The sequence below is a fragment of the Maribacter cobaltidurans genome (assembly GCF_002269385.1).
Taxonomy (GTDB): Bacteria; Bacteroidota; Bacteroidia; order Flavobacteriales; family Flavobacteriaceae; genus Maribacter; species Maribacter cobaltidurans.
This window is the reverse complement of the sequence record NZ_CP022957.1, coordinates 1,687,095-1,744,765: the sequence shown is the minus strand read 5'-3', so window position 1 is coordinate 1,744,765 and position 57,671 is coordinate 1,687,095. Positions and strand designations below refer to the sequence as shown.

Here is a 57,671-nt window from a genome sequence, read left to right as displayed (position 1 = left end):
GTTTGATGGAGGTACGGTGATGGTCAATAACTTGGAGCTATTTTCCCAAGACACCACGTATCAAGGTCAGACCAAGGAGTTTGCCGATCCTTTTTACGTAATTGTTCATCCCAAAGGGACTTTAATGTGGGATGCCGGTTTACCACAAATGTTGGTAGGTCAGCCCGAGTATACGGATCCTTCAGGAGCGTTTACTGTTTCTAGGAAGGATTCCGTAGTAAATCAATTGAAAAAAATAGGAATGACCCCTGACGATATTGATTACATGGCACTTTCGCACACCCATTTTGATCATAGTGGGCATGCAAACACCATGAAAAATACCACTTGGTTGGTTCAAGGTCCGGAATATGATTTTATCACCAGTGAGGAAGTTAAAAATAGTGGAGAGGGAGTTTATGAGGCGATACAGGAATTGGACAAAATTCAAAAAATAGAAGGGGAGTATGATGTATTTGGGGATGGAACGGTGATTATGAAATCCATGCCAGGACACACTCCCGGGCATCAAGTACTGTTTTTGGATTTACCCGAAAACGGACCTACGCTTTTAACAGGGGATTTGTATCACCTTTACGAAAATAGGGAGCACAAAAGAGTTCCCAGTTTTAATTATGATGTAGCACAAACCTTGGCAAGTATGGATGCTTTTGAAGCCTTTGCAAAGGAGAAGAATGCCAAAGTATATGTACAACATCAAAAAGAAGATTTTAATAAAATGCCAAAGGCACCGAAATATTTAAAGTAACAGATTATGTTGAAAATTATTGACCTGCATGCGCAGGTAGAGGACAAGGAGATATTAAAGGGAATAAACCTTGAAGTAAAAGCAGGTGAGGTACATGCTATTATGGGACCTAATGGTTCAGGAAAAAGCACCTTGGCCGAAGTCATAGCCGGGAAAGAAGAATTTGAGGTCACAAAGGGTTCCGTGGAGTTGGAAGGTGAGGATTTGGAGGATGTGGCTCCGGAAGAAAGGGCACATAAAGGTATTTTCCTTTCCTTTCAATATCCTGTGGAAATTCCTGGAGTATCGGTTACCAACTTTATGAAAACGGCCATCAATGAGTCCAGAAAGGCCAAGGGATTGGAGGATATGCCCGCCAACGAAATGTTGAAGTTGATACGGGATAAATCGGAGATGTTGGAAATTGACCGCAAATTTTTATCGAGATCGTTGAATGAAGGTTTTTCCGGAGGCGAAAAGAAGCGTAACGAGATTTTTCAATTGGCCATGTTAGAGCCCAAGGTGGCTATTTTGGACGAAACGGATTCCGGTCTCGATATTGACGCCTTACGTATCGTTGCGAATGGGGTCAATAAGTTAAAGAGTAAGGATAACGCCGTAATCGTAATTACACATTATCAACGATTGTTGGATTATATAGTTCCCGATTTTGTTCACGTATTGCACGATGGTAAAATTGTGAAGTCCGGAGGTAAGGAATTGGCTCTGGAGTTAGAAGAAAAAGGATACGACTGGTTAAAGCAGGAGGCTGCAATTTAAAGTATTGGGGACAAGGTAGCGAGTGACAACTCTTAAATACTTTATGCCAATTACTTAAAACAATACAACATGGATTTAAAAGATAAATTGATTTCTTCCTTTATGGCATTCGAGAACAACGTGGATGTAGAGCATCCCGTTCATGATGTGCGCATGGAAGCGATAAAAAACTTTGAGGAAAAGGGCTTTCCCACGAAAAAGGAAGAAGCATGGAAATATACATCGTTGAACAGCCTTCAGAAGGTAGATTTCAGCATTTTTCCAAAGGAAGAAAATGCTCTGGAATACAAGGATGTCAAAAAGTATTTTTTACACGAGATAGATACTTATAAAATCGTATTTATAGATGGCATTTATAGCTCCTATCTTTCGGAAACCACCCATGATGGCGTGGATATCTGTTTGATGAGCGCCGCTTTGAGCAAACCCATGTACCAACAAGTAATCGATGTGTATTTTAACAAGGTAGCCTCAAAGGATGAATCCTTAACGACCTTGAATACGGCATTTAGTAGGGAGGGAGCCTATATTTATATCCCAAAAAATAAAATGCCCAAAAAGCCTATTGAAATTTTACATTTTGCTACGGGCAACGAGGCATCATTGATGTTACAACCGAGAAATTTGGTCGTGGTAGAGGAAAATGCCGAAGTCCAAATTATTGAACGGCACCAAAGTTTGACAACAAACGAAGTGTTGACCAATTCTGTAACAGAAATTTTTGCCGCGGAGAATGGAATCGTGGATTATTATAAGATTCAGAATGATGCCTCCACAGCTTCCTTGATCGATAACACCTATATCAATCAAAAAAGGAAGAGTGTTGTTAAGATCCATACTTTTTCCTTCGGCGGAAAATTAACTCGTAACAACCTTAATTTCTATCAAAACGGGGAATATATAGATTCAACTATGAAAGGTGTTACTATACTGGGGGATAAGCAGCATGTAGACCACCATACTTTGGTACATCATATAGAACCCAATTGCGAAAGTCACCAAGATTATAAAGGAATTTATGGTGAAAATTCTACCGGGGTATTCAATGGTAAAATCATTGTGGACAAGATTGCCCAGAAGACGAATGCCTTTCAGCAAAACAATAATATTTTGGTCAGTGATAAGGCCACCATCAACACGAAGCCGCAATTGGAAATTTTTGCCGATGACGTAAAATGTTCCCACGGTTGTACCATTGGGCAATTGGATGAAGAGGCCCTATTTTATTTGCAAACCAGGGGAATTCCAAAAAAGGAGGCGAGAGCGCTGCTTATGTATGCCTTTGCGAACAATGTTTTGGCAACCGTTCGCATTCCAGAATTAAAGACTAGGATAAATAAGCTTATCGCCAATAAACTTGGGGTAAACCTTGGCTTTGATTTATAGACTTTCATGAAGAAATTTAACCAATATAGAAGAGCCATTTTTACAATGGCTCTTTTTTTGTTATTACACCAAGGGGTAAGTTCACAAGAAGCCCATTTTGGGGTTAAGGGGGGATTCAATTATTCTTCCATCGTGGGTGACCTTACGGATGGGTTAAAATTTAGATTTTCCGGTCATGGAGGCATATTTATGGAAATCGATTTCTCCGAGAAATTTAAGTTGCAGCCAGAATTGATATATTCTTCCCAAGGGTTTCAATACAGTACCGATTTAGCTGCCATTCAAACCAATGGTTCTGTGGGAGAAGAAAATGACTTTAGAACCAATGTTCAATTAAATTATCTTACTATTCCTATTTTAGGAAAATTTGCACTTACTGACCGTATAGATGTAGAATTCGGTCCACAGTTTGGGTTTTTGCTCAATCAGGTAATAAAAAATAAAGACTTGAATCAGGATTCCAATTTGGAAAGAAGATCTTCCATTTCCGGAGATTTTCAATTGGACTATGGCGCGGCCGTAGGACTGGGCCTTCAATTGAAAGATAATTTATCCTTGTCCCCAAGATTTTACATAGGGCTTCGAAATAGGTTAAATGAACTTCAAGGAGCGCAGAACTACAACGCTGCCATACAGTTATCGCTCAATTATCTATTTAGGTGAATTATGCCAAGCAAAATAGTGCTTTTTAAGGGTGACAAAACGAATGTAGAGCTCGGGTTTCTTAAGAAGGATTTATGCTACAATTAACGGTTTGTTGAGTAAAATTAACAAACCGTTTTTATTTTCCTAAAAATTGTAAATCTACATTAGCCGAATTAACAACTAATCTAATCAATGTTCTATGAAACAGTTTTTCATTACTTCAGCTTTTGTATTCATTTCTTTATTTTCTTTTGCTCAAGACCAAAAATGGAGTGTTGAGGCGAACTATCCCTTGAATTTGACATCCGGATTAGGGATGGGTGAAACGAATGGGGTAATTGATTTGGGCGTTAAATATAGGTTTTTGTATATAGGGCCCGTTCAAATAGGTGCAGGACTTAATACCTCATTTTTAAAAAACTTTGACAGCTTTACATATGGTAGTGGGAGTGGCGATCAAGAATTCATTTATAAAAACAAACATTTTCTTTTGCAACCTAAAATGTTTGGGGAAATAACAATTCCCGGAATGACAAATCTAAAATCACAATTAGCAATTGGATACACGGTCTTAATAGATGATATTTATTATAAAGATGGTAACGTAATTAATGCCGATACTAGCGAAACGGATGGGGGTCTTAATCTCAATTTAGGACTGTCATATGACATTACAAGAAGGTTTTTTGTGCAGATTCAATATGATTATATTCGTCTAAACCGAAAAGGTACCAGTATTTATAATGGACAGTCCTACCCTTACGACTTTAATGAGAATGTAAGTCTACTCAAAGCTGGTGTGGGTTTTCGATTTTAAGGCATTAACTTTTAAATATTCAAATACCCGATATATCTTGTTTATCGGGTATCTTTGTATTTAAGAAGATGGACTATGCTAGATATTAATAAGATACGCGAAGATTTTCCAATACTTAAAAGAAAGGTCAATGGCCAACCTCTAGTGTACTTGGATAATGCCGCAACTTCACAAACACCAAAACAGGTCATTGATGTCATTGTAGATTATTATGAAAATTACAATGCCAATATCCACAGAGGTGTACATGCGCTTTCACAAGAGGCGACGGACAAGTATGAACAGGCCAGGATAAAAATCCAGAAGCACTTTAATGCGGCCAAAACCCATGAAATGATATTTACTTCCGGTACAACACATAGTATCAATCTAGTGGCCAATGGGTTTTCTTCCCTAATTGAAAAGGGGGACGAGATTTTGGTTTCGGCTATGGAGCACCATTCCAACATAGTTCCTTGGCAGATGTTATGCGAGCGCACAGGAGCTGTTTTAAAGGTTATTCCCATGAACCAAGAAGGGGAATTGTTGATGGATGTGTACAATGAATTACTGTCCGAAAAAACGAAACTGGTATTCTGTAATCATGTCTCCAATGCCTTGGGAACTATCAACCCCATTAAGAAAATAATCGACAAGGCACATAGTGTAGGGGCTGCAGTTTTAATAGATGGCGCTCAGGCCGCTCCTCATATTGTAGCGGATGTACAGGCATTGGATGTCGATTTCTATACCTGCTCTGCACATAAAGTGTGTGGTCCCACGGGAGTAGGAATGCTTTATGGAAAAGAGGAATGGTTAAAAAAATTACCACCGTATCAAGGAGGGGGAGAAATGATTGCCGAAGTTACCTTTGAGAAAACGACCTATGCAGACCTGCCCCATAAGTTTGAGGCCGGAACCCCAAATATTTGCGGAGGCATCGCTTTTGGTGCTGCGATTGATTACATGAACAGCATTGGTTTTGACCAAATTGCCAAATACGAGCATGAATTGCTGCTATACGCTACCCAAGAATTATTGAAGATAGAAGGACTCAAAATTTATGGTACGGCTAAAAATAAAACTTCCGTCATTTCCTTTAATATCGATGGTATTCATCCCTACGATATAGGAACGATTTTGGATAAATTGGGTATTGCCGTGAGAACAGGGCATCACTGCGCACAACCCATTATGGATTTCTATAAAATTCCAGGTACGGTAAGGGCCAGTTTTAGTTTTTATAATACAAAAGGGGAAATTGATACTTTAGTATCAGGGGTAGAAAGGGCCAGAAAAATGCTGGTTTGACCAAATTTGTTAGCGAAAGGCCAAACTTTTGATTACCAACAATTCCTATCGTACTTTTGTGTAAAAGAGATTCATGGAAATAAAAGAGATACAGAACGAGATAGTGGATGAATTTTCTATGTTCGATGATTGGATGCAGCGCTATGAATATATGATTGAACTTGGAAAATCCCTTCCATTGATCGATGATGCCTATAAGACCGATGACAATATCATTAAAGGTTGCCAAAGTAAGGTATGGGTACATGCAGAGCTGCAAGATGATAAATTAATTTTTACTGCGGATAGCGATGCCATTATCACCAAGGGAATCATTGCCATATTAATACGGGCTTTTAGCAACCAAAAACCCAAGGACATCATTGAAGCGGATACCCATTTTATTGACGAAATTGGATTGAAAGAACATTTATCGCCCACAAGGGCAAACGGATTGGTGAGTATGATAAAGCAGTTGAAACTATATGCGGTGGCTTACCAGACCCAAATAAACTAATAATTATGAGCGAAGAAATAGTAGGAACTGATACCTCTGATCTAGGGGAGAAAATAGTTAAGGTATTAAAGACCATTTATGACCCGGAAATTCCTGTGGATATTTATGAACTTGGTCTCATCTACGATGTATTGGTAAATGAAGATAGCGAGGTCAAAATTTTAATGACATTGACATCGCCAAATTGTCCGGTTGCGGAGACCCTTCCCGTAGAGGTAGAGGAAAAGGTAAAATCCTTAAACGCGATCAAGGATGCCGAAGTGGAAATAACTTTTGATCCACCTTGGACCCAGGACTTGATGAGTGAAGAGGCCAAACTGGAACTCGGACTTTTATAAGCACCAATGGCGGAGGAAATTGTAAATAGGGTTGCCCAAAGCAAATTGGTTACTTTCAACCTAGAGGAATTCTATCCTCCTGGAGAAAGGAAACTTTTAGATATCAAGGACTGGCTCTACGAGGGAATAATTCTTAGGGAAAAGGAGTTTAGGGACGCGTTACAGGAACATGATTGGAGCCAGTATCAGAATAGTTATGTGGCCATCACGTGTTCAACCGAGGCCATTGTCCCAGGGTGGGCCTTTATGTTGGCAGCCACTAAATTACGACCTTATGCCAAACGTGTTGTGCAGGGCTCCCTTGAAGATTTGGAAACAGCTCTGTATTACGGTGTTCTGGAAAAATTGGATTATTCAGACTATAAGGATAAACCTGTAATAGTTAAGGGGTGCAGTAACAGACCGGTGCCCCCCAACGCCTACATCTTTTTGGTCCAAAAATTACAGGAAGTTACAAAGTCCGTCATGTATGGGGAGGCTTGCTCTTCGGTACCCATTTACAAACGCAAATAAGCATTTATTATTTGTGTGAAAAAAGTGACTATTCGTACTTTTGGTGTCTAATTTAAATAAACACTAAATCATGAAAAAAGTTTTATTCACCACTGTTTTTCTTTTGGTTTGTGCTCTTGGTATTGCGCAGACAGAGGAAGAATTAAAAGAGCAATTGGGACCTAAAAAGGACTCTATTGCAGCTATCCAATCTAGGGTAGAAGCCATTCAATCAAAAATCGATGCCCTTCCGGGCTGGAAAAAAGGTGCCTTCGGTACCATTGGCGCCAATTTGACCAACTTTAACAACTGGTATGCCCAAGGTACACCCAATAACTCCTCGGGAAATATTGGTGTTACCGTAAATGGATTCGCCAATCTACAACAAGATAAATTCTTTTGGAGAAACTCGCTTAACGTAAACCTTGCTTGGGTAAAATTCGATGACAAGGATGACCCTAACGATGATGATAGCTTTAGACAGGCATCGGATGTATTCACCATATCTTCCTTATACGGTCGAAAATTAAGTGAAAAATTCGCGATATCAGGCTTGGGTGAATATAGGACCACGATTCTAAATAACTTTAACGATCCAGGCTATTTGGATTTAGGTGTGGGTGCCACATGGACCCCTATAACGGATATGGTGATTGTTATCCACCCGTTGAACTACAACTTTGTGTTCAGCAGTGATGATACGATTTTTGAGTCTTCCTTGGGAGCCAAGATTGTAGCGGATTATACAAGAAAAATAGGAGCGGTGAACTTTAAGACCAATCTTTCCATGTTCCAAAGCTACAAGAGTGGAGACCTTTCCAACTACACTTGGATCAACTCTTTGGGATATACCTTATGGAACGGTATTGGACTTGGATTTGAATTTGGTCTAAGAAATAATAAACAAGAGGCCTTGAACTATGCTTTGAACGGACCTACTCCAGATGCGAATGCAACATTTGATAATATCGATAACAGCCTACAGACCTACGTGCTTTTTGGTCTAAACTACGCTTTTTAGGCAAACGATTAAATAAATATAAAAAAGCCCTCCTTTTGGAGGGCTTTTTGGTTAAGTAGGTATCGTAAAATTTGGGGTTTTACTTTTAGCTTAAGAAGTTAAATATCGATTTGGGGTCAACACTATCACTTAAACACAAGGTAAAGGTAGGGCCAACTCCTTTTTCGGGCAGCATTTATGTTGTGAACCAAACCCAAAATGTGGTGTAAAATATAAGCGGGTAGATTTGATCGATGAACTACATAATAGTTCAATAAATACCCTATTGATATTCGTCCAGATTCTCTGGATAGAGGAAATTGTTGTACGGAAAACGCGTTACATGGATATCCCTAACTTCATGGTATACCCGCTTTCTGAACTCGTCCAGGTTTTCCTTGTTCAATGCGGATATGAAAAGGGCCTTATCGCCTACTTTTTCCATCCAAGTACGTTTCCATTCCTCAATAGTGAAATGTCTTGAGGTTTTCTCCGTTATTAAATCATCTTCTTCAATGACCTCGTTTTTATATTGGTCAATTTTGTTAAAGACCATAATGGTCTTTTTGTCGGAACTTTTGATTTCGGAAAGAATCTGATTAACGGAGTCTATATGTTCCTCAAATTGTGGATGCGATATATCTACCACATGAAGGAGGAGATCCGCTTCCCTTACTTCATCCAAGGTACTTTTAAAGCTTTCCACCAATTGCGTGGGTAATTTTCTAATAAATCCAACGGTATCGCTTAATAGAAAGGGAAGGTTTCCAAGAACCACTTTTCTAACCGTCGTGTCCAAGGTGGCAAAAAGCTTGTTTTCTGCAAAAACATCACTTTTGCTTATTACGTTCATTAAGGTAGATTTCCCAACGTTGGTATAACCTACCAGGGCAACCCGCACCAGCGATCCACGATTGCCACGCTGGGTCTCCATTTGCCTATCTATCTTCTCGAGCTTTTTCTTAAGTAATGTAATACGGTCGCGAACAATACGTCTATCCGTCTCTATCTCCGTTTCACCGGGACCGCGCATTCCTATCCCCCCTTTTTGCCGTTCTAAGTGTGTCCACAACCCAGTTAGACGCGGTAAGAGATATTCATATTGGGCCAGTTCTACTTGAGTTCTGGCATAACTGGTCTGTGCACGCTGTGCAAAGATATCCAAGATGAGGCTGGTACGATCTATGATTTTACAACGCAACTGCTTTTCAATATTACGCTGTTGGGCCGGGCTTAACTCATCATCGAATATTACAGAGCCTATTTCGTTTTCCTCCACAAAATGTTCTACCTCCTCCATTTTTCCGCTACCAATGAGCGTTTTAGGATTGGGAATATCCACTTTTTGGACAAAACGTTTTACCACTTCCCCACCTGCAGTATAGGTAAGGAACTCCAACTCATCCAAATATTCGTTTACTTTCTCTTCGTTTTGTTCCCTATTGATTATACCAATAAGGATGGCTTTTTCGTATTCTGTGGTTTTCTTTTCTAACATATATTCGCAAAGTGCAAAATTAAACAAAAGGACCTAAGCTATTTTAGTAAATTTAAGGCCCTTAAAAAAAGGACATGCCATTTTCATTCTTTAAAAAGAAAACATCTAAGGATTTATATACCATCGCATTCTATAATTTGGAAAACCTTTTTGATCCGGAGAACAACGCCAGAACCTTGGACGAGGATTTTACACCGGAAGGCTTTAAACGATGGACACCTAAAAAGTATCGCAAAAAATTATCAAAATTGGCCAAGACCATTCATGGAATAGGTCGTCCTGCCAATACCTATCCGCCGGTAATTATTGGGGTGGCGGAAGTTGAGAACAATTCGGTTTTAAAGAATTTGATTCAAACACATCCTTTGGAAGCAGTAGATTACAATTTTGTGCATTTTGATTCCCCAGATGAAAGAGGCATCGATACGGGGCTTATTTATCACCAGAAGTACTTTAAGGTCCTAACCTCGGAAGCTATTCCACTTTTTGTGGACAATCCTGATGGGGTACGTGATACTACCCGTGACATTCTTTATGTATGCGGACTTCTTAATGGAGAAAAAATCCATCTTTTTGTAAATCACTGGCCTTCTAGGAGAGACGGGTCGGAAAGTACAGAATACAAAAGAATTACAGCTGCCCAGGTTGTAAAGGTTAAAATGGGTGAAATCGCCGCGGAAGAAGAAAACCCCAATTTTATAGTTATGGGCGATTTTAATGATGACCCATCTTCAAAAAGTATTCAAACCTTGCTAGAGCAAACGGAATTGCATAATCCCATGGAAAGTTTACATGTACCTAGGTCAAGGGGAAGTGCCAGTTACAAAAAAATATGGAGCCTTTTTGATCAGATTATTTTATCACATAGATTCTATAGGTATGAGAAAGGCAGCCATAGTTTTGACACTGCCAATATTTTTGATCAGGAGTTTTTGAAAGAATTAAAGGGCAAGTATAAAGGAAGTCCTTTTAGGACTTTTGCAGGAAGAAAATACTTGGGAGGATATAGTGATCATTTCCCCGTTTACATTATACTTAAATACAATAAATGATGTTTTATTAAGTAGGAATATTCCTATAAACATCAAAAAATTGCACTTTCACAACAAGAGGGTATGGTTACGAATGTATTTCGTCGAATAAATAATTCTTTTTAACTGAAGGATTCTTCTTTTTAAATAATATTGTAGTCCAAATCTTACAATAAATTACCAAGTTATGGACTACCAAAAGCTCTCCAACAATAGGAATACCCTTTGGGGTTTTCTATTGTTCTTTTTTTCGGTTATGTCTCTTGTTCGTGCACAATCCCCGGAATTAAAATCCTTGATTAAAGAACATTATGATTTTTCAAAGATTGGGTCTATGCAAGTGGATCTAGAATTCGACTACGAAATAAGCAGGGCCAAAACGCTAGCGATGGCCAAAGCAAATAATTTAAAACTAAAGGAGGTACTTCCCAATGGTAAAAAAGTGGAATTACAGGAAATAGGCCAGGACGGAAGCCCCATTTATTATGAGACTTATTCAGATAATGCCAGTCAAACTTCTAGAGCCTCCACTTTACATGCCAATGGAATCTTGGATTTAAATTTGGATGGGCTTGGAATGCAAGTAGGTGTTTGGGACGCTGGTGTTGCCCTTACAACGCATCAGGAATACGATGTTAGGGCAAGCGTAGCCGATGGAAGTAACGAGATAGATGCCCATGCCACCATGGTCACTGGAAGTCTAATTTCTTCTGGTATCAAGAGGGATGCGCAGGGTGTAGCCCATAGGGCCACTGTACTGTCGCACGATTGGACAAGGGACAAAATAGAAGTAACCGAAGCGGCAGCAAATGGGCTATTGCTATCCAACCATTCTTATGGAATAAAATCGGACAGAGTACCGGATTGGTATTTTGGGTCCTACATCAAAGTGGCACAGGATTGGGACAACATCATGTACAACGCACCTTATTATCTTATGGTAACGGCTGCAGGGAATGCTAGGCACAGCGGAGATAATGAATCTCCCATTTTTGGAACCTCCTCTGATGGATTTGATTTAATGTTAGGTTTTACTGTCGCAAAAAATGGACTTACCGTTGCAGGATCTAATTCTAGAATTGACAATAACGGAAATCTAAAGGAAGCCACGGTTTCTGCCTATAGCAGTTTTGGTCCTGTAGATGATGGTAGAATAAAGCCAGATTTGGCCGGTGATGGTTCTTCTATACTATCTACGGATGCTAAAGGAAATACCAGCTATGATGTATCTGCCGGCACATCAATGGCTACTCCGGGTGTAACGGGCGCATTACTTCTATTACAGCAATACAATGAGCAGCTTTATGGCTCTTATTTAAAGGCGGCAACATTAAAAGGATTGGCCTTACATTCTGCAGATGATGTAGACGAACAAGGTCCAGATTATAAAATGGGATGGGGTGTAATGAATGCCAAAAGGGCCGCTGAGGTTTTATACCAAAAGGATTTTAGTAGTCATATCTCTGAAAATAGCTTGTCAGATGGGGAAACGTTTAGCTTTAATGTAAAGGCTAAGGAAGGAGAACCTTTGGTAGCCTCTATTTCTTGGACAGACCCTGTGTCGGAATATATCAATAGGGGTGAGCTTAACAATACAACGGCCGCGCTTGTAAATGACTTGGATATAAGAATTACACAAGACGGGAAAACATTCTTTCCATGGAAATTAGACCCTAAGAACCCAAAAGCGGCTGCACGCAAAGGAGATAATTTAGTAGATCCGTTTGAGAAAATCGAAATTCCAGATGCAGAGGGTTCCTATACCATAACCATAAGCCATAAAGGTAGTCTAAAGAACCTAAAACAAGACTTTTCCCTACTTGTATCGGGAATAGTGTTAACTGAATGTACTATGAAAGCACCTGACAATCTTAGTTTAAATAATCCTACGGATAACCAAATTTTATTGGAATGGGAAGAAATTCCAAATGGATTGTACGAAATACAATATAAAAAAGAAAACGAGGAAAGATGGATTACGGACTATGTAACCACCGGCTCAACTATGTTGACCAATTTAACTTTAAACGAAAATTATGTGATACGGGTAAGGACATTTTGTTCGCAAAACATGGCTTCCGAATATAGTATGGAGTACATGTTCACCTTTGAAGGTATTGATACAACACTAGGTACCTTGGATATGAATCAAACATTAAGTGCGGAGGCAACAATTAATTTCTCTGTATTTCCAAATCCTGCAGTAAATCAAATTCGTTTGCTGACCGAAGTTGGTGATTCGGCGATGTACAGAATCGTATCGGCCTCAGGTATAGAATTAAAAGTAGGGCAAGCAAAAAATGAACCAATTCAAGTGGCGGACCTTGCTGCCGGCATGTATATCCTTCAGGTTATGGATGGAGGAACATACAAGAGTACCAAATTCTTTAAAAATTAGCCATGTAAATTTCCCTATCCCCCCGGAACCTATTCATTTTTCTATCGACCTGACTTACCAAGTGAAAGTCAGGTCTTTTTTTTGTACTTGTTTTTTACAAAATCTATAGACAAAATTGATATTGTAATAAATCAAAACAAGTAAATAACTATATAAAAGAGCTCTTAAATTGGTAATTTTACGGATAGACGAACTTAATAAAACTTAGACACAATGGATAATATGAAAAATCCCCATGGAGAAGCCTGGGACGTGAATGATTCTGGAGCGGCAGGTTGCCCTTTTTTAAACGGGCAAATGAACCAAACAGCCGGAGGAGGAACCACAAATAGAGATTGGTGGCCAAATATGTTGAATTTGAACATATTGAGGTTACACTCCTCCAAATCCGATCCAATGGATCCTGATTTTAACTATGCGGAGGAATTCAAGAAACTGGATTTGGCAGCACTTAAAAAGGACTTAACGGATTTAATGACCGATAGCCAAGATTGGTGGCCAGCGGATTATGGACACTACGGTCCGTTTTTCATCCGTATGGCCTGGCATGCTGCCGGAACCTATAGAATTTCCGATGGACGAGGTGGTGGAAGCACAGGAAACCAACGTTTTGCTCCCCTGAATAGCTGGCCGGACAACGCCAACTTGGATAAGGCACGTTTGTTATTATGGCCTATCAAACAGAAGTACGGTAAGAAAATATCTTGGGCGGATTTGTTGATTTTGGCCGGTAATGTGGCGCATGAGTCCATGGGCTTGAAGATGTTCGGCTTCGGAGGCGGTCGTGAGGATATCTGGCAACCCGAGGAAGATGTATACTGGGGTTCTGAAACGGAATGGTTAGGAAACAAGGAACGATACGATGAAGAAGGCAATAAATTGGAAAATCCATTAGGAGCCGCCCATATGGGATTGATTTATGTGAATCCGGAAGGACATAATGCCAATCCAGATCCTGTTGAGGCAGCACATTATATCAGGGAGACTTTTGGTAGAATGGCGATGGACGATTATGAGACCGTGGCATTGATCGCAGGGGGTCACACCTTTGGAAAAACGCATGGTGCCGCAGACCCTGAAAAATATGTAGAAGCGGAACCCGCTGCAGCGGATATTGCATTGCAGGGATTGGGCTGGAAAAATAATTATGGTAGTGGTTCCGGTGCGGACAGCATTACCAGTGGCCTGGAAGGTGCATGGACACAGACCCCAACCCAATGGAGTCATAAGTATTTAGAGAACTTATTTGGGTTTGAATGGGAACTTACCAAAAGTCCGGCGGGAGCTTGGCAGTACAAGCCTGTTGGGGATGCAGGTGCAGGAACTGTTCCCGATGCCCACATTGAAGGAAAGACCCATCAACCTTTTATGTTGGTCACGGATCTTTCATTACGTATGGATCCGGAATATGAGAAAATCTCAAGACACTTCTTGGAGAACCCTAAAGAGTTTGAAGATGCGTATGCACGAGCTTGGTTTAAATTGACCCATAGGGACATGGGACCGGTAGATCGGTATTTAGGCCCAGAAGTACCCCAAGAAAAATTGCTTTGGCAAGACCCTGTTCCTGCGGTTGACCATGAATTAATTAATGAATCCGATATCCAGGAGTTGAAAAAGAACATTCTGGCTTCAGGTCTATCGCTTTCCAGCATGGTTTCGGCAGCATGGGGAGCAGCTTCCATTTACAGGGATTCCGATAAACGTGGAGGAGCCAATGGCGGACGAATCCGTTTGGAGCCTCAAAGGAATTGGAAAGCCAATAATCCACAGCAATTGGCTGAGGTAATAGATACTTTGGAACGCATTCAGAAGGAGTTTAACGATGGACAATCCGGAAATAAGAAAGTCTCTTTTGCAGACTTGGTTGTATTGGCTGGAACCGCTGCCGTGGAAAAAGCGGCACATAATGCGGGACATACTATAGATGTACCTTTTTCACCTGGTAGAACAGATGCGACTCAAGAGGACACGGATGTGGAAGCATTTGAGGCTTTGGAACCATTGGCCGATGGCTTTAGGAACTTTACCAAGGACAAATATTCCGTAAAGGGAGAATCGCTATTGGTGGACCGCGCCAATCTTTTGACGCTTACACCACCTGAGATGACTGTATTGGTTGGAGGTATGCGTTCGTTAGGAACCAATACTGATGGTTCCAATAATGGTATTTTCACAGACAAGAAGGACCAGCTGACCAATGATTTCTTTGTAAACCTTTTAAATATGGGAACCACTTGGAAGTCGATTTCAGACGATGATACCCTTTTTGAAGGAACGGACCGAAAAACCGGTGAAAAGAAATGGACAGGAACCCGTGTAGATTTGATTTTTGGATCTAACTCAGAATTGAGGGCCCTAGCCGAAGTATACGCCACTTCAGATGCCAAGGAAAAGTTTGTAAAGGACTTTGTAAAGGCATGGACCAAAGTGATGAACTTGGACAGGTTTGATTTGAAATAGTAACCAGACTAGCTTTATACCTTAGTAAAAGGGCAGCCCATTGGGCTGCCCTTTTTTATGTGTCATTGAGAGGCCTTTAGGGCTGTTTTTATAAATTTAGGGCGGGATATTTAGTAAGCTACGCTCTGGACACGAGCAAGATGCTCGCGCCAGCGGGGCCTTGTCCGTAAGCTTCGAGACAAGGCCGTCATGTAATTTCTCCATTTCCGTGTTCATAAGTATAAATTTAAACCGTTAAAGTTATACCTATGTTTTTGTTCTATTTTTGACTAAGTACAGGCCTAAAACACAAAATAGTTTACAGTCCCTTTTGTTTAATAGATTTTGTCAAGGATACTATGTATAGTACCATTGGTAAATTCCTCCTTGTAACCTTTTGAAACATTTTCTACTTCATAAACTTTTCCACTTTTACCAATAAAAGAACCCTTATATATAAGTGATGATTTTAAGCCTTTTTTTAAAAAGTTAAATATTTTTAGAGCTTCTTTGTTAGAAAAGGTTTTGTCAGGCTTTTCTAAATTTTGAATGTTGTCTATTAACATAATATAGGACTCCCCAATTCTGTTGTCCGCCGGATTAAAATTATATCTCATCTTAATAAGACCATTATATAAATAATAATCATCATGATAATCGGAATTCTTCAACAAATCAATTGAAGGCGTAATTTCTATGCTCCTTAATAGAAAAAAATTATTTCCTTGTTCAATTAGGTTCAGAAATTCTTTAATATCAAATCTGTAGTAATTCCAGTTATTTGATTTTTCGTCCCATTCGGATTTTATTAATTCAAATTTTGATGCAAATTTTTCTTCAAGACTATTAATTAATTTAAAAAGTTCATTTGCTACGGCAAAAAACTGAAAGACCTTTCCTTTGCCCTTTCCTCTATATTTATCAATATTACTTAGCTCGATCATTTCAATATTCTAAGAAAATAACTTTATCAAATTCACCAGAATCCCTTAAATCTTTAATTGCCCATCTTTCTCTGGAAATAGGTCTTCTTGATTTTTTGGTTGCTTTTCCAACCTGTATAATAATAGTCTCAACACCATTGCTAACTTCCAAATCGGGAAACCTTCCACTAAGAGTTCCTATGCTGGCGTGAGCATCTTGCTCGTGTCTCTGAGTTCCTTCCGGAATTCGAGTAAGATTATCAATAAACCAACCAACAACGAACAACCAAATTCCCCCTTTGGGGGCTAGGGGGCTTCACACCTTTTTAATTTGATGCTCCTCCAATAAAGGTTCGTTACGAAGTTTTAGAAAGACCTGGGCCGTGGTAACCACATCCAGTTCGCAATAGGTGATGATACGGTCCAAATCGTTATCCTCATAAAAAACATCTCTCACCATACTGCCATCAATGTCTTCCTTAGGGGAGGGTATGCCCAAGATGTTCGCCATTAGCTTTAAGGAAGTATAATGTTTATAATCCCCAAATTTCCAAAGGTCCATAGTGTCCAGGTGTGGAACTTCCCAGGGTTTTTTTCCAAAAAGGTCCAATTTCCAAGGCAAGGAAATACCATTTATGATCATTCTACGGGCGATATAAGGAAAATCGAATTCCTTACCGTTGTGTGCGCAGAGCAAGTGTTTGGCTTCGCTGAAATGACCGTTCAAAAGATTTTTAAAGTCCTTTAATAGTTTAGTTTCATCGCCATGAAAAGTGGTAACCCTAAAGTGGAGGGTTTCACCTTGTATTTTAAAATATCCTACCGAAATACAGATAATCTTCCCGAACTCCGCCCAAATACCTGCCCTATCATAAAATTCTTCCGCAGTAAAATCCTCCTTGCGCTGATATTTTGATTTTTGTTCCCAAAGTTCCTGTTTTACATCGTCCAATTCCTGAAACTCCGCCTTTTCAGGTACGGTTTCAATATCCAAAAATAGGATGTGTTCCAAGTTAATCTTGTGCAGCATAGTTTTGGCATTCCTAAGAGTCAGTAATTTAACATATTTTATTTAATCTTTAAGGTCTTCTGAAAAGCTCAAAATAGGTTATATTTAAAAATGGGGTCAACTAAAGTCAGAGTCGAAGGCACATTCATGAAATTCTTTAGTATATCGATTGCTTGCGGTTTGCTGTTGCTGATTTCTTGTAATAAGGATAGCACAGAAAATCCTACTATTGATGAGGCCATAAACCTGACTTTGATCGGGGAGGATTTGGACAAGGTCTACCAGTACGATTATAATAGTGATACCGATGTGGGCTTTCAAACGGATTTGTCCAGTGAGTTGGGCATTACCAATTACTATTTAACTTTACGGCAGTTAGGCAACACACTTTCCTTTTTTACTTTTTCCAATGGTGCCATTTCCTTGCACCAAAAGGATTTGATTACCTCTGGCATCACCATGTATCCCGATTTTTACAATATAACCTCGGAGCGGTCATTGGTTTGGGGACTTAGCAATGAAAATTCGGTTTATTTTGGTTTGTACAAACCTTTTGGTTCTACCAATTTAGCCCTCCGCATTGTCGATTTGGAAACTTTGGAGGGATTTGACCTTGCCATTGAATTTGGAATAGACCAATTGTTTCAACCATTATATCATGATGGTAAACTGATAATTACCTATAGAACAGGGGATGGGGAGTATAAAATCATAATTTTTGATACCCTAACGGATGTCATTGCCAAAACATTGGAATTAAAGAGCAGTAAGCCTAGTGTTTTGATTACCGAGGACGGTGAATTGGCCATTTTTACACAGAATGATAAGGAAAATACGGTTTTGGAACTTTTCGACATGGTCAATCTCATTAGCATTTCCAAAAATGAACTGCAATTTGACCATCACTTTCCAACAGGTCCAATCAATGGAACCCTAGCGGTTGGCAAATTATATTACGAATATACCTATCCACAACCCTTTAGTTTGGTCAAGGGACCTGCAATTTTCGATATTTCGACCGGTACCAATACTGTTTTGGATTTATCGGGGACCATTGAAAAATTGAATAGTGAAAAGAGCTTGAATATTCAACCTATTTTAGGTCAATACCTACCCGGTAAAAATGTGTTCGCCATTTCATATACTTTACCAAATGGTGAAATTGATGAACCTGGGGGTTTTCTTCTGATTTCAACCGATGGAAAGCTAAAGGCACAGAAAAATTTGAATTTTGTTCCCACATATTTTGTGGATCAGGGTTTATAGACCAAGTGGTCTTTAACATAGTTTGACGGAGTAAAAAATCAGGAAGGGTTTATGGACAAAAGTGAATTTGACTAAGTCAAAAAGCAATATTCTCGGTTTTTGATTGAATTTGATTTTGGGAACCGACTTTTTGGTCGGTTTGCAAGAGGGTAGGTAACACTAAATAAAGTGAATATTAGAATAAGGATTGCTGCTTTACGGGGTTTTCGTGCTCCAAAAGCCACTTTTTCCGGTGAAGTCCGCCGGCATAGCCGGTAAGTGATCCATCACTACCAATAACGCGATGGCAAGGAACTACGATCCAAAGCGGATTTTTTCCGTTGGCCGAGGCTACTGCCCTAATCGCTTTTACATCGCCCAAGGTTTTACTTAAATCCAAATAGGAAACGGTTTTACCATAGGGGATTTCCTGAAGGGCTTTCCAAACGGATTTTTGAAAATCGGTGCCGGATGGATTGAGTAGTAGGTCGAATCGTGTTCTCGAGCCATCAAAATACTCCTTCAATTGGTAGGCGGCGTCTTCCAATTCAACAGGAATAATGTCTGTAAGGGTTTCATCGGTATCCAAAACGGTAATGACAGTGAGACCATTTTCATCTCCTTCCAATTTTGCCGTTCCTAAAGGCGTTTGGATAAAGGCAGTTTCCATCTGGGGCTATTCTTCTTTTTCTTCTTTGGGTTTTTCTTCCTCAACCGGATTTTTTTCAATGACCCCGCTCTGTTTGGCCCTGTTTTCCCAATTTCTACGTGCCAAAAGCTGTAAGTCCGCTACATTATCACTTTCATCCATGATTTCAAGGCCTAGAAGCGTTTCTATGACATCTTCCATGGTTACCAACCCACTTACTGAACCGTATTCGTCCACCACTAGGGCAATATGTTCCCGTTTGTTCACAAAAGTATCGAACAGTTTGGGGATGGGTGTATCCCGCTTTGTCAATAAAATCTCGCGTTTTATTTCTTTTAAAGGCAAATCCCCATTTTCGCTGATGATTTCCTCATAGACGTTGTCCTTCAAAACAAAACCGGTTATATTATCCATCTTATCCTCAAAAATGGGAATTCTGGAAAAGCGCAACTTAGGATTGTCTTCAAAAAAGGCCTGAATGGTTTTATCGGAGGAGGCAATTTTCATCACTGCACGTGGGGTCATGATATCCTTTACCAAAACTTGGTCAAAACGTAACAAGTTTTTAATAATGGTGGATTCCGATTTTAAAAAAACACCTTCCTCGTGTGCCATATCGGTCATGGCCGTAAAATCTTCGCGGCTCAATACACTTCCATGATGTCCTTTTCCACCTACCAGTTTTGTAAAAAGCTGTAATAACCATAATAAACCAGTATACTTTAATGCCAGGACCATGGCCTTAAGAGTTTTGGCCGTAAAATTGGCCAGTTGTCTCCAATACGTAGCGCCGATAGTTTTTGGAATGATTTCCGACGCGACAAGAATCAAAATGGTCATAAGGGTGGAAACTACCCCTACCATAAGGTCTTCCGTGAATTCCATGCCCAATATGGAACGTTGTGTAGTGCCATAAAGCTCGGCATACGCTACTTTGGCCTGAACACCTACCAAGATTGCACCTACGGTATGGGCAATGGTATTTAAGGTCAATATGGCAATCAGAGGTTGGTCTACATCTTGTTTTAGCTCTTCCAACGTTAAGGCGTACGTTTTGCCCTCTCTTTTTTTTACATTGACAAAAGTTGGGGTGATGCTAAGAAGAACAGCCTCCAATATGGAGCATAGAAAGGAAAAGAAAATGGATATAAGGGCATAAAAAATCAGTAATCCCATGTCAGTTATTTGAAACCCTAAGATACCAATTTAATCCTACTACACCATAGGGCATAAGCTTATGGGGTATAGATTTTCTAATAGGATTAAAATCCGCCAAAATTTGAATTAAAAATGGGTTGAATTTATAATTGGGGTTCTAAAGCCTTGTAAAATACTTGCTGTATGGCAGAACGAATATTCAGTTCATACAGCTGTCGATGCTCACGATTTGGGTAAACCCTATTGGACAAAAAGATATATACCAACTGGTTTTCTGGATCTGCCCAAACAAAAGTACCCGTAAAACCACTGTGGCCAAAGCTTTCCGGGCTTACTTCTGGGGCGGGATATGCATCGTTTAAAGCCAAGGTATCATTGCCTAAAAGTGATTTGTCAAACCCAAGTCCTCTTCGATTATCATTTTCAGGAAATTGAACTGTGGTAAATTCTTTTACCACCTCCTCCGGAAGAATTTGTTTGCCATTGTAGCTTCCATACTGGAGATACATTTGCATGATTTTAGCCAAGTCCTCGGCTGTGCCGAACAATCCTGCATTACCGGAAATACCGCCAAGCAAGGAAGCATTCTCGTCATGTACCCAACCTTTGGTCAAAGTATGTCGGTAAATAGTATCCATTTCGGTGGGGACTATGTGATTCGGATAGTTTTTGGTTGACGGGAGAAAACCTAGAGTCTTGGCACCAATGGGCTCATAAAAGTTTTCGATTATATATTGCTCATAGGGAACCCCTGTCAAATCTGTGATTATTTTTGGAAAAAGAAGAAAAGTCAACCCGGAATACCGATAGGTCTTATCCTCCGAAACCTTAGACCGATTAATCATTCGGTACATTTTTCGATTAAATCTAGTTTTTACGTAAATACTGTCAAAGGCCTGTTTTTCAAATCGATTACTTCTGGATTTCCGTAAAAATCTATTTTTAAACCGACCGTTCTTTTTTAGGGTTTTGTTGAGAAAAACTATGTAGGGCTGCAATCCCGCCTGATGGGCTAAAATCTCTCTAAGCGTTATATCTTTTTTATCTTTTCTGCGTTTCCAAGGTTTCCAATAGGTGCTGAAAGGCACATCCAAATCCAATTTGCCCTCGCCCACCAATTTCATGATGGCCGGTAATGGCCCCGTAATTTTTGTTACAGAAGCGAGGTCGTACAAATCGTCTAAGGCTACGTGTTGAATACTGTCGTAGGTGTGATATCCAAAAGCTTCATGAAAGATAATCGTGTCGTTAAGGGCTACTAAGACTTGAGCTCCAGGAAAAGCTTCATGTTTTATACCATTTGTTATAATGGAATCTATTTTATGGTAAACATCTAAGGAATCAATCTTTTGGTAGGTCTTGCCCGTGAGGGATATATTGGCCTTTTGCCCCAATATTGGATTACAGCATAGACCAAGGGATAGAGAAAAGTAGATGGCTTTTAGCATATAGCTTCTATTGTTTTTCAAATATAGGGTTTGGCAATCAGTTCTCCTGTTTATTTTAGAACACCATTATTTTAGTCCCTTATAGGTCTGGTTTAAAATCTCGGTTACTCTTTTCTTTAAGGATTCGGGTTCTAAAATTCGGGCATAATCGCCAAAGGAAAGATACCATCGGGGAAAATAATTATCAATGTTATCTACCATAAATGTCATTTCTACTTCGTTTCCTTTACTTGTTTCAGAGATAAATCCGTGATGCTTTTTACTACCACTTAAGTACCTACTTACTTTTTTGTCTACCAAAATCCGAACTTTGGTTTTTACAGTAGTTTCGCCCTTTTGGCGCAGTTCATCAAGCGTTTTGTGATTCACCATAAAAGAGCGGTCTGTACGTGCGATTTTTAGAATCCTATCGGTCCTAAATTGCCGGTAGTCCTCGCGTAGATGGCAATACCCCATTACATACCAATAGGAATTTTCGTTGAAAACCCCTATGGGTTCAATGTGTCTTTCCGAAGGTTCCTCAGCTTCCATCGAAGAATATTTTAAGAACACCTGTTTTTTCTCCGCAATGCTTTCAAAAAGAATTTCAAGGGCATCGGGTATTTTGTCATTGAATAATTGTTGCGCCGGAAAAATGGTCACTTGTGCTTCAAGGGCTTCTACCCAATCTTTTTCCCTTCCCCGCAACACGGATTTCAACTTATACATGGCAGATTCATAGTAAGAACCCAAGGACTTGTCCGTAAACTGTTGCATTAATTTCTCCGCTGCCACAAAGCTGCCAGCTTCCTCACGGGTAAACATGACCGGGGGCAAGCGATAGCCCTCCATAATGGAATATCCCACACCGGCCTCACTGGCAATGGGTACGCCAGAAGCTTCCAAAGTGCGGATATCACGATAAATAGTACGAAGGCTGACCTCAAAGCGGTCGGCAAGTTCTTGTGCCTTAACAATGCGCTTGGATTGTAACTGTATCAAGATAGCTACAATCCTATCAAAACGTTTAACGGTATCCAATCCCATAATAGAGCGACCTGTTTTCCAAAGATAGGACAAGAATTTAAGGTCAAAAACCCCTTTTGTGTCCATTTTAGCTGTTCTTTTTTTATAAAGGTAGGCGGGTGGACGGACAGCTGTTTGTCAGGAGGAAAAAAAATATACATTCCAAATGGCTATTGACAAAGGGTTGTCACACCGCCCCCATACCTTTGATTTCGAAATTATAAATCATTAAATATCAAAAGTTATGGAAAACATTAAGGAAAAAACATCCCAAGTAATCACGCCAGATCAATTGTTGGAACATTGGCAAGGACACAGAAGACTCACCCGAAAGACTATCGAGGCCTTTCCTGAAGACAAATTGTTCGATTATAGTATAGGAGGGATGCGCCCCTTCGCTGATATGGTTTTGGAACTTTTGGGCATTGCGGAACCGGGATTACGTGAAATTGTAACGGGGCAAACGGCTCAATTGAACGAACATCTTGACCACGGCAACAGCAAGGCGAAATTACTGGAAGCTTGGGACAGTGCCACGGAGCAACTAAACAAGCTATGGGCGCAAATGGAAGAAATGGACTTTCAGAAGCAAATCGTATCTTTTGGACAATACCCTGGAACGGTACAATCTTCCCTATTTTATTTTCTTGACAATGAAATGCATCATCGCGGTCAAGGTTATGTTTATCTACGTTCCTTAGGGATTGAACCTCCTATGTTTTATGACAGAAGCTAAGTATGAGAACAGTATTGGTTTTTAAAACTTCTGTAAGAAAAAGGGGTAAGGTGAAATATCTTGCCCCTTATTTAAATGAATTGATAAACGATCATGGGCGCTGGAACTTTGATTTGGAGGATTGCGATAATATTCTTCGCATAGAGACGCTAAAGCCAAATCCCTCAGCTGTTTCAACACTCCTGACTCAACGGGGCTTTTTCTGTGAGGAATTGCATTGATGGGAATAGCTGGATTGACCTAAAAACAGGCTAGGGTTTAATTCTCATTTCCAACTGTTGGATTTTAGGATCAATTTCAGGATTTAAGGTAAAGAAAACAGAGATGGTGCCATGTTTGCCATAAATTTCAAAATCTCCCCGTAATTGGTTTCTGGGGCGTATTTCCCCGATGGAATCGATTTCGCCTATAGTTTGTTTCAAATCGGAAATGTGTTGGGTTCGCTTTTCCAAGGAACGGTCCAAAAAGAAATTATCCGCAAATACGGTGGTGTCCATCCCAGTTTCCCATGTTTTCAAAGCGGATACCAATTGGTCTTTCTTGTTTTTAAGCATTTGGGAAGCTACCTTTTTTCTAGGCTGCAATTCCAGTTCCTCAAACAGTATTTTAGAGATTTCATCCAAGGGCAAGGGTCCGGTATAGGTTAAATTGCCAAAGGCCATAATTCCTATACCATATTCGGGAAAAAAGGAATAGTTACTACCATAACCGGGCAGAGCCCCGCCATGGGAAACCTTTATGATTCCTTTACAATCTTCCGATATTCCCAGTCCATACCCATAACCGGAGACCCTTGCACAGGGCTCGCTGTTCCAATCGGTTGCCCAAGTGGATAGGTAAGGATATTGTGGCGTATGCATTTCCCGGAGGGTACTTCGTTTTACAGGCCCATTGTCTTTTTCGCTTCTGGGTGGCCATGCGGAGAGGTGAAAGCTCACATACTTTGAAAAATCGGCAATCGTGGTAATCAGCCCGCCCATGGAACCGAAGACACCATCGTGCAAAATGGGTTCGGGCTTCCAAGTGTCATCCTCATATCGGTATCCGTGTACTAACAAGTCCTCGGGTACTTTTTCATATTCCCAATAAGTATGCTCCATACCCAATGGAATTAGGATATTATGGGTGATGTACTCCTGAAAGGTATTTCCGGAGACTTTTGCCACAATCTGACCCAACATGCCATATCCCGTATTGCTATATTCGAATTGAAAGGAAGGAACTTTGGAGAGGGAAAGTCCCTCGGCCAACATATTTTCCAACATTTCCGTAGGATCGTTCAAATGGCGATCGCCCCAAGGGTTGTCCTCGGGAAAGCCTGCGGTCATCGTTAGAAGGTTCTTTATGGTAATTGCCGGGGAATCTTGGGTAAGGTATATCAAGGTGTCCAACTGCGGAAAGTAATTTGATACAGGGTCGTCCAAATCCAACTTGCCTTCGTCCCGCAATTTTAAAATGGCCATGGCCGTAAAACTTTTGGTCATGCTCGCAATCCGGAAGGCTTTCGTGGGGCTGGCTTCGATTTGTGTTTCAAGGTCAATAACACCATAACTTCCGGTAAGTACCAGTGAGTCGTTCACCACAATGCCGTAGCTGATGCCCGGAATATGTCTGGCTTTTGCATTGGCTTCAAAAATCCCCTGGATTTTATCCTGTGCCCCAGTAATTTTGCTTGTCCGCTGATCGTTTTCAAATTTTTGGGGGAAATAATTGCTGGAGAACCGCTGTGTTTTTTCAGTAGGGCCAGGAGTAACTTGCTCTTGGGTCTGATGATTACAGGCACCCAGTATCACAAAACAGGACAGGGAAGCGTAGAAAAGGACATTTTTCATAAAAGGGAGGTTTGGTTCCCTCTAAAGATAATGCCTTTGGTGGAATGTTACATTGTATGCGGATGTTATGGGCGGAGTAATTTTAGGTATTAAGCAGTTTGACAACATCTTTAGCGAAATAAGAAGCGATGATGTTGGCCCCGGCACGTTTGATTGCGGTCAATTGTTCCATCATCACGGCATCATGGTCCAGCCAGCCTTTTTCGGCAGCAGCTTTTACCATGGCGTATTCGCCAGAGACCTGGTACACGGCCACAGGCACGTCCACTTCGTTCCTAATTTCACGGACAATATCCAAATAACAAAGTCCGGGTTTTACCATGACGATATCGGCACCTTCGTCAATGTCCATTTGGGTTTCCCTGATAGCTTCATACCGATTGGCATAATCCATCTGATAGGTCTTTTTGTCCTTGGGAACGTTCTTAATATCCACGGGCGCAGAATCCAGCGCATCTCGAAACGGACCATAAAATGCACTGGCGTATTTGGCACCATAGCTCATGATTCCAGTGTTACTATAACCTTCATCTTCCAAAGCTTCGCGAATGCTTAGGATTCTGCCGTCCATCATATCACTAGGAGCAACAAAATCGGCACCGGCCTTGGCATGCGAAACGCTCATTTCAGAAAGAATTTCTACGGTTTCGTCATTTAGGATTTGTCCATCGGCCACAATGCCATCATGCCCGTATGACGAATAGGGATCAAGGGCGACATCGGTCATGACCAACATCTGCGGACAGGCATTCTTGACCGTTTTAATGGCCAATTGCATTAGCCCGTTGTCATTTACTGCTTCGGCCCCTGCATTGTCTTTTAGATTGTCAGGGACTTTCACGAACAACAGCACGGAGGAAAGTCCCATACTCCAAAGTTCCTTGACCTCTTTTTCCAAATTGTCCAAACTCAATCGAAAGTAATTGGGCATGGAGGCAATCTCTTCCTTTATTCCTTTACCTTCTACGACGAAAAGGGGTACTAAAAAATCATCCGGACTTATGATAGTTTCCCTAACCAATCTTCGAATGGATTCTGATGCGCGTAATCTTCTGTTTCTTATGAGTGGGTACATATAGTTTTGAGTTAAAAGTTTTAAGTTCTAAGTAATGGATTTTTTTATAGTTCTAATAAGTGAAGCTAGCATTTTCTTTATTTCGTCCAATTCATTAATTAGGGGTAAAGCTATTGTTTCATCAAGAAAGTTAAGATCCTTGGAAACTAATAGGAGGTAATCTGCTTCGTGTGCCGAACCTGAAGCAATATATAAAAACCTAACTAGTTCTTTTTGAGTTTCCCTGCCAGAGCCTTCGGCAATATTAGTGGGAATGGATAGCACTGCTCTATTTAGTTGGGATGCAATTCCAAATTGCTCAGATTTTGGAAACTTTTCAGTGGCTGAATAAACATCCAGAACCAATTGATGTGAACGTTGCCAAACGACATAATTTTTGTAGTCAACCACTTTCTGACTTTTTTCTTATAACTTAATACTTAGTGATAAATATCGATTTCACCTTCAAGATAGCAAACTGCGCTTCCCGAAATTTTCACCCTGTTTCCCAAATATTCACAGGTAAGGTCACCACCTCTTGCCGATAGCTGCTTGGCACTCATAACAGTTTTGTTCAATTTTTTAGACCAATAGGGAGTAAGGGTCGTATGTGCCGAACCTGTTACGGGATCTTCTGGAATACCACATTGTGGAGCAAAGAAACGGGACACAAAATCGACAGTATCTCCTTTAGCCGAAACGATGACTCCCCTGCAATCCAACTGGTCCAATAAGTGAAAATTCGGCCTAATATTTTCAATATCTTGCTGGTTTTCGTAAATCAACAAGTAATCTGTTTTGCCCTTATAGGTTTCTAATGGTTGTTTGCCGATAGCTTGGTTGATTTCGTTTAAACTTTCAACTGGAACTAGGTCGTCCGTTGGAAAATCCATGGTCATTTGTCCGGTTTCATTCTTTTTTACCAGGAGTTCACCGCTTCTGGGCGAAATAAACCTAATGGTATGTTCTTTGTAATCGTAATAATTAAAGATAACATAGGCTGTGGCCAAGGTAGCATGTCCACACAGGTCGACCTCTACCTCTGGTGTAAACCAGCGTAGTTCATAATCATTGCCACGAGGGACGGCAAAAGCGGTTTCTGCCAAATTATTTTCCGCCGCTATTTTTTGCATGGTATCATCGGGCAACCAGGTTTCCAGTATACATACGGCTGCAGGGTTACCACCAAAGAGCTTGTTCGTAAAAGCATCGATTTGATATATTTTTTGTTTCATAGTCTAAACCCAGTCTTTTGGTTCTTGCAGTACGTTGATCAGTTTTTCTTCGGCACTACCTGCTTTTGGATGATGGTCATATCGCCATTGGACATGGGGCGGAAGGCTCATCAAGATACTTTCAATACGACCGTTGGTTTTTAAACCGAAAAGCGTGCCCTTATCATGAACCAGATTGAATTCCACATACCTGCCCCTTCTGATTTCCTGCCAGTCCCTTTGTTCTTTGGTGTAGGCGAGGCCCTTACGTTTTGTAACAATCGGTATATAACAATCCAAGAAACTGTTTCCTATCTCGGTAACGAAGTTGTACCAGTCTTCCATGGACATTTTATTCGTTGCCTTGCAATAATCGAAAAATAGACCACCAACGCCTCTAGCCTCGTTCCGATGGGTATTCCAAAAATACTCATCACAGCGTTTTTTATAGGTGGGATAAAAACTGGGGTCGTGTTTTTCACATGCTCCTTTGCAAATTTCATGAAAGTGCTTGGCGTCTTCCTCGAATAAATAATACGGAGTCAAATCCTGCCCTCCACCAAACCACTGATCCACGATGTTTCCATCGTTATCATACATTTCAAAATAGCGCCAATTAGCATGTACGGTGGGCACCATAGGGTTTTTTGGATGTAGGACCAAACTTAGTCCGCACGCAAAAAAATCAGCATCTTTTACCCCAAAATAAGCCTGCATACTTTCGGGCAAAGCTCCGTGTACTCCCGAAATATTTACGCCCCCTTTTTCGAAGACATCCCCATTTTCAATGACCCGTGTTCGTCCGCCTCCTCCTTCGGGACGTTCCCAAAGATCTTCTTGAAATTTTGCCTTGCCGTCAATGGATTCAAGTTTTTTGGTGATAGAATCCTGAAGTGTATGTATGTACTTGTAGAATTTATCCTTCATTGGTTTTAATATAGAGTTCCATATCCATAGGTGCCATTTCCGGAGGCTGGTGTTCCTTAGGCAAAGTCTCCTTCCAGACATATCCACATTTCTCCGCAATACGGATACTCGCTGGATTTGTCCTATGTACAATAATCCGTAATGTTTTTAAGTCCAATTCCTTAAAAGACCAATTGGTTATTTCCTTCACCGCCATGGTAGTTATGCCAATTCCTTCATGCTGGTACCCAATACAGTAAGCAAGCTCTGCCTCTTTCTTGGTGTAATCCAGATTTTTTACAAACAACAATCCCGCAACCGTTCTGTCTATAGTGTTCTTTATGACGAATAAAAACTCGTTTTTACTTTTAAAGTCCTTGATCTTTCTATCTACAAAGAGTTGGGATAGGTCCGGAGTTAGGTTTTCGGTCAAGGTCCGTGGGAAATAGGTCTTTAATCTAGAGGTATTTACGGTTACAAAATCGCAGATTCTCCATGCGTATTTTTCATGAATGGGCGTTATTTCAAAAGTACCGTTCGATATGGAAATCATTCCCTAAAAATACGAAGTCTTGATACCTCTGGAAAGGTAAATTGCACGTTTTAAGGAAATATTAATTCCATAGGGCTTACCTAAACTCCTTAACGGCATCAATAAAGGCCTTGGCATTCTCAACGGGAACGTTGGGAAGAATTCCATGGCCCAAATTCACCACATATCTGTCCTTTCCAAATTCGTGGATCATTTGAGTGACCATTTTCTTGATTTCCGATGGAGGAGACAATAACCTGGCCGGATCAAAATTACCTTGAAGCGTAATATTGCCACCGGTGAGATAGCGTGCATTTTGGGCAGAACAGGTCCAATCCACACCAAGGGCCGAGGCCCCTGATTGGGACATTTCCTTGAGCGCAAACCAGCATCCTTTACCAAAGACGATTACTGGGGCATCTTCCTTAAGGGCGTCAACGATTTGTTGTATATATTGCCATGAAAACTCTTGATAATCCATAGGTGACAACATCCCTCCCCAAGAATCGAATACCTGTACGGCGTTGACGCCGGCCTTTACTTTAGCTTTCAAATAGGCAATGGTGGTATCCGTGATTTTTTGCAACAATTCATGGGCTGCCACTGGTTGTGTAAAACAGAATTCCTTGGCTTTGTCAAAAGTCTTACTGCCTTGTCCTTGTACACAATAGCAAAGAATGGTCCATGGAGATCCCGCAAAACCTATCAAGGGCACTTCATCATTTAATTTCTCTTTGGTAGCGGTAATGGCCTGCATCACATAATCCAATGCCTCTGCTACATCAGGAACGATAACTTCATCAACGTCCTTTTGGCTTCTTATGGGATTTGGTAGATAAGGTCCAAAATTAGGTTTCATTTGAACCTCAATGTTCATTGCCTGTGGAATCACCAAGATATCGCTAAAGAGAATGGCGGCATCCATACCAAACCTTCGGATGGGCTGTACTGTTATTTCCGAAGCTAGTTCTGGGGTTTGACATCGGGTAAAAAAGTCGTATTTCTCCTTGATTTCCATGAATTCCGGAAGGTATCTACCTGCCTGGCGCATCATCCAAACCGGAGGTCTCTCTACTGTTTCACCTTTTAGGGCCCTAAGGAATAAATCGTTTTTTATCATATTATTGCTGTTGGCTTTTTGCTATTAGCTATTGGTTTCTTTAATTCTTTTTGCAAGTGAATTAATCATTTTAGCTTCCTTCTCCATGAGTTCAAAGACTTCTTTTGTGTTTATTGCATTAATATATTCAAGTTCTACGATTAATATCAACTGGGTTTGCACTTCAAAGAGTGAACCTAGGGCGATTTCTAAAAATCTTTTGAATTCAATTTCACTATTTCTACTACAACCTTCGGCTATATTTGAGGGGACTGAGATTGCTGCACGGGTAATTTGACTGCGGAGTCCAAATTTTTCTTCCGTCGGCAGGTAATCACATAACTTATATATTTGTTTAACGATATCAATCGCGTTATTCCAAATATCAAGCTTTCTAAAATCTCTCATTTATCCTTTCAAATCAACCAAGGGCCTACGGCTAAAAGCTATTGGCTATAATAAGCATTTACCAAATCAATGACACTTTCTGTATCGGGTATCTTTGCAACTTTCACTTCCTTGAAATGTTTCCGGGCTTCGGTTGCCGTGGTTTCCCCAATGCAATATGCAATTGAATGTGGCTTATTTTTTAATAAATAACTTTCTACGGTAGAAGGGCTATAAAACAAAATACCTTCAACCGACTCAGGTATGGATTTGCAGGAAAGTTTGGTCCTGTAGGCCTCAATTTTATTTACGGTAATCTGGTTTTCCTCCAAAATGCTGGGCAGATGTTCCAAACTAAGGTTTCCATGAAAATAGGTGACTTCTGTACCCTCTATATATTCGACCAGATAATTCGCCAAATCCGTAGCACTGTTTTCAAAATGAGTCACTTCCCCAATTTTTTTCCGGATAAGTCTCCTTGTTTTCCTGCCTACACAATAAATATTCTTAAATTGAAGTTCTTCCGGACTTATGTTAGTCAATAGACTTTCTACAGCATTCTTACTGGTAAAAACTACATTTTTATGCTCCTTTTTTAACACTAGTGGCGAAATCCTGTTGGGACTAATCTTTATAAAATCCTCGGAATCAACTTTTATAGCGCCCTTGAATCTTTGTAATTGGGCCTCGGTCAGTTTTTTGGTGGAAAATATATTGGTCTTGAGGTCGGCACCTTGTAATTCGTTCATTAGGCGTCTACCGCCCCTGCTTAAAATACTTTTGGCAGCATCAATTCCCAGATTTTCATGTTTGCCCAAGGGTGCCGTTAAGGAAGCTTCAAGCTTTTTTGATCCGTCAACGGTCAGAAGGACCCCTTTGAGGTTTACTACGTTCTCTTTATCTATATAGGCCAAGGCACCGATAGGAGCGGAACACCCACCTTCCAACTCCCTTAGGAAATCACGTTCCACTTTTGTACAGATTTCGGTTTCCTCATGGTTGAGTTCCGCACAGATTTCACGAATTTCCGTGTCGTTTTCCATGGCAACCACCATAATGGCCCCTTGGGCAGGCGCAGGTACCATCCATGTGAGTCCGATGGTATTTTCTGGTTCCAGTCTTATACGTTCCAATCCGGCGGCCGCAAAAATGGCCCCGTTCCAATCGTTGTCCTGCAACTTCTGTAAACGACGGTTCACGTTCCCCCTAAGATCAACAACGGTATGGGTAGGATATCGGTTGAGCCATTGTGCTTTACGTCTTAAACTACCGGTAGCCACTATACCATCCGGAGAACCCAAAAACTCCTCATTGTTCTTAAAGGCCAGAATATCCATATAGTTGGCCCTTTTGAGGACCGCAGCTTGAACAATGCCTTTTGGGAGCATAGTTGGGACATCTTTCATGGAGTGTACCGCTATATCGATATCACCATTGAGCATGGCCACATCCAAGGTTTTGGTAAAAATTCCTGTGACCCCAAGTTCATACAGCGGTTTGTCCAAAACCAGGTCGCCTGTTGATTTTACGGGAACCAATGTTACGGAATGGCCTAAAGCCTCTAGCTGTTCTTTAACGGTGTTGGCCTGCCATAGTGCCAATTCACTATCGCGTGTGCCTATGCGAATACTTTTACTCATTTAGTCTCTAGCTCTAATTGAAACACTTTTTGGATAAGCTCTAGGCTAGAATCTGAATCAATAGTGTCGTCCTTAAGATGGTTGGCAAATTGTTTGGTAATTTTTTGAATGATCCTGTTGGATATCAAATCTGCCTGTTCGGCATCAAAATTTGAGGTTTTTTTGGATTGATAGTCCAACTCTTCATCCTTCATAGTTTTAAGCTTCATTTTAAGTGCTTTGATGACCGGTGCAAATTTACGGGTCTCCAACCACTGTATGAAATCACTTTTTACCTCTTCGATAATTTCCTCTGCCTTGGGGATAAAAAGTTTGCGTTTCTCCAAGGTCTCGTCCGTCATTTGGGATAAATGGTCCAAATGCAAGAGGGATACGTTATCCAGTTCCAAAACGTTGTCATCCACATTTTTCGGAATTGAAAGGTCCAGAATCAATAAAGGGTTCTTTGTGTAAATGAGTTCTTTGCACACCGTTGGCTTTTGTGCACCTGTGGCTACAACAAGAACATCGGTTTTGCGTATTTCCGCTTGCAGATCACCATAGTCCTTAACGGTAAGATTAAATTTACCACCCACTTTATCCGCCTTCTCCTTCGTTCGGTTTATTAGGGTAATATGTGGGTTTTTGGTATGCTTGATGAGGTTTTCACAGGTGTTTCGTCCAATTTTACCGGTACCAAAAAGAAGGATGTTCTTTCCGGAAATGTTCTCCACATTGTTTAAAATATATTGAACCGATGCAAATGCCACCGAGGTCGCCCCAGAGGAAATTTCGGTTTCATTTTTTATGCGTTTGCTGGCCTGGATGACCGCATTGACCAAACGCTCTATGAACGGATTGGCGATATCCTGTTTTTTGGAACGGAAAAAACTCTGTTTTAACTGACTGATGATTTCAAAATCACCTAAAATCTGACTATCCAACCCCGTTCCAACCCGAAATAAGTGCGCAATCGCCTCTTTATTTTTATAAACGTAGGCTACTTCTTGAAACTCCTCCACACTGCCATGGGAAAAGTCGCACAATAATTTAATCAATTGGAAAGGATGCTGGGCAAAACCATGGAGTTCAGTCCTGTTACAGGTAGAAGTGGCCAATAGACCATCAATACCCTGTTCCTTGGCCTTTTCCAATAAGGCTATCATGGAAGCTTCGTCCAAACTAAATTTTCCTCTTACCTCGGCATCAGCCTTTTTATAGTTAAGGCCAATCGTATAAAAGGAGTTGTGTTTAGAAATGTGATAGTCCTTCATAGTTGCGGCGACAAAAATAAACGCATCGATTTAATAAAAATAACGCTAGAGGAACTATTAGCGTCGGCAGGAGTGATTTTGGATAAAATACATCATAAATCAGCTCAAAACCCCTATTTTTACAACGTTTAACGATATTCTTTTAACAATATTGTTTAGATAGATTCTAAATAATATGATTTAAGTTGCTATAGTATGGAAAGTAAAAACATCGCCATAGGGTCCTTTGAGGAGCTATTAATAGAAAATGGGTTTTATGTTCTTAAGATTCAGAATAATACGGCGGATATAAAGAAGGTTACACGCGAGATCAACCGCAGTTACATCCAATTCCACTTCTGTTTAAAAGGAGGTGGCAAGTTTGTTTTTAACCAAGGGAACTATGCTCTTGAGGTTTCTGAAGAGAACTCACTTTTGCTTTATAATACGCAGTTGGATTTACCCTTGAACCTTATGTTATCACCAAATTCATGGATGGTTTCTGTAGTGATGAGCATTCGTAAGTTCCATTCACTTTTTTCGAACGAGGCTGGTTACATTCCCTTCCTCAGTGAGGAGAACAAGGAAAAAAAATATTATGCCCAGGAGCCTGTATCCCCAGCTATAGCGGTAGTGCTGAGTCAGATTATTAATTACAACCTGCATCCCACCATTAAAAGCCTTTATCTAAAGGGTAAAATCTATGAGTTGATAGCCCTATACTTTAATAAAAATACAGATGCCGATGTAGAACAGTGTCCGTTTCTAGTAGACGAGGACAACGTGAAACGCATCCGAAAGGCCAAGGAAATTATTATTTCCAATATGGCCGAACCACCTACCTTGACCGAGCTTTCCAAAGAAATAGGCCTGAGCTTAAAGCGTCTAAAAGAGGGATTTAAGCAAATCTATGGCGATTCCGTGTACAGCTTTCTCTTCGATTATAAAATGGAACATGCCAGGAAGTTACTGGAATCCGGGCAATACAACGTGAACGAAATCGGGTTGAAAATTGGGTATAGTACATCCAGCCATTTTATCGCCGCCTTTAAGAAAAAGTACGGGACAACGCCCAAGAAATATGTGATGGCGTTGGCGAGTAGTACTTGAATTTAACAAACTAAGTAGTTTGTATTCGAAATAAGGACAATGAGTATTAGTGGTATTTTTGCTGTTCATCGATAAAACCTCGATAGTTTCCGGTAGATTTAAAAAGATTTGGGCCTTTTCTAATTGCGGGAACAAACCCAGTGGTTGGTTTTCATTTTTTAGTCTTACAGCGGCCTTGCCACCATGATACCCGTGTTTCCCTTGATTTTTTTCAAATATTCCGCTAGCGGTTTTTCGGATACTTCCACTTCCATGGATCCGGTGGACGCATGTAATAGATGAATTCTGCCATCGGCTTCCCGAGTGGCTATTCCGGTATGGGTAACGTCCAATCCGTTAATGGAAGTAGCGAGGGCAATGATATCGCCGGATCGGATCAAATGCTCGTTTTCGGCAATCTGATCTTGGGCCAAGACACAAATGGGCTGACTGTTCAGGTAATTTTCGGAAGCCTTTATTTTTTCGAAATTGGTATCGTCAGCAAGAAAGGGATAGAGATCTCGATGTTCGCTCATAAAGTTAATATCCTTGGTGATTTCTTTTCCGCCAATCTCTCCAGTTATGTCCTTCAATAAGCCTTTTTCGGCATTGTTGGCAATCCACTCAGAAAAATAGTGTAGTCGGGAAGCATAACCGTCAAGGTTTCCATCTTTATACCGAATGGTTTCTAATTTTTTTATGAAACCCTCGAATGAGGTTTTATCCTCTTTCAGCATCATTGAAAATGCAAGAACATTTTCTACAAATGTTGTACAGTCCAATCCCTGTAAATTAACGACCAAGGTTTCCGTATCCCCAATTTCCAAGGTTTTGGCGACGTATGGCGTCTTTAGAAAGGTTTTGCCTACGGCGACTAAGGTTTGTCCAAAATCAGGTTGTTCCAGTCCTTGGATTTCATCAATTTTAGTCTGTACGGCCTGCTTGTCCAAAGGGGAGCAGGTGATAGTCTGGGCCTTTGTCCTACTAAATGGAAGGAACAAAAGGAAAAACAATAAGGTGTATTTCATTAGTTTATGTTAATCCGTATCGGAAGGAGCATGACTTTTGTCGTTGATCAACAACCTATTATGTACAATACTTTCCGGATAATTCTCCTGAAGGAAAGATATTAATTTTTCTCGTACATGTACCCTCAAATCCCATGCCGTTGGCGAATCCTTGGCACTCATTAAAGCCCTTACCTCCACAAAATTGGCCTTGCTATCGGTCACTTGTAGCACATTTACTTCCTTGTCCCACAAATCGGTATTTTTCAAAACTCGGGTCAATTCGTCCCTTAGAGCATCAAAGGGGACCCTATAATCGGTATAGAGGAATACCGTGCCCAAGATGTCGGATGAAGTTTTGGTCCAGTTCTGAAAAGGTTTTTCAATAAAATAAGGAGTGGGAACAATAAGACGGCGTTTATCCCAAATTTTTACGACTACATAGGTTAACGTGATTTCCTCAATGCGGCCCCATTCCCCCTCTACGATAACTACATCATCCAACTTTATGGGCTGTGCGATTGCAATCTGTATGCCCGCCAATACGGTGCCGATGAGTTTTTGGGCCGAAAAACCAATAATAATACCGGCCACACCAGCTGATGCAAAAATACTTAGGCCTAGCTCCCTGATTTCCTGAAAGCTCATGAGTGCTGCCCCAATGGCCAAGATTACAACTATAAATATGATGATACGCTCCAAAATGTTGAATTGCGTATACACTTTTCGGGCCTTTAGATTGTTGGCGGAGTTAACATCGTAGTTCTTTATTATTAAATGCTTTACAACCTTTAGGATTCCAATAATAAGCCAGGTCATGGCGAATATGAAGAGAAGGGTACTTACTTTTTTGAACCAGTATTCCTCGTTTTCAAGCCCCAATAATTGTCTCAAGGCGGCCATCCGTATGATGATGGAAATAAATATAAGAAAGATGGGTAGGGCAACTCGTTTCATGACACCCTCTGGCAAAAGATACCTTGGGTCTTTCCCTAGTCTTCGTAATACAAAAAGTGTAATCCAATAGATTACAATGAAAACCGCGAAAGCAATACCTAAATAAATCAACGATTCTCTGGGAATATCTTTAAAAACTGTATCCATCCATGCTAAGTTTGTATACAACATACTAAAATTTGCTGGCCCATAAAATTTAAGTTGAATAAATCGACGGACTTTATGGTAGTATAGAAAACTAATGCCCTAAATTAAAATATCATCGAATAGCAAGTGTTATTTTTGCAATTCAAAATTCAATATTAGGAAATGAAAGGAGTTTTACTGGTTAATTTGGGATCCCCTGATAGTCCGACCGCAAAGGATGTCAAACCATATTTGGATGAGTTTCTAATGGACGAACGTGTAATAGACGTACCAAAATGGTTGAGAAATATTCTGGTGAGAGGAATCATTTTGCAAACCCGACCTAAAAAATCGGCCGAGGCCTATTCCAAGATTTGGTGGGAAGAAGGTTCCCCATTGATAGTCATTTCGGAACGATTTACAGAGAAACTTCGCGAACAAACCCAACTACCCGTGGCTTTGGGGATGCGCTATGGCAGCATGACTATCAAGAATGCGCTTCAGGAACTTGAAACAAAAGGTGTGGATGAGGTATTTTTAGTGCCGTTATATCCCCATTATGCCATGTCATCCTACGAAACCGTTGTGGTAAAAACCATGGAGGTAAAGGATGAATTTTTTACTGAAATGAAGATAACCACACTGCCTGCATTTTATAAGAACCCAGATTATATAAAGGTTTTATCGGAATCTATCAAGAAAGGTTTAAAGGACTTTGAATACGACCATCTTCTTTTCTCCTATCATGGAATACCGGAAAGGCACATCAGAAAATCCGACCCAACGAAATTTCATTGTAAAATTGATGGTTCCTGTTGCCATACAAATTCCGTAGCGCATCATACCTGTTATCGCCACCAGTGTTATAAAATGACCGAGCTGGTTAAATCTTATTTAAACCTTCCGGAAGAAAAAGTTAGCCTATCCTTTCAATCCCGTTTACCTAATGACCCTTGGTTAAAGCCTTATACCGATTTTGAGTTTGAACGATTTCCTAAGGAGGGGAAGAAAAAATTGGCTGTGGTAACCCCCGCATTTGTAGCCGATTGCTTGGAAACATTGGAGGAAATCGCTATGGAAGGCCAGCATCAATTTATGGAAGCCGGAGGTGAAACCTACAAACACATTCCTTGTTTAAATGATAGCGATGCATGGGTTTCCTTGATGGCACAATGGATAGAGGAATGGGAAAAGGAGGGAGTTTTGTCCCATGATTGAAAAGAATTAATAAAGCTATGAACAAAGAGAAAATTGAAAAGATTGAAAAGGCCATATTTCCTCAAAGGTCTGCGCTAAGAAATCACTCATTGTACAACGAATTGTCCACTATTGAGGATGTTCGTGTTTTTATGGAAGGTCACGTGTATGCCGTATGGGACTTTATGTCGCTTTTAAAATCCTTACAAATGCATCTTACGTGTGTATCTACACCTTGGATTCCTTCTAAAAATACAAAGACAGCACGTTTCATCAATGAAATTGTGCTGGAAGAGGAAACCGATAAAGACGAAGCGGGCAATTATATGAGCCATTACGAAATGTATTTGGCAGCCATGCAAGAAGTAAATGCGGATGTAAAGACCATTGAGGGCTTTGTGCAATCTGTTGAAAAAAATGGTAATGTTCAGGAAAGTATTCAAAAGTCAGGACTTCCAACCCCTGTAAAGGACTTTATGCTATTTACATTTAATGTAATTGAAGGTGGTAAACCGCATGAAATTGCAGCGGCGTTCACCTTTGGCAGGGAGGAGTTGATTCCAGATATGTTCCTAAAGATTATAGAGAATAACGGAAACGCTCCTTTGTATCCCAAACTCGATTATTATCTACGCAGACATATTGAATTGGATGGTGATGAACACGGTCCACTTTCCTTAAAAATGATTATGGAGCTCTGCGGAGATGATGAATTAAAATGGGAAGAAGTATTGGATATTTCCCAAAAAGCCCTTCAACGAAGAATTGAGTTATGGGATAGCCTAAGTGAAACTCTATTAGGCCAAAAGGAAAATGCTTCATCATTCGCCTAATTCATTTGTAGAAAAATAAACTTTAGGCCCATGGCCAAATTCACATCGGAAGAACTGGGGAAACAACCCATAGGAAAATTATTGGTGGGTCAAGCGATACCCGCTAGTATTGGAATTCTTGTGATGTCCTTGAACGTATTGGTCGATTCCATTTTTGTGGGAAATTGGATCGGCTCCATTGCCATTGCGGCCATTAATGTGGTGCTTCCCGTTTCATTTTTTATAGGAGCCTTGGGTATGGCTATTGGTGTAGGGGGCTCCAGTATTATCTCCAGGGCACTTGGCGCCAATAATAAGGAAAAAGCATTTACGGTCTTTGGAAACCAAATCACCCTTACACTAATTATAACCATAACCATGGTTGTGGTTGGACTCACCTTTATCGAATCCATCATACCGGCTTTTGGGGGTAAAGGGGCTATCTATGACCCCGCAAAGATTTATTACACCATTGTACTTTATGGGGTTCCTTTTTTGGCGTTATGTATGATGGGGAATACGGTTATACGGGCAGAGGGCAAACCTAAATTTGCCATGATAGCTATGATTATTCCCTCCGTAGGAAACCTATTGATGGACTATCTGTTTATATATGTTTTTGATTGGGGAATGGCTGGTGCCGCTTGGGCCACTACAATTGGCTATGTTTTGTGTTTTTTATATGTAGGATACTTTTTCTTTTCCAAACATTCTGAAATGAAAATCCAATGGAAGCATTTAGGATTGAATGTTCCTGTGGTAAGGGAAATAGGTTCTCTTGGTTTTGTGACACTGGCAAGACAGGCAGTGGTCAGTATCATCTATTTGATCATGAACAACATTTTGTTCACCCTGGGTGGCGAAGCCATGGTGGCGGTCTACGCTATCATCGGTAGAATGTTGATGTTTGCCCTATTTCCTGTTTTTGGGGTAACCCAAGCATTTTTGCCCATCGCCGGATTCAATTATGGAGCTGAAAAATATCAAAGAGTAAGAAAAACAATAAATACGGCAATCACGTATGCTTCTCTTTTGGCTACATTGGTTTTTATTGGTCTTATGATTTTCCCCGAGGCAATTACTTCACTTTTCCTTAGTGAAAAACCGGGAATGTCCGCACATGATTTGGAAACGAACGCTTTTGTTTTGGACAATGCCCCTAATGCGATGCGTTGGGTTTTTGCCGCAACTCCCATTATTGCCTTGCAACTGATTGGAGCTGCCTATTTTCAAGCCATAGGAAAGGCAATCCCTGCATTGTTGCTCACTCTTTCCAGACAAGGTTTTTTCTTTATTCCTTTGATTTTGATTTTACCTAGACTTTATGGGGAATTGGGTGTTTGGATTTCTTTTCCTATTGCGGATGTGTTGGCAACAATCGTCACAGGTTATTTTTTAAGACGGGAAATAAAGAAGACATTGGTATAGGTATATCTTCCCTGTTTCCTAACATTATTATATTCCAAATAAAGATTTCAAAAAGGTGACTTAAAGTGACTTTTTGTGTCATACAAGACAAATTCCCCTTTTCATGATATATGTTTTGTTGACTTTGATTTCTATTATATTGTTAGTTGCATTGATTATTGTCATTATCGATTTAAAAAAGTCTTCAAAGGAATACCGTAAGCACAAGAATAGCGAACATGATTCGGATTCTTAGAAAACACCGCTTGCCCCAATTCATAAGAAGTGACTACATTTATACAAAACTTATATAGTAATGAAATATTGGCTATTTGTCGCAATAGGTTTGGGCATAATATTGATAGGATGTAAGACTAATACAGAAAATGACATGTACAACCTATATGTAGGAACATATACCGATGGGGAAAGTAACGGTATTTATCGATTAAAATTTAACACCAATACAGGAGCACTTACGGACAAAAAATTAGCAGCGACGATTGAAAATCCTTCGTATATAAAGTTTTCCCCGGACAATAAAACCTTGTATGCTGTTTTGGAAACGGATAGTTTTGAGAATTCTTCTGGAGGCGTTTTGGCTTATGACCTCATAGATGGAAAGCTAACCCAAAAGGGCGATATGGCAACGGTTGGGGCGCATCCCTGTCATATTGCCGTTTCGGATGACGGTAAAGAATTGGCCATTTCCAGTTATACCGGGGGTAGCGCCACTATTTTTGGTTTGGATACTTCGGGAAGTTTAAAAGAAAATCGACAAATCATTGATCATAAAAGTCTCGACACGGTTAAGACTTCACATGTTCATTCTGCCGAATTTACCGAGGATGGTTTGTTTATTGCTGATTTGGGATTAGATGCGGTGAAGCGATACAAAGCTGAAAATGGTAAGTATTTACAAAACGAACAAGCCTCTGTTGATTTACCCGATGGAGCAGGGCCAAGGCATTTTACTTTTGGTCAAAATGGAAAGTATCTGTATGTCATCAATGAATTGAATTCTACCATTACCGTATTTGAAAAAGTAGGCAATGAATACCAAGAAATAGAGACGCATGCTACCCTTGCTGATGATTTTGATGGTGAAAGTTACTGTGCAGATATTCATTTATCGTCAGATGGTAAATTTTTGTACGGCTCAAACCGTGGAGAACAGACTATCGTCATTTTTAAGGTGGACCAGAAAACAGGAAGTTTGAGCTTAGTGGGAAGTGAATCTGTTCGGGGAGATTGGCCCCGTAATTTCACCATTGATCCCTCAGGAAAATTTCTATTGGTAGCCAATCAAAAGAGTAACAATATCGTTGTCTTTAAAAGAAACGAAGACCAAGGCACTTTGGAATTTTTAGAGGAAATGTCTCTGCCAAACCCTGTTTGCCTGGAGTTTTTGGAAAACTGATTTAAAAAAAGGACACCCTTAAAAAGTTACATGTTCAAATGAAAGGTAACTTATTAACGCCACAAAAACATACAGTTACAATTGCTTCAATATTTCCTGTATCGCTCGGTCGAGTTGAGGTTTGTTCCCGTTCAAGCGGTCTAAAAAAGTTTCGGGTACCGCAATGTCCGGTGTAACCCCTGTTTTTTCCAAATTTTTTCCATCCAAGGTGAAACATCCCCATGCCGGTAAGCGATAAAAGGAGCCATCGACCAAACTCTTGCCCGAGGTAAAAATTATCCAGCGGTAGGTTTCCGTTCCCAAGGTTTTACCAAGTTTTAAGGCCTTAAATCCTGCTGCGGTCATTTCGGCATCACTGAGTGATTGTTCGTTCATCAATAGAATAATCGGTTTTGCGGCCGGAGCAAAGTTGGGTTGCGGTGCAAGGGCACCATCCCTATATTTCCATTTTAGATAGGGTTTTTGGGATAGTAACTGAAGCACTTCGTCATGGACATTTCCCCCTGTATTATAGCGTAGATCCAGGACTAGGGCATCCCTCTGATTGGTTTCGGAAACCATTTCCCTTTTAAAATTTTCAAGCTCCCCACCACCCATATTCTTCATATGGATATAAGCAATTCTTTTGTCGCTTTTAGAATCGACATATTTCTGGTTATCGTCTACCCATTCGTCATAAAGAAGACTCCTTTGTGAAGAGGTAGTTATAGGGTGTAGGTTAACGGAAATATTTTCGTCCCCGCGTTTAAATTCCAGTTGTATTTCGGAGTCGATTGAAGGCTCATTAAAATAAAATTCCCTATTCTTTTTAGAATCTATTTTTTGGCCGTTGACCGATATCAAAACATCACCTTTTTTAATATTCTTCCCTGAAATATCTGCGGGACCATCTGTTATGATTGCCTCCACCACATAGGGGTCTTCATTGGAAAAGTCTATTCCTGTCGCCAAGGATTTGGTTGTATAGAATACATCCTCTTCGTCTCCACTGGACCTAAAACCAAAGTGAGAAGTATTCAGTTCGCCCAGCATATCGTTGAACAATACTCTTAGTTGGTCCCTATTGGTTAAATAAGGCAAATATTGCTCATACTTTTTTCGTAGGGCGGTCCAATCCTCACCATGGAAATCGCCATCGTAAAAATTTTCCTCAAATCCTGCCCAGGCTTCATAAAACATTTGGCTGAATTCATTGGAGAGATTACGACGGAAAGTGTAGTCCATCTCAATTTTTTCGGACTTGTTCTTTTCCACGTCAAATGTATGCAAGTTTCCTTTGCTTAGTAAATAATAGGAGTCCTTGGCATTTGCCAATTGATATCCTCGAATTTCGTCGTCCAAAACTTTTTCGGTCTTGTTCTTTTTAAAAGGTTCTATGACGGTCTTCCAAAGTTTCGTCTTTCCTTCATCGTGATTACTAAGATAAATGACATGAGTAGCATCATCCTTTTTAATGACTGAGGGACTATTTTGTCTTCCGAAAGAGGGACTAACAGCGTTAATCCGTTCCATGATCTTCTCTTCGTTGATAGTAATGCTAATCGGCTTTTTGTCTTCTTTGTCCTCCTTCTTTTTATCGTCTTTTTCTTCCTCCTTTTCTTTTTCTTCCTCCTTGAACATTTCGTGGAACTTGTCCGTCGTATAAGGATCTTCGTATTTATCCAAAGGCATTTGGTAAATCTGTGATTCATCCAATCCGTAAGGATATGAGGGTTTTACCAAGTTGGATACCATATACAGATATTTCCCGTCCGGCGACCAAATGGGTGAATTTTCGGTGACCCCAGTATTGGTAAGGTTGGTGATTTTCTTATCGGACAGACGTATGACAAAAACATCCGACTCAAAATTCCGAATGGCAGTATATACAATGTACTTTCCATTTGGCGAAAAATAGGGTTGTGGGGCATATAGGGCCCAAAATTCATCCTTTAAAAGGAGCTCACTTTTAAAATTGGAAAGATCAAGTAACCGCAGTTCATCGCGACCACTAATATATAGGGCTTTCTTAAAATCAGGATCAAGGACTATGTTAACATTGTTCCTTGAATCTTTGGTATGTTGTTTTTCTGTAGAAGTACCTTCCGCGTCAATGGTGAACAAATTAAAATATCCATCATCCGTGCGATTATAAAGAAGGGTTTTGTTGTCTTTAAGCCAAACCACTTCAAGTACACGTTCGTCAATTTTAGTGGGAATGTGCTTAATGAACTTTCCTTTGACGTCCGATACAAATAGTTCGCCCCTTGAAACAAAAGCCATTTTTTTGTTGTCCGGTGAAACCGAAAAATTGCTTATTTCCCCCTGAACCTTGAAATCTTGAGCCTTCTCCAAAGTATTGTTATTGCTTATTTGAATTAGAACTTTTGAGGAAGTTTTGTTGGCAACATTATAACTATGGATTTGATAATCTTTTACAAAAACAATAAGATTGCCATTGGCACTAACATGGGGCCTGCCAATACTACTTTCAAATTGTGTCAATTGCGCCTTTTCACCATTGTTAAGTCTATATAAGTTGTACTCCCCATTTGCCTCGTCGGAAACAAAAAACACGTTGCCCTCGGCATCAGCTGTAGCCCATAAATCCTTTCCGTTGTAGGTCGTGTATTTATTAAATTCCTTGGAGTTAGGGTTATAGGATTTTATATCTGGATTATAGGCGCCTTTGTATCTTTTTCTATGTGTAAAAAGCTTTCCTTCCCAACTTTCGTTGAAGAATATTTCATTGGTCTTTGGGTGAACTACAATATTTGAAACCGTATTAAAATAGTTGTCGAACAAACGTTTTGGAGTACCTCCGTCTATTTTTACCTCATAGCCAGAATATCGATTGTAGCGGGAAGAGGTGAAATATAGTTTGGAAGAATCCCAAGACCAGCTGTCCATATCATCATCGGCATCGTTAAAGGTCAATTGCTGGATATTTCCTCCCTGCAATGGCATTAAAAAGATGTCTTTGTTACCGTATGGAGTCGCACTAAAGGACAGCCATTTGCCATCTGGGGAAATGCTGGGCAAGGTTTCGTTGCCGTCCATGGCCGTAAGACGAACTGCTGTTCCGCCGCTCGATGGTACGCTCCAAAGATCGGAGTCATAACTAAATACAATGGTTTTTGCATCGGGTGACAGGGTAGGGTCCATCAAGAAATAGGATTCTTGGGCAGTGATGGCAGTAGAGGAAAATCCAAGAACGAAAAGAGCTAAAATTTTAAGGTTCATATGTGATTGATGAAATAAAATAAAAATGAACAAGTAGAATAATTGACAATTTAGCAATTATCACTTGAATAATTGAATTTTAAAGAGTTCTTTAAAACCTTTTTCCTAAATTTAGAGACGACTAATTCAAAGAATATAAAATGAAACCAAACTACTCCTTTATGGGCCTCATGGCCCTTTTGCTATTGTTATTTACTAATACTGCGGAAGCACAACGAAGAAACAAGTCCAAAAGTGTTACCGTTACCTATCCGGAGGAATTATATTCCAGTCTGGACTATCGAGAAATTGGCCCGTTCAGGGGCGGCCGTTCAGCAGCCGTAACCGGCGTACCGGGGGAACCTAATCTTTATTATTTCGGGGCCACCGGAGGTGGTGTATGGAAAACATTAGACGGAGGTCGAACTTGGGAAAATATTTCTGACGGATACTTTGGCGGAAGTATTGGCGCGGTAGAGGTTGCACAGAGCGATCCTAACGTCATGTATGTTGGCGGTGGTGAACAAACTCTACGAGGTAATGTTTCATCGGGTTACGGAGTTTGGAAGACCGTAGATGCCGGTAAAACATGGGAAAAGGCCGGGCTTGAAAAAAGTAGGCACGTACCAAGAATAAGGGTACACCCCACGGATTATAATACGGTATATGCAGCAGTTTTAGGAGATATATACAAACCCACTAAGGAAAGAGGTGTCTACAAAAGTACGGATGGAGGAAAAACTTGGAAACAAGTACTTTTTGTAAACGATCAGGCCGGTGCAGTCGATTTGACATTCGACCCCAACAATCCAAGAATTTTATATGCTTCCACTTGGCGTGCACAGCGTACACCTTATAGTTTGAGCAGTGGTGGAGAAGGTTCTGCATTATGGAAAAGTACCGATAGTGGCGAAACTTGGAAGGAAATTTCCAAGAATGAGGGTTTCCCAACGGATACTTTGGGTATTATCGGCGTAGCAGTTTCTCCAAAAAATTCAGAGCGGGTTTGGGCGATTGTAGAAAATAAAGAAAAAGGCGGGCTATACCGTTCCGAGGACGGTGGAAAAAAATGGACGCTTGTCAATAGCGATCGTAGTTTAAGACAACGTGCTTGGTACTATACACGCGTGTATGCAGATACCCAAGATGAGGACGTAGTTTATGTACTAAATGTAAGCTACCATAAATCTACGGATGGAGGTAAGAGCTTTAAGTCGTTCAACGCTCCACATGGAGACCATCATGATTTATGGATATCACCTGAGGATGGGCAACGGATGATTATTGGCGATGATGGAGGCGCCCAGATTTCCTATGACGGTGGTGAAACTTGGAGTACGTATTACAATCAACCAACAGCTCAATATTATAGGGTAACCACGGACAACCATTTTCCATATCGTATTTATGTGGCACAACAAGATAATTCTACCTTGCGAGTGAACCACAGGAGTGATGGTTCTGCCATTACAGAGGATGATTGGGAAGAAACTGCAGGGGGTGAATCCGCATGGATTGCAGTAGACCCTGAAAATGATGATATTGTATATGGAGGTAGTTACGACGGATTCCTAACCCGTGTCAACCATGAAAAAGGAACGGTCCGAGGGATAAATGTATGGCCGGACAACCCTATGGGTGCCGGTGCCGAGGCGATGAAATATCGATTTCAATGGAATTTCCCCATATTGTTCAGTAGGCATGACCCCAATAAACTTTATACCTTTTCCAACCATGTACACATGACCACTAATGAAGGTCAAAGTTGGGAAGTGTTAAGTGGCGACCTTACCAGGAACGACCCAACCAAGTTAGGTTCCAGTGGTGGGCCCATCACGCAGGACAATACCAGCGTAGAATACTACTGTACCATCTTTACGGCGAACGAAAGCCCATTAAAGGAAGGCTTGCTTTGGGTAGGTAGTGATGACGGCTTAATTCATGTTACAAAGGACGGTGGCAAAACATGGGAAAATGTTACCCCTGCCAACATGCCGGAGTGGAATATGATCAACAGTATAGAGCCTTCTTATTTTGACGAAGGCACTTGTTATGTGGCCGCTACACGATATAAATTGGGTGATTTTCAACCGTATTTATATAAAACGACAGATTATGGTCAAACATGGACCAAGATTACCAATGGAATCGATGCTGAGCATTTTACCCGTGTAGTTCGGGAAGACCCTAAAAGAAAGGGATTGTTGTATGCCGGAACGGAAACGGGTATGTATATTTCCTTTGATGATGGAGCCAATTGGAATTCCTTTCAAATGAACTTGCCCATTGTACCAATAACGGATTTGACCATTAAGGATGATAATCTTATCGTGGCCACCCAAGGTAGAAGTCTTTGGATGATCGATGATTTAACCGTATTACATCAGTTGGACGAGAACAAGAAGACTTCCGGAAATATTCTTTACAAACCAAAAGAAACATATCGTACAAAGGGACGGGCTTCAAGTAGGCCATCCAAAACTTCAGGTCAAAACCATCCTAATGGTGTGGTAACCCATTTTTACTTAAAAAATCTCAGTGAAAAGGACAGTGTACATCTAACGTACATTTCCATGGCAGGCGATACTTTGGCCACATACAATAACTTTTCAAAGGAAAAGGATAAAAAACTCGAGGTAAAGAAAGGCGGAAATACCTTTGTTTGGGATACTCGGGGCAAAGGAGCCAAATTATTGGACGGAATGATTCTTTGGTGGGCCAATTTAGATGGTCCTAAGGCGGTTCCAGGAAGCTATAAGGTACATCTGAACGTCAATGGGAATACCAATACCGAAACCTTCAAAATTGTTCCAGATCCAAGGGCAGAAGCATCCGTTGCAGATATGCAAAAACAGTACGATTTTATTACCGATATCAATACGACCATTGATAAGGCCCATAAATCCATAGAAAAAATCAGAAACGTCACGGCCCAATTGGATGCATTTACCAAACAGTATGCGGACAATGAGTCTACTAAGGAGCTCATTGAAAAGGCCAAGAAAATGAAGGAAAGTCTTGGTGAAGTAGAAAAGGCCCTATATCAAACTAAGAACAGAAGTAGGCAAGACCCATTGAATTTCCCGATTAAATTGACCAATAAATTAGGGCATCTGAATAGTTTGGTGGCTATTGATGACTTCCCACCAACTGATCAGGATATTCAGGTTAAAAATGAGCTTACGGCTCAAATAAATGATGAGTTGGAGAAGTTTGATGCGGTAATGTCCAACGAACTTAAGGAGTTTAATTCCTCTTTTAATGCCTTGGGACTGAATTATTTGTTTGTTGAATAATGAGGGAGTTAAAATAATTCAAAATGAAGGAACCGAATAAATTATTGCTTTTTCTTGGGTTTATGTTCGCCACGCTGGTTGGTTTTTCGCAAACAGCCAACGATTATTTCCAACCGATGAACTATCGGAATATTGGGCCTTTTCGTGGAGGTAGGTCGGTCACTGCTTCTGGTGTGGTTAACGATCCAATGACCTATTATATGGGTACGACTGGAGGTGGACTATGGAAAACGGAGACTGCAGGACAAAAATGGGAGAATATTTCAGATGGATATTTTAAAACAGGATCTGTAGGTGCCGTTGCAGTTTCTAAATCCAATCCCAATATTCTTTATTGTGGAATGGGTGAGCATGCCCCTAGGGGTGTAATGACTTCCTACGGTGATGGGGTTTATAAGTCCACCGACGGAGGAAGAACTTGGCATCATTTGGGTTTGGAGAAAACGCAACATATTTCAAGAATTATCATTCATCCAACCAATCCGGATATTGTTTACGTGGCGGCTCAAGGAGCATTATTTGAAGGTAATCCCGAAAGAGGCATCTATAAATCGACAGATGGAGGAAAGACTTGGAAAAATACCCTTTTCGTTAATGACTTGACCGGAGCTGCCGAGCTTTCCATGGATGCCAACTACCCAGAAATTATGTACGCTGCGATGTGGGAACATCAGCGTAAACCGAATATTGTTATCAGCGGTGGAGTAGGCAGTGGCCTTTATAAATCTACCGATGCCGGCGAGACCTGGACAAAAATCCATAAAGGCCTTCCTGAAGAAAAGGGAAAAATGGCCATTGCGGTGAGTCCGGCCAACTCCAACAAAGTATATGCGATAATAGAGAGTGATTCCAATGCGGATAAAGGTGGACTTTTTGTCTCCAATGATGCGGGTGAATCTTGGTCCATGGTCAGCGGTGACAATAGATTGGTGCAACGGGCCTGGTATTATATTGAAGTGTTTGCAGACCCCAATGACGAGGATACGGTATATGTTTTGAGTGCCTCGATGTTCCGTTCCGAGGATGGAGGCAAAACTTGGGAAACCATTGATGTCCCCCATGGTGATACCCACGACCTGTGGATTAATCCAGAGAATTCTAAAAACATTGTTTTAGCGGATGATGGAGGGGCAACCATCACTTTTGATTATGGAAAAAATTGGTCCTCACAGGATAATATGCCAACGGCCCAGTTCTACAGAATTAGTGTGGATAACTTGTTTCCGTACAATATCTATGGCGGTCAGCAAGATAATACCTCGGTACGTATTGCGAGTTTGTCCCTGGGCAGAGGCGGAATATCGGAACAGGATTGGACCTATGCTGCGGGAGGTGAAAGTGCCTTTTTGGCCTTTGATCCGGATAATCCAAGATATGTGTTAGGAGGCAGTTACTTGGGAACTATTGAAGTATTGGATATGGATACCAAAAGTTCGACCAATATTATGGCCGCACCTATTCAATATTTGGGGCGTGAAGCCAGAAATATGAAATATCTCTATAATTGGAATGCTCCTATTATCGGCTCAATTCACGAACCTGGCACCTATTATCATGGGGCTCAATTAGTACTTAGGACTCGAGACATGGGGGTAACGTGGGAAGAAATTTCGCCCGATCTTACGAGGGACATTGATGAAAAGCAAGGAAACGGCGGCGGACCCTATACCAATGAGGCTGTTGGAGCCGAAAATTATGGTACACTGGCTTATATGATAGAGTCTCCGCATGAGAAAGGTGTTTTTTGGACAGGGAGCGATGATGGCTTTGTCCATATCACTAAAAACGGAGGAGAAACTTGGGATAATGTTACGCCCAAAGGACTAAAGGAATGTTTGATCAATGCGATTGAGGTGTCACCTCATGATCCGGCCACGGCCTATATCGCAACAACCCGATACAAGTTTAATGATTACACCCCTGCACTTTACAAAACAACCGACTATGGTAAAACTTGGACCAATATTAGTTCAGGGATTCCGTATGGAGCCTTTACCAGGGTAGTAAGGGAAGACAAAAAGAAAAAGGACCTGCTGTATGCCGGGACCGAACAGGGCATGTATATTTCTTGGAACGGAGGTAAAACTTGGGAACCTTTCCAACTGAACTTGCCAGTAACTCCTGTGTTAGACTTAAAAGTGCATCGGGGAGATTTGATAGTGGCAACTTCTGGCCGTTCTTTTTGGATATTGGACAACATAGGGGCATTGACGCAATATGAACCTTCCCAAAAAGGTCTGAAGATCTTAAAACCGAGCCCTGGATATGCTGGGTCTTGGGGAAGTCCACTTTCAGCAAACTCCAAGGACATAAAAGCAACCGATGCTTTTGAAGGAGTAAACCCTGCCAATGGAATGGTACTTTATTATGAATTGCCCAAATTGGGGGATTCTACCAAGGTTACTATGAAAATCAAGGATTCAAAGGGTAAATTAATACGAAGCTTTAGTTCTGAGAAGGACAAGGACTATATACCACATAATGGAGGAGGAGCTCCTCCGGCACCTGTTCTGCCCAAAGAGCAAGGATTAAACCGTTTCGTTTGGGACATGGGCCATGCCATTGTTCCAGGGATACCTGGAGTGTATATAGAAGCGAGCTTTAGGGGGCATAAAGCTATCCCGGGCAAATATACTTTAGAACTTACCGTAGGGGGGGAAACAGTAAGCACACAAGGGGAAATCAAAGCCATTCCAACCATTGAGATGAAACCAGGGCAGTTTGAGGAGTATGACGAGGTGATGGGCGAAATGGAGCAAAAGATTACTGAGATGCATACCATGGTCAATTCACTTTTCAAAGTACAAAAAGAACTAAAAGAAGTACTTGCAGGCTTGGAAGATGAAACCTTAAAAGCCAAGGGACAGGCACTTTTGGATAAAATGAAGGCATGGGACGAGGATATGGTACAACGAAAGTCACAGGCCTATGACGATGTAGAAAATTTCCCGAATAAGTTTACCGCAGAGTATCTATTTCTATTGAATCAGACTAGTGGAAGCATTCCGAGGGTAAACAAATCAAATTTGGATCGTAAAAAGGAACTGGATCAACAGTGGATACCTTTAAAGTCTAGAGGAGAAGCATTGATTAAAACGGATATACCTGCCTACAATAGGGCACTTTGGGAATCAGGAATTGGGGCTCTTCGCTTTTAAGTTGTTGGTCATTGAATTCCAATAACATGTAATTGCTAACTTTGACTTTTAAATCCTAGAAGTGTAGCTGCATGACAGATTATTATAATTATATAAAGGCCCTGCATCTCATATTTGTAATAACATGGTTTGCAGGGCTTTTTTATATTCCAAGATTATTCATCTATCATATTGAGGCCCAGGATAAACCTTCTCCGGAAAAGGAAATCCTAAGCAAACAATTTAAATTGATGGAAAAAAGGCTATGGTACATCATTACTTGGCCTTCTGCTATACTAGCTACCTTATTTGCAGTTTGGCTCTTGATTTTAGCCCCGTATTGGCTTCAACAACCCTGGATGCATGTTAAATTAGGTTTTGTAGTGTTGCTTATAGCCTACCATATTAAAAACCATCTAATCTTTAAGAAATTTCAAAGAGATGAGATAAGCTATACCTCTAATTATATGCGTATTTGGAACGAAGGGGCTACCCTAATATTATTCTCGGTAGTTTTCTTAGTAATATTGAAAAGTACTTTCAATTGGATTTTGGGGGTGGTAGGTATTGTCGTTCTTGGTTTACTGTTGATGCTAGGTATTAAACTCTACAAAAACATCCGGAATAAAAACCCCGAAGCCTAGGGGTATGCCCTACAGGACACAAATAACTATAGTTCTTTTGGACTTAAGTTAGAATTTGAACTTGACTTTTACATTTGATATCCTTCTAAAATCTTCTTTGGTGCGATATTTGCTAACTTTGAACGAAACACCGAGCTTTTGTTAAGAAGATTTTCTTTGCGGTCGCGCATTTTCGTATCAATGATCTTATTGGTACTCATAGCTTCTGTGCTTATTCTTGGAATTACCATCTATCAGTTTAGGGAAATCAATAGGGATTACCACCAAAATAGAATGGAACGTAAGGAGGAGCAGATTAGGCAAAGCATAGATTTGACCATACAGAAGACTACCTACCCGGTCACTACAGAAAATCTGGGACTTATCTTTAAGGACGAAATTTATGAGATTGCCGTGGTGCAAAACATGAATTTCAATATCTATACCTTGGACGGTCAATTGATAAAAAGCTCCAGGCCAAAATTGGAGAATGATCCCATTTCACTTTGTTTGGACCCAGAAGTCCTTAATCAGCTGGATAACAGTGTAGACAAAAGATATGTGGAAAAGAATTCTGCGGCAGGCGATCAGTACCAAGCTTCGTATACCTATATTTCAGATCGTCAGTTTAAGCCAATTGGAATTCTAAACCTGCCTTATTTTGAGGACAATTCCTTTAACGATAAGGAACTTTACGAGTTTTTGGCAAGATTGGGAGGGGTATATTTCTTAATGCTCCTGTTGGCTATTGGCCTAGCTTACTTTATTTCCAAATACATCACACGCTCCTTGGAAACGATAAGCGATATGATGGAACGTACCGACCTGACCCGGAGAAACGAAAAAATCTTTTTGGAGAAACCCGGCGAAGAAATTGAAAAATTGATTTCTTCCTACAATGCCATGATAGACGAGCTGAGCCTGAGTGCGGCGAAACTGGCGAAAAGTGAAAGGGAACAGGCCTGGAGGGAAATGGCCAAGCAGGTTGCACATGAAATAAAAAATCCTTTGACCCCCATGAGATTGAGTGTTCAAAGTTTTCAACGGAAGTTTGACCCCAACGATCCCGATATAACTGAGAAAGTAGCTGAATATTCCAAAACCCTTATTCAACAGATAGATACCATGAGCAGTATCGCTTCCGCATTTTCAAGTTTTGCAGAGATGCCTGCACAGCAGAACGAAACGCTGAATGTCGTGAAAATCGTAAAATTGGCCTTGGACATCTTTAATGAGGATTACATTCATTTTATCGCAGAGGAAGAGGAGATCATTGCCAAATTGGATCGCACGCAATTGATTAGGGTGGTTACGAATTTGGTCAAGAATGCCATACAGGCCATTACGGAGGAAAACCCCTCCCCAAGAATTTTGGTTTCTGTGGCGATTGATGGGGAAATGGTAAAAATTTCTGTGGCAGACAATGGAAAAGGAATTGAAAAAGAAGTCGAGGATAAAATCTTCGAGCCTAAATTTACAACGAAAACCAGTGGAATGGGATTAGGTCTGGGAATGGTAAAGAATATTGTGGAGACCTATAAAGGAACTATAAATTTCACTTCACATCCTGGAAAGGGCACTGTTTTTTGTGTTAAATTTCCCAGGGTTGTAAATATGACTACCATTAAATAAATAGAAACGAATATGTCTTACGAAACAATACTCTTAGAAATTGAAGATGCCATTGCTACTGTTACTATTAATCGGCCTAAAAAATTAAATGCTCTCAACAGGGAAACCATCCAAGAATTACATGAGGCCATCTGTGAACTGGAGGATGATTCAGATATTAAAGTGATTATCATCACCGGTAGCGGGGAAAAGGCTTTTGTGGCCGGGGCCGATATTTCTGAATTTGCTGATTTTTCGGTAAAAAAAGGCAAAAAGTTGGCCGCCAAAGGCCAGGAATTACTATTCGATTTTGTGGAAAACTTATCCAAACCTGTCATAGCGGCCGTAAATGGTTTTGCCTTGGGAGGAGGATTGGAATTGGCCATGGCCTGCCATTTTAGGGTTGCCAGTGAAAATGCCAAAATGGGCTTGCCAGAGGTTTCCTTGGGCGTTATTCCCGGTTATGGTGGTACACAGCGCCTTCCGCAACTAGTAGGTAAGGGAAGGGCCATGGAAATGATTATGACGGCAGGAATGATTTCTGCCGATCAAGCCATGAACTATGGGTTGGTCAACCATGTGGTTCCTATGGAGGAATTGTTGCCCCTCTGTAAAAAATTGGCGCAAAAAATAGGCAACAACTCCACTGTGGCCATATCCTATGCAATAAAAGCGGTAAATGCGGGTTTTATGAATACTGTTAACGGCTACGAGCAGGAAATCGAAGCTTTTGGTGAATGTTTTGGAACTGACGATTTTGCCGAAGGTACAACCGCATTCATGGAAAAGAGAAAAGCAGATTTCCCGGGTTCGTAGATAATACCGAACCAAACATGTTAAGAAAATTTTTCCTGTCGCTATTTTTGGCAACTATCAGTATTTCCTTTGCCCAGCAAAATGATCTTGCTTACAACATTGGTGAAAAATACAATGATAAGTACAAATATTCCAACCTACTGGCCATTGCGGACGATGGCGAGGGGGGAACTGTCATCGTAAGGGCCTATTACACGGGCATCGTTTTAAAGCCTAAAGGCTATTTTATTGAACACTACAACAAGGATCTGGAACTCTTGTCCGAATTCAATTATAAACTGAAAAACGCGAATTTTGTAGATGCCTACATTAAAAACGGACAGGTCTATTTACTGTTTCTGGAATATAATTTTGATGGTATGGCCTATGAATATCAAATTCATAGAAGCCCCTATACGGACTATCAATTTTCTAAGGAGACTATTTTGACCATTCCTTCAGACCCGGTATCGGAGCCCTTGGACCGCAACTATTACAACAGGAATTTTTCTTCCGGTTTCACCACATCGGTACTTTTTAACGACGAAAAATCGGCATTCGCCATTACCACACATTTTAAGAAAGGAAAGAACAACAAACATTTTATCCATGTTTTTGATGCAGGTCTCAAAAAACTTATGGAACATGATTTTTCCGATGAGGTGGAGGAAAAGAACTATGCCTTTGAAACGATTACCTTTTCAAAGGATTTGAGCAACGTTTATTTAGTGGGTAAGGCCTATTTTAAGAAAAAAAGGTTCAATGCCACGGAGCGCAAGTTTCAGTATGAAATGGTACGCGTTTCCAATACGGGAGGAAGTACCCAGTCCTTTTATACTCCGGGTAAATTCCCAGAGGCCCTAAAACCTATTTTCAAGGGTAATGAATTATTGTGTCTTGGATTTTATGCGGATAGAAAGGATAACCGCTACAATGGTATTTCCTATTTTAAACTGAATCCCCAAACCTTGGAAATTGAAGTGCAAAAATTTAACCCTTTTTCCGATCAGTTCATGATGGACAAGTTTGGTAGGGAAGAAGACAAGACACTTAAAAATTTGGTATTCAAAGGGATGGATATTACATCAAAAGGGGAAATCCTATTCAATGCCGAGGAATATTTTACAAGCACGAGTACACAAGCGAACAGCAGTGGGGGCCGTGTCATGATTACAAGATATCATCACAATGACATTGTAAGCGCAAAATTAAGTAACGATGGAGACCTTATTTGGGCCAGAAACATCAATAAGACCGAGGTGACCCAAGGAGATGGGGCCTACGCTTCCTATAGCTCATATACCAAGGGAGATAAAACCTATTTCTTTATCAGTACTTCCGCTGAAAATCCGCAGCAATTGAGCGATGAGCGTATCATGTTCAAACAGGGCTTGAGTAGGAATAGAAACGTATTTTTGATCAAGTTGGACGATAAAGGCCATATGACCTACGAAAAGGTTATTGATGATACGGATGCACGCCTTCCATTAATGGTTTCCAGACCCTATGTAGACCATCTAAATGATGAGCTTATGTTCTATGCGAAACGAGGTTCCAAAAAGCAATTGGTGCAAGTAGCTGTTAAATAACATTATTTATTGGATTTATTCCATATTTTTGGAATAAATCCAATAAAATGAATTCTGATTATACCATTAAAGGAAGGGGCGCACAAGAAAATACGCCCAATAAATTTCTTCAGCATATTTACGAGACCAGGGACGACTTCCTGGAGTTTTGTCGTCTCGAAGGTGAATCGGCAGATAACAACAGAACCCAGTACATTCCCATTTTTCCCAAGACCATTGTTAACGAGGTTAAGAGTCCGGATGTTGGGATGATGTATTCCATGAATACGTATCAAGGTTGCGAACATGGATGTGTGTATTGTTATGCAAGGAATACGCATGAATATTGGGGATATAGCGCAGGATTGGATTTTGAGCGTAAAATTTTGGTAAAGCGTGATGCTCCAAAGTTGTTGGAGGCAAAGCTAAAAAGCAAGGCTTGGAAAGCGTGCACCATTGTACTTTCTGGAAACACGGATTGCTATCAACCCGCAGAGCATAAATATAAAATTACGAGGGAGTGTCTAGAAGTATTTTTAAAATATAGACACCCCGTTGGTATCATTACAAAAAATGGATTGATTTTAAGGGATTTGCACCTTTTAAAAGAGTTGAACAACTACGGTTTGATAGGGGTGAATGTTTCGGTGACCTCCTTGAAAGAGGAGACCCGTCGGATTTTGGAACCGAGAACCGCCTCTATCCCCAAAAGGCTGAAGACGATAAAAGTGCTGTCTGAAAACGGCATTCCCGTAAACGCAATGCTGGCACCCATCATTCCAGGAATCAATAGCCATGAAATTTTGGATTTGGCCAAGACTGTATCGGAAAATGGAGCATTGTCCTTCGCTTTTACCATAGTTAGATTGAATGGTGCCATTGGGGGTATTTTTACCGATTGGATTCACAAGACGATGCCAGATAGGGCGTATAAGGTGTTAAACCAGATCAAGGAATGTCACGGCGGAACCCTAAACGATAGCCGCTTTGGAATCCGAAGCAAGGGAGAGGGCAAAATAGCCACCCAAATCCATGACATGGTAAGGCTAGCAAGACGCAACTATTTTAAGGATAAAAAATTCCCAGCCTTGAATACGGAATTGCATGGGCGATATAAGACTGGACAATTGAGTCTTTTTTAAAGATTATAAAGAATTGAGTAATGAGAATTCTATGTCTAAATTGAATTTAAGCAACTTGTTTTTTACCTCAGTTCTTTGTTGTTTGTAGGTGTTTTTAGTTCAAACTTGTCATTCCAAATTGGTCAATTGCTTGCTTTTTGTTCTCGGCAAGAGAAAAATTTAATTCAGTCCACGCTGTTCCCTCAATTCCTTTGAGTTCAATTCCGTTTTCCGTTTTAGTTATCGTAAATAAAAAGTCCGCAAGTTTTTCGTCTTTATTTTCCGAAACGTTTTTTAATTCAGTCATTCCGTATTCATCTACTGCTTGTGGTCGGTCGTTATTCAAGCTAAATGATAAGTCTAAACAAGCACTACCTTTTTCGCTTTTCATTTTTATTCCATTGTCAGTTTTCTCCACAATAACCTTAAAGTCTTTCAGTTCGGCCTTTTTTCTTGAGCAATCAATTCAGATGTTGAAGTCCAAAAAAATAGTGCCATTAAAATCATTGGAAATGGGCTCTTAAAATTCATTTTTGTTTTCATGTCTCTATTTTTAATTTCAGTTTGAGTTTTGTTTCACTTACACACAAGGTGTTTGTATAAGATTAGTTGCGCTATTTGTTTAAGACTAAAAAAAGCAATTAATAATACACGGCTTTAGCGGTAGTGTTTTTTTGTTCTAATGATAAGTTCTTTGTACATTTTATTAAATGAAAAGGGTAGTTTTCATTTACTTCCGTAGTTTCAAATAAACCAAAAGCTCCAAACTCTTCTTTTATAGATTCTTTATCGTAGAAGAAAATTTTAACACCACCAAACATTTCAAATCGATCCTTACTTACAAGTTTTCCTTGTCCATAAGTTTGAGCGTCTTTCGTAATTACCGTAAACACCA

At 40.5% G+C, this 57,671-nt stretch carries 50 protein-coding genes (2 of these 50 cut by a window edge); 27 read left to right on the top strand and 23 right to left on the bottom strand.

The genetic code is table 11. The features are described 5' to 3' along the window. The 10 genes from CJ263_RS07610 to CJ263_RS07565 form a co-directional block, all read left to right on the top strand. Positions 1-748 carry the 3' portion of an N-acyl homoserine lactonase family protein gene (locus tag CJ263_RS07610; protein ID WP_094996723.1) on the top strand. It extends 119 nt beyond the left edge of the window, so only the last 748 of its 867 coding nucleotides appear in the window; its start codon lies off the left edge, out of view; its stop codon occupies positions 746-748. 6 nt (positions 749-754) lie between these two features. Continuing rightward, entirely contained in the window at positions 755-1,507 is a 753-nt protein-coding gene (gene sufC, locus CJ263_RS07605; RefSeq protein ID WP_094996722.1) for a Fe-S cluster assembly ATPase SufC, read from the top strand. A gap of 69 nt (positions 1,508-1,576) precedes the next feature. After that, positions 1,577-2,893, top strand: a complete 1,317-nt coding sequence (sufD, locus tag CJ263_RS07600) for a Fe-S cluster assembly protein SufD (protein WP_094996721.1) — start codon at positions 1,577-1,579, stop codon at positions 2,891-2,893. A 6-nt stretch (positions 2,894-2,899) separates the two neighbouring features. Further along, a complete protein-coding gene (locus CJ263_RS07595) occupies positions 2,900-3,556 on the top strand; it encodes a porin family protein (protein ID WP_094996720.1) in 657 nt (218 codons plus the stop codon). Between the two features lie 181 nt (positions 3,557-3,737). Continuing rightward, positions 3,738-4,355 carry an outer membrane protein gene (locus CJ263_RS07590; protein ID WP_094996719.1) on the top strand — a complete coding sequence of 206 codons (618 nt, stop codon included), beginning with the start codon at positions 3,738-3,740 and terminating at the stop codon, positions 4,353-4,355. Between the two features lie 75 nt (positions 4,356-4,430). Next, positions 4,431-5,645, top strand: a complete 1,215-nt coding sequence (locus tag CJ263_RS07585) for an aminotransferase class V-fold PLP-dependent enzyme (protein WP_094996718.1) — start codon at positions 4,431-4,433, stop codon at positions 5,643-5,645. Between the two features lie 73 nt (positions 5,646-5,718). Next, positions 5,719-6,141 carry a SufE family protein gene (locus tag CJ263_RS07580; RefSeq protein WP_094996717.1) on the top strand — a complete coding sequence of 141 codons (423 nt, stop codon included), beginning with the start codon at positions 5,719-5,721 and terminating at the stop codon, positions 6,139-6,141. A 5-nt stretch (positions 6,142-6,146) separates the two neighbouring features. After that, on the top strand, positions 6,147-6,479 hold the full coding sequence (locus tag CJ263_RS07575) for a DUF59 domain-containing protein (protein WP_094996716.1): 333 nt from the start codon (positions 6,147-6,149) through the stop codon (positions 6,477-6,479). A gap of 6 nt (positions 6,480-6,485) precedes the next feature. After that, positions 6,486-6,992 (top strand): DUF2480 family protein, encoded by a 507-nt coding sequence (locus CJ263_RS07570; protein WP_094996715.1) that lies wholly within the window; start codon positions 6,486-6,488, stop codon positions 6,990-6,992. A 70-nt stretch (positions 6,993-7,062) separates the two neighbouring features. Further along, positions 7,063-7,992: a DUF3078 domain-containing protein gene (locus CJ263_RS07565; protein WP_094996714.1), complete on the top strand. Its 930-nt coding sequence runs from the start codon at positions 7,063-7,065 to the stop codon at positions 7,990-7,992. Positions 7,993-8,254: 262 nt separating this feature from the next. On the opposite strand, the gene hflX is transcribed toward CJ263_RS07565, so the two are convergent. Further along, positions 8,255-9,469, bottom strand: a complete 1,215-nt coding sequence (gene hflX, locus CJ263_RS07560) for a GTPase HflX (protein WP_094996713.1) — start codon at positions 9,467-9,469, stop codon at positions 8,255-8,257. A 74-nt stretch (positions 9,470-9,543) separates the two neighbouring features. Between hflX and CJ263_RS07555 the strand changes: the two genes are divergently transcribed. From CJ263_RS07555 to katG, 3 genes are all read left to right on the top strand, one after another. After that, positions 9,544-10,521, top strand: coding sequence for an endonuclease/exonuclease/phosphatase family protein (locus tag CJ263_RS07555; protein WP_094996712.1), 978 nt, complete (start codon positions 9,544-9,546; stop codon positions 10,519-10,521). A gap of 166 nt (positions 10,522-10,687) precedes the next feature. Continuing rightward, positions 10,688-12,898 carry a S8 family serine peptidase gene (locus CJ263_RS07550; RefSeq protein ID WP_094996711.1) on the top strand — a complete coding sequence of 737 codons (2,211 nt, stop codon included), beginning with the start codon at positions 10,688-10,690 and terminating at the stop codon, positions 12,896-12,898. 213 nt (positions 12,899-13,111) lie between these two features. Further along, positions 13,112-15,361, top strand: coding sequence for a catalase/peroxidase HPI (gene katG, locus CJ263_RS07545; protein ID WP_094996710.1), 2,250 nt, complete (start codon positions 13,112-13,114; stop codon positions 15,359-15,361). A 314-nt stretch (positions 15,362-15,675) separates the two neighbouring features. Here katG and CJ263_RS07540 read toward each other — a convergent pair whose 3' ends face one another. From CJ263_RS07540 to CJ263_RS07530, 3 genes are read right to left on the bottom strand one after another with little or no spacing between them, the layout of a single operon-like run. Further along, positions 15,676-16,284: a hypothetical protein gene (locus tag CJ263_RS07540; protein WP_094996709.1), complete on the bottom strand. Its 609-nt coding sequence runs from the start codon at positions 16,282-16,284 to the stop codon at positions 15,676-15,678. Between the two features lies 1 nt (position 16,285). Then, entirely contained in the window at positions 16,286-16,549 is a 264-nt protein-coding gene (locus tag CJ263_RS07535) for a hypothetical protein (RefSeq protein ID WP_094996708.1), read from the bottom strand. Positions 16,550-16,579: 30 nt separating this feature from the next. Continuing rightward, entirely contained in the window at positions 16,580-17,293 is a 714-nt protein-coding gene (locus tag CJ263_RS07530) for a 3'-5' exonuclease (RefSeq protein WP_094996707.1), read from the bottom strand. Positions 17,294-17,419: 126 nt separating this feature from the next. On the opposite strand from CJ263_RS07530, the gene CJ263_RS07525 reads away from it, so the two are divergent. After that, positions 17,420-18,538, top strand: coding sequence for a hypothetical protein (locus tag CJ263_RS07525; protein WP_158657107.1), 1,119 nt, complete (start codon positions 17,420-17,422; stop codon positions 18,536-18,538). Between the two features lie 175 nt (positions 18,539-18,713). On the opposite strand, the gene CJ263_RS07520 is transcribed toward CJ263_RS07525, so the two are convergent. From CJ263_RS07520 to CJ263_RS07505, 4 genes are all read right to left on the bottom strand, one after another. Continuing rightward, a complete protein-coding gene (locus tag CJ263_RS07520; protein ID WP_094996705.1) occupies positions 18,714-19,187 on the bottom strand; it encodes a methylated-DNA--[protein]-cysteine S-methyltransferase in 474 nt (157 codons plus the stop codon). A gap of 6 nt (positions 19,188-19,193) precedes the next feature. After that, a complete protein-coding gene (locus CJ263_RS07515; protein WP_094996704.1) occupies positions 19,194-20,342 on the bottom strand; it encodes a CNNM domain-containing protein in 1,149 nt (382 codons plus the stop codon). Between the two features lie 125 nt (positions 20,343-20,467). Continuing rightward, complete coding sequence (locus CJ263_RS07510) at positions 20,468-21,793, bottom strand: serine hydrolase domain-containing protein (protein ID WP_229702437.1); 1,326 nt, start codon at positions 21,791-21,793, stop codon at positions 20,468-20,470. A 45-nt stretch (positions 21,794-21,838) separates the two neighbouring features. Then, positions 21,839-22,798 (bottom strand): helix-turn-helix transcriptional regulator, encoded by a 960-nt coding sequence (locus CJ263_RS07505; protein WP_094999152.1) that lies wholly within the window; start codon positions 22,796-22,798, stop codon positions 21,839-21,841. Between the two features lie 223 nt (positions 22,799-23,021). Between CJ263_RS07505 and CJ263_RS07500 the strand changes: the two genes are divergently transcribed. After that, a complete protein-coding gene (locus CJ263_RS07500) occupies positions 23,022-23,513 on the top strand; it encodes a DinB family protein (protein ID WP_094996702.1) in 492 nt (163 codons plus the stop codon). A gap of 251 nt (positions 23,514-23,764) precedes the next feature. Here the strand turns inward: CJ263_RS07500 and CJ263_RS07490 are convergent, their stop codons facing one another. The 10 genes from CJ263_RS07490 to hemA form a co-directional block, all read right to left on the bottom strand. Then, the gene (locus CJ263_RS07490; RefSeq protein ID WP_094996700.1) at positions 23,765-25,345 is read right to left on the bottom strand and encodes a serine hydrolase domain-containing protein; all 1,581 of its coding nucleotides are present in this window, start codon (positions 25,343-25,345) and stop codon (positions 23,765-23,767) included. 82 nt (positions 25,346-25,427) lie between these two features. Beyond that, positions 25,428-26,420: a porphobilinogen synthase gene (hemB, locus tag CJ263_RS07485; protein ID WP_094996699.1), complete on the bottom strand. Its 993-nt coding sequence runs from the start codon at positions 26,418-26,420 to the stop codon at positions 25,428-25,430. Between the two features lie 27 nt (positions 26,421-26,447). After that, entirely contained in the window at positions 26,448-26,810 is a 363-nt protein-coding gene (locus CJ263_RS07480; protein ID WP_094996698.1) for a four helix bundle protein, read from the bottom strand. 29 nt (positions 26,811-26,839) lie between these two features. Then, complete coding sequence (locus tag CJ263_RS07475; RefSeq protein ID WP_094996697.1) at positions 26,840-27,634, bottom strand: PhzF family phenazine biosynthesis protein; 795 nt, start codon at positions 27,632-27,634, stop codon at positions 26,840-26,842. A gap of 3 nt (positions 27,635-27,637) precedes the next feature. Continuing rightward, positions 27,638-28,540: an oxygen-dependent coproporphyrinogen oxidase gene (gene hemF / locus CJ263_RS07470; protein WP_094996696.1), complete on the bottom strand. Its 903-nt coding sequence runs from the start codon at positions 28,538-28,540 to the stop codon at positions 27,638-27,640. Beyond that, positions 28,530-29,072 (bottom strand): GNAT family N-acetyltransferase, encoded by a 543-nt coding sequence (locus CJ263_RS07465; RefSeq protein WP_094996695.1) that lies wholly within the window; start codon positions 29,070-29,072, stop codon positions 28,530-28,532. The genes hemF and CJ263_RS07465 overlap by 11 nt, the downstream gene beginning before the upstream one ends. Before the next feature lie 76 nt (positions 29,073-29,148). Next, complete coding sequence (gene hemE, locus CJ263_RS07460) at positions 29,149-30,171, bottom strand: uroporphyrinogen decarboxylase (protein ID WP_094996694.1); 1,023 nt, start codon at positions 30,169-30,171, stop codon at positions 29,149-29,151. Positions 30,172-30,195: 24 nt separating this feature from the next. Then, a complete protein-coding gene (locus CJ263_RS07455) occupies positions 30,196-30,558 on the bottom strand; it encodes a four helix bundle protein (protein WP_094996693.1) in 363 nt (120 codons plus the stop codon). A gap of 38 nt (positions 30,559-30,596) precedes the next feature. After that, complete coding sequence (gene hemC / locus CJ263_RS07450) at positions 30,597-32,177, bottom strand: hydroxymethylbilane synthase (RefSeq protein WP_094996692.1); 1,581 nt, start codon at positions 32,175-32,177, stop codon at positions 30,597-30,599. Continuing rightward, positions 32,174-33,430 carry a glutamyl-tRNA reductase gene (hemA, locus tag CJ263_RS07445; protein ID WP_094996691.1) on the bottom strand — a complete coding sequence of 419 codons (1,257 nt, stop codon included), beginning with the start codon at positions 33,428-33,430 and terminating at the stop codon, positions 32,174-32,176. Before hemA ends, hemC begins: the two co-directional genes overlap by 4 nt. 195 nt (positions 33,431-33,625) lie before the next feature. Here hemA and CJ263_RS07440 point away from each other — a divergent pair, with 195 nt between their 5' ends. Beyond that, entirely contained in the window at positions 33,626-34,519 is an 894-nt protein-coding gene (locus CJ263_RS07440) for an AraC family transcriptional regulator (protein ID WP_094996690.1), read from the top strand. A gap of 164 nt (positions 34,520-34,683) precedes the next feature. On the opposite strand, the gene CJ263_RS07435 is transcribed toward CJ263_RS07440, so the two are convergent. Together CJ263_RS07435 and CJ263_RS07430 are read right to left on the bottom strand one after the other, a co-directional pair. Beyond that, positions 34,684-35,526: an N-acetylmuramoyl-L-alanine amidase-like domain-containing protein gene (locus tag CJ263_RS07435; RefSeq protein ID WP_094996689.1), complete on the bottom strand. Its 843-nt coding sequence runs from the start codon at positions 35,524-35,526 to the stop codon at positions 34,684-34,686. 9 nt (positions 35,527-35,535) lie between these two features. Next, positions 35,536-36,609 (bottom strand): mechanosensitive ion channel family protein, encoded by a 1,074-nt coding sequence (locus CJ263_RS07430; protein ID WP_094999151.1) that lies wholly within the window; start codon positions 36,607-36,609, stop codon positions 35,536-35,538. A gap of 162 nt (positions 36,610-36,771) precedes the next feature. Here CJ263_RS07430 and hemH point away from each other — a divergent pair, with 162 nt between their 5' ends. The 4 genes from hemH (at position 36,772) to CJ263_RS07410 (ending at position 41,424) form a co-directional block, all read left to right on the top strand. Next, positions 36,772-37,806, top strand: a complete 1,035-nt coding sequence (gene hemH, locus CJ263_RS07425) for a ferrochelatase (protein ID WP_094996688.1) — start codon at positions 36,772-36,774, stop codon at positions 37,804-37,806. Positions 37,807-37,823: 17 nt separating this feature from the next. Beyond that, the gene (locus CJ263_RS07420; RefSeq protein ID WP_094996687.1) at positions 37,824-38,618 is read left to right on the top strand and encodes a DUF3050 domain-containing protein; all 795 of its coding nucleotides are present in this window, start codon (positions 37,824-37,826) and stop codon (positions 38,616-38,618) included. 30 nt (positions 38,619-38,648) lie between these two features. Next, positions 38,649-40,025, top strand: a complete 1,377-nt coding sequence (locus CJ263_RS07415; protein WP_094996686.1) for an MATE family efflux transporter — start codon at positions 38,649-38,651, stop codon at positions 40,023-40,025. A 295-nt stretch (positions 40,026-40,320) separates the two neighbouring features. Further along, positions 40,321-41,424 carry a lactonase family protein gene (locus CJ263_RS07410; RefSeq protein WP_094996685.1) on the top strand — a complete coding sequence of 368 codons (1,104 nt, stop codon included), beginning with the start codon at positions 40,321-40,323 and terminating at the stop codon, positions 41,422-41,424. Between the two features lie 75 nt (positions 41,425-41,499). Here CJ263_RS07410 and CJ263_RS07405 read toward each other — a convergent pair whose 3' ends face one another. Further along, complete coding sequence (locus CJ263_RS07405) at positions 41,500-44,646, bottom strand: S41 family peptidase (protein WP_094996684.1); 3,147 nt, start codon at positions 44,644-44,646, stop codon at positions 41,500-41,502. Between the two features lie 161 nt (positions 44,647-44,807). Between CJ263_RS07405 and CJ263_RS07400 the strand changes: the two genes are divergently transcribed. From CJ263_RS07400 to CJ263_RS07370, 7 genes are all read left to right on the top strand, one after another. Beyond that, positions 44,808-47,921, top strand: coding sequence for a WD40/YVTN/BNR-like repeat-containing protein (locus CJ263_RS07400; RefSeq protein WP_373288337.1), 3,114 nt, complete (start codon positions 44,808-44,810; stop codon positions 47,919-47,921). Positions 47,922-47,944: 23 nt separating this feature from the next. After that, entirely contained in the window at positions 47,945-51,079 is a 3,135-nt protein-coding gene (locus CJ263_RS07395; RefSeq protein ID WP_094996682.1) for a WD40/YVTN/BNR-like repeat-containing protein, read from the top strand. Positions 51,080-51,150: 71 nt separating this feature from the next. Beyond that, positions 51,151-51,702 carry a CopD family protein gene (locus CJ263_RS07390; protein ID WP_094996681.1) on the top strand — a complete coding sequence of 184 codons (552 nt, stop codon included), beginning with the start codon at positions 51,151-51,153 and terminating at the stop codon, positions 51,700-51,702. A gap of 180 nt (positions 51,703-51,882) precedes the next feature. Then, entirely contained in the window at positions 51,883-53,313 is a 1,431-nt protein-coding gene (locus CJ263_RS07385; protein ID WP_094996680.1) for a sensor histidine kinase, read from the top strand. Between the two features lie 12 nt (positions 53,314-53,325). Continuing rightward, the gene (locus CJ263_RS07380; RefSeq protein ID WP_094996679.1) at positions 53,326-54,108 is read left to right on the top strand and encodes an enoyl-CoA hydratase/isomerase family protein; all 783 of its coding nucleotides are present in this window, start codon (positions 53,326-53,328) and stop codon (positions 54,106-54,108) included. 17 nt (positions 54,109-54,125) lie between these two features. Next, positions 54,126-55,676 (top strand): hypothetical protein, encoded by a 1,551-nt coding sequence (locus tag CJ263_RS07375; protein ID WP_094996678.1) that lies wholly within the window; start codon positions 54,126-54,128, stop codon positions 55,674-55,676. A 47-nt stretch (positions 55,677-55,723) separates the two neighbouring features. Further along, positions 55,724-56,797, top strand: a complete 1,074-nt coding sequence (locus CJ263_RS07370) for a PA0069 family radical SAM protein (protein ID WP_094996677.1) — start codon at positions 55,724-55,726, stop codon at positions 56,795-56,797. A 94-nt stretch (positions 56,798-56,891) separates the two neighbouring features. Here CJ263_RS07370 and CJ263_RS21250 read toward each other — a convergent pair whose 3' ends face one another. Both CJ263_RS21250 and CJ263_RS07360 read right to left on the bottom strand, forming a co-directional pair. Beyond that, entirely contained in the window at positions 56,892-57,167 is a 276-nt protein-coding gene (locus CJ263_RS21250) for a hypothetical protein (RefSeq protein WP_229702438.1), read from the bottom strand. A 250-nt stretch (positions 57,168-57,417) separates the two neighbouring features. Next, a protein-coding gene (locus CJ263_RS07360; RefSeq protein WP_094996676.1) for a class I SAM-dependent methyltransferase crosses the window boundary here: on the bottom strand, positions 57,418-57,671 show its end. 394 nt of this gene lie beyond the right edge of the window; only the last 254 of its 648 coding nucleotides appear in the window; the start codon falls outside the window, past its right edge — the gene reads right to left on this strand; the stop codon is at positions 57,418-57,420.

Excerpts from the sequence above, each read along its gene's own strand:
- hemF (WP_094996696.1), bottom strand. The coding sequence starts at position 28,540 with ATGAAGGATAAATTCTACAAGTACATACATACACTTCAGGATTCTATC.
- CJ263_RS07580 (WP_094996717.1), top strand. The coding sequence starts at position 5,719 with ATGGAAATAAAAGAGATACAGAACGAGATAGTGGATGAATTTTCTATG.
- CJ263_RS07595 (WP_094996720.1), top strand. The coding sequence starts at position 2,900 with ATGAAGAAATTTAACCAATATAGAAGAGCCATTTTTACAATGGCTCTT.
- CJ263_RS07505 (WP_094999152.1), bottom strand. The coding sequence starts at position 22,798 with ATGGGATTGGATACCGTTAAACGTTTTGATAGGATTGTAGCTATCTTG.
- hemC (WP_094996692.1), bottom strand. The coding sequence starts at position 32,177 with ATGAGTAAAAGTATTCGCATAGGCACACGCGATAGTGAATTGGCACTA.
- CJ263_RS07410 (WP_094996685.1), top strand. The coding sequence starts at position 40,321 with ATGAAATATTGGCTATTTGTCGCAATAGGTTTGGGCATAATATTGATA.
- CJ263_RS07455 (WP_094996693.1), bottom strand. The coding sequence starts at position 30,558 with ATGAGAGATTTTAGAAAGCTTGATATTTGGAATAACGCGATTGATATC.
- CJ263_RS07415 (WP_094996686.1), top strand. The coding sequence starts at position 38,649 with ATGGCCAAATTCACATCGGAAGAACTGGGGAAACAACCCATAGGAAAA.
- sufC (WP_094996722.1), top strand. The coding sequence starts at position 755 with ATGTTGAAAATTATTGACCTGCATGCGCAGGTAGAGGACAAGGAGATA.
- katG (WP_094996710.1), top strand. The coding sequence starts at position 13,112 with ATGGATAATATGAAAAATCCCCATGGAGAAGCCTGGGACGTGAATGAT.
- CJ263_RS07435 (WP_094996689.1), bottom strand. The coding sequence starts at position 35,526 with ATGAAATACACCTTATTGTTTTTCCTTTTGTTCCTTCCATTTAGTAGG.
- CJ263_RS07515 (WP_094996704.1), bottom strand. The coding sequence starts at position 20,342 with ATGGGATTACTGATTTTTTATGCCCTTATATCCATTTTCTTTTCCTTT.
- CJ263_RS07530 (WP_094996707.1), bottom strand. The coding sequence starts at position 17,293 with ATGCTGCACAAGATTAACTTGGAACACATCCTATTTTTGGATATTGAA.
- CJ263_RS07405 (WP_094996684.1), bottom strand. The coding sequence starts at position 44,646 with ATGAACCTTAAAATTTTAGCTCTTTTCGTTCTTGGATTTTCCTCTACT.
- hemA (WP_094996691.1), bottom strand. The coding sequence starts at position 33,430 with ATGAAGGACTATCACATTTCTAAACACAACTCCTTTTATACGATTGGC.
- CJ263_RS07585 (WP_094996718.1), top strand. The coding sequence starts at position 4,431 with ATGCTAGATATTAATAAGATACGCGAAGATTTTCCAATACTTAAAAGA.
- CJ263_RS07565 (WP_094996714.1), top strand. The coding sequence starts at position 7,063 with ATGAAAAAAGTTTTATTCACCACTGTTTTTCTTTTGGTTTGTGCTCTT.
- CJ263_RS07375 (WP_094996678.1), top strand. The coding sequence starts at position 54,126 with ATGTTAAGAAAATTTTTCCTGTCGCTATTTTTGGCAACTATCAGTATT.
- CJ263_RS21250 (WP_229702438.1), bottom strand. The coding sequence starts at position 57,167 with ATGAAAAGCGAAAAAGGTAGTGCTTGTTTAGACTTATCATTTAGCTTG.
- hemB (WP_094996699.1), bottom strand. The coding sequence starts at position 26,420 with ATGTACCCACTCATAAGAAACAGAAGATTACGCGCATCAGAATCCATT.
- CJ263_RS07540 (WP_094996709.1), bottom strand. The coding sequence starts at position 16,284 with ATGATCGAGCTAAGTAATATTGATAAATATAGAGGAAAGGGCAAAGGA.
- CJ263_RS07385 (WP_094996680.1), top strand. The coding sequence starts at position 51,883 with ATGATCTTATTGGTACTCATAGCTTCTGTGCTTATTCTTGGAATTACC.
- CJ263_RS07590 (WP_094996719.1), top strand. The coding sequence starts at position 3,738 with ATGAAACAGTTTTTCATTACTTCAGCTTTTGTATTCATTTCTTTATTT.
- CJ263_RS07520 (WP_094996705.1), bottom strand. The coding sequence starts at position 19,187 with ATGGAAACTGCCTTTATCCAAACGCCTTTAGGAACGGCAAAATTGGAA.
- CJ263_RS07390 (WP_094996681.1), top strand. The coding sequence starts at position 51,151 with ATGACAGATTATTATAATTATATAAAGGCCCTGCATCTCATATTTGTA.
- CJ263_RS07570 (WP_094996715.1), top strand. The coding sequence starts at position 6,486 with ATGGCGGAGGAAATTGTAAATAGGGTTGCCCAAAGCAAATTGGTTACT.
- hflX (WP_094996713.1), bottom strand. The coding sequence starts at position 9,469 with ATGTTAGAAAAGAAAACCACAGAATACGAAAAAGCCATCCTTATTGGT.
- CJ263_RS07370 (WP_094996677.1), top strand. The coding sequence starts at position 55,724 with ATGAATTCTGATTATACCATTAAAGGAAGGGGCGCACAAGAAAATACG.
- CJ263_RS07395 (WP_094996682.1), top strand. The coding sequence starts at position 47,945 with ATGAAGGAACCGAATAAATTATTGCTTTTTCTTGGGTTTATGTTCGCC.
- CJ263_RS07525 (WP_158657107.1), top strand. The coding sequence starts at position 17,420 with ATGAAATTCTTTAGTATATCGATTGCTTGCGGTTTGCTGTTGCTGATT.
- CJ263_RS07420 (WP_094996687.1), top strand. The coding sequence starts at position 37,824 with ATGAACAAAGAGAAAATTGAAAAGATTGAAAAGGCCATATTTCCTCAA.
- hemH (WP_094996688.1), top strand. The coding sequence starts at position 36,772 with ATGAAAGGAGTTTTACTGGTTAATTTGGGATCCCCTGATAGTCCGACC.
- CJ263_RS07575 (WP_094996716.1), top strand. The coding sequence starts at position 6,147 with ATGAGCGAAGAAATAGTAGGAACTGATACCTCTGATCTAGGGGAGAAA.
- CJ263_RS07475 (WP_094996697.1), bottom strand. The coding sequence starts at position 27,634 with ATGAAACAAAAAATATATCAAATCGATGCTTTTACGAACAAGCTCTTT.
- CJ263_RS07380 (WP_094996679.1), top strand. The coding sequence starts at position 53,326 with ATGTCTTACGAAACAATACTCTTAGAAATTGAAGATGCCATTGCTACT.
- CJ263_RS07490 (WP_094996700.1), bottom strand. The coding sequence starts at position 25,345 with ATGAAAAATGTCCTTTTCTACGCTTCCCTGTCCTGTTTTGTGATACTG.
- CJ263_RS07400 (WP_373288337.1), top strand. The coding sequence starts at position 44,808 with ATGGGCCTCATGGCCCTTTTGCTATTGTTATTTACTAATACTGCGGAA.
- sufD (WP_094996721.1), top strand. The coding sequence starts at position 1,577 with ATGGATTTAAAAGATAAATTGATTTCTTCCTTTATGGCATTCGAGAAC.
- CJ263_RS07500 (WP_094996702.1), top strand. The coding sequence starts at position 23,022 with ATGGAAAACATTAAGGAAAAAACATCCCAAGTAATCACGCCAGATCAA.
- CJ263_RS07555 (WP_094996712.1), top strand. The coding sequence starts at position 9,544 with ATGCCATTTTCATTCTTTAAAAAGAAAACATCTAAGGATTTATATACC.
- CJ263_RS07440 (WP_094996690.1), top strand. The coding sequence starts at position 33,626 with ATGGAAAGTAAAAACATCGCCATAGGGTCCTTTGAGGAGCTATTAATA.
- hemE (WP_094996694.1), bottom strand. The coding sequence starts at position 30,171 with ATGATAAAAAACGATTTATTCCTTAGGGCCCTAAAAGGTGAAACAGTA.
- CJ263_RS07550 (WP_094996711.1), top strand. The coding sequence starts at position 10,688 with ATGGACTACCAAAAGCTCTCCAACAATAGGAATACCCTTTGGGGTTTT.
- CJ263_RS07430 (WP_094999151.1), bottom strand. The coding sequence starts at position 36,609 with ATGGATACAGTTTTTAAAGATATTCCCAGAGAATCGTTGATTTATTTA.
- CJ263_RS07465 (WP_094996695.1), bottom strand. The coding sequence starts at position 29,072 with ATGATTTCCATATCGAACGGTACTTTTGAAATAACGCCCATTCATGAA.